The sequence below is a fragment of the Parapedobacter composti genome, assembly GCF_900112315.1.
Lineage (GTDB): Bacteria > Bacteroidota > Bacteroidia > Sphingobacteriales > Sphingobacteriaceae > Parapedobacter > Parapedobacter composti.
The window spans coordinates 57,672-115,342 of record NZ_FOLL01000002.1 but is presented as its reverse complement, the minus strand read 5'-3'; the positions used below and the strand labels follow the sequence as shown (position 1 = coordinate 115,342).

General features: G+C 51.6%; 55 protein-coding genes and 1 tRNA gene (2 of these 56 cut by a window edge). 34 read left to right on the top strand and 22 right to left on the bottom strand.

The window, feature by feature from the left end; all coding sequences use genetic code 11:
• From BM030_RS03500 to BM030_RS03480, 5 genes are all read left to right on the top strand, one after another.
• Positions 1-2,218: the 3' portion of a WG repeat-containing protein gene (locus tag BM030_RS03500; protein WP_090971212.1), read on the top strand. Its footprint begins 182 nt before the window's first position; the window shows 2,218 of its 2,400 coding nt (coding positions 183-2,400); its start codon lies off the left edge, out of view; its stop codon occupies positions 2,216-2,218.
• Between the two features lie 18 nt (positions 2,219-2,236).
• Positions 2,237-3,700 carry a hypothetical protein gene (locus BM030_RS03495; protein WP_090971210.1) on the top strand — a complete coding sequence of 488 codons (1,464 nt, stop codon included), beginning with the start codon at positions 2,237-2,239 and terminating at the stop codon, positions 3,698-3,700.
• An 83-nt stretch (positions 3,701-3,783) separates the two neighbouring features.
• On the top strand, positions 3,784-4,176 hold the full coding sequence (locus BM030_RS03490) for a hypothetical protein (RefSeq protein ID WP_090971208.1): 393 nt from the start codon (positions 3,784-3,786) through the stop codon (positions 4,174-4,176).
• Between the two features lie 16 nt (positions 4,177-4,192).
• On the top strand, positions 4,193-6,670 hold the full coding sequence (locus tag BM030_RS03485) for a WG repeat-containing protein (protein WP_211657523.1): 2,478 nt from the start codon (positions 4,193-4,195) through the stop codon (positions 6,668-6,670).
• Entirely contained in the window at positions 6,583-7,278 is a 696-nt protein-coding gene (locus BM030_RS03480) for a hypothetical protein (RefSeq protein ID WP_139215799.1), read from the top strand. Before BM030_RS03485 ends, BM030_RS03480 begins: the two co-directional genes overlap by 88 nt.
• A gap of 13 nt (positions 7,279-7,291) precedes the next feature.
• On the opposite strand, the gene BM030_RS03475 is transcribed toward BM030_RS03480, so the two are convergent.
• From BM030_RS03475 to BM030_RS03465, 3 genes are all read right to left on the bottom strand, one after another.
• Entirely contained in the window at positions 7,292-7,426 is a 135-nt protein-coding gene (locus tag BM030_RS03475; RefSeq protein WP_244518677.1) for a Txe/YoeB family addiction module toxin, read from the bottom strand.
• A 115-nt stretch (positions 7,427-7,541) separates the two neighbouring features.
• Positions 7,542-7,742 carry a DUF2683 family protein gene (locus BM030_RS03470; RefSeq protein WP_079716436.1) on the bottom strand — a complete coding sequence of 67 codons (201 nt, stop codon included), beginning with the start codon at positions 7,740-7,742 and terminating at the stop codon, positions 7,542-7,544.
• An 88-nt stretch (positions 7,743-7,830) separates the two neighbouring features.
• Positions 7,831-8,580: a hypothetical protein gene (locus BM030_RS03465; RefSeq protein WP_079716435.1), complete on the bottom strand. Its 750-nt coding sequence runs from the start codon at positions 8,578-8,580 to the stop codon at positions 7,831-7,833.
• 140 nt (positions 8,581-8,720) lie between these two features.
• Between BM030_RS03465 and BM030_RS03460 the strand changes: the two genes are divergently transcribed.
• The 6 genes from BM030_RS03460 (at position 8,721) to BM030_RS03430 (ending at position 15,043) form a co-directional block, all read left to right on the top strand.
• Positions 8,721-9,560, top strand: a complete 840-nt coding sequence (locus BM030_RS03460; RefSeq protein ID WP_079716434.1) for a hypothetical protein — start codon at positions 8,721-8,723, stop codon at positions 9,558-9,560.
• Positions 9,561-10,005: 445 nt separating this feature from the next.
• Complete coding sequence (locus BM030_RS03450) at positions 10,006-10,497, top strand: helix-turn-helix transcriptional regulator (protein ID WP_079716432.1); 492 nt, start codon at positions 10,006-10,008, stop codon at positions 10,495-10,497.
• Between the two features lie 5 nt (positions 10,498-10,502).
• Positions 10,503-11,168, top strand: coding sequence for a nucleotidyl transferase AbiEii/AbiGii toxin family protein (locus tag BM030_RS03445; protein ID WP_079716431.1), 666 nt, complete (start codon positions 10,503-10,505; stop codon positions 11,166-11,168).
• Between the two features lie 179 nt (positions 11,169-11,347).
• Positions 11,348-12,607, top strand: coding sequence for a hypothetical protein (locus BM030_RS03440; protein ID WP_090971202.1), 1,260 nt, complete (start codon positions 11,348-11,350; stop codon positions 12,605-12,607).
• Between the two features lies 1 nt (position 12,608).
• A complete protein-coding gene (locus tag BM030_RS03435; RefSeq protein WP_090971200.1) occupies positions 12,609-13,991 on the top strand; it encodes a hypothetical protein in 1,383 nt (460 codons plus the stop codon).
• Complete coding sequence (locus tag BM030_RS03430) at positions 13,991-15,043, top strand: hypothetical protein (RefSeq protein WP_139215798.1); 1,053 nt, start codon at positions 13,991-13,993, stop codon at positions 15,041-15,043. The genes BM030_RS03435 and BM030_RS03430 overlap by 1 nt, the downstream gene beginning before the upstream one ends.
• A 19-nt stretch (positions 15,044-15,062) precedes the next feature.
• Here BM030_RS03430 and BM030_RS03425 read toward each other — a convergent pair whose 3' ends face one another.
• From BM030_RS03425 to BM030_RS03400, 6 genes are all read right to left on the bottom strand, one after another.
• Positions 15,063-15,557 (bottom strand): hypothetical protein, encoded by a 495-nt coding sequence (locus BM030_RS03425; protein ID WP_090971196.1) that lies wholly within the window; start codon positions 15,555-15,557, stop codon positions 15,063-15,065.
• Positions 15,550-16,500, bottom strand: coding sequence for a hypothetical protein (locus BM030_RS03420; RefSeq protein ID WP_090971194.1), 951 nt, complete (start codon positions 16,498-16,500; stop codon positions 15,550-15,552). The genes BM030_RS03425 and BM030_RS03420 overlap by 8 nt, the downstream gene beginning before the upstream one ends.
• Before the next feature lie 138 nt (positions 16,501-16,638).
• Positions 16,639-18,852: a sensor histidine kinase gene (locus BM030_RS03415; RefSeq protein WP_090971192.1), complete on the bottom strand. Its 2,214-nt coding sequence runs from the start codon at positions 18,850-18,852 to the stop codon at positions 16,639-16,641.
• 21 nt (positions 18,853-18,873) lie between these two features.
• Positions 18,874-21,342, bottom strand: a complete 2,469-nt coding sequence (locus BM030_RS03410; RefSeq protein ID WP_090971190.1) for a hypothetical protein — start codon at positions 21,340-21,342, stop codon at positions 18,874-18,876.
• The gene (locus tag BM030_RS03405) at positions 21,308-22,387 is read right to left on the bottom strand and encodes a hypothetical protein (protein WP_211657522.1); all 1,080 of its coding nucleotides are present in this window, start codon (positions 22,385-22,387) and stop codon (positions 21,308-21,310) included. Before BM030_RS03405 ends, BM030_RS03410 begins: the two co-directional genes overlap by 35 nt.
• A gap of 1 nt (position 22,388) precedes the next feature.
• Complete coding sequence (locus tag BM030_RS03400) at positions 22,389-23,912, bottom strand: WG repeat-containing protein (RefSeq protein WP_090971188.1); 1,524 nt, start codon at positions 23,910-23,912, stop codon at positions 22,389-22,391.
• 136 nt (positions 23,913-24,048) lie between these two features.
• On the opposite strand from BM030_RS03400, the gene BM030_RS03395 reads away from it, so the two are divergent.
• The 4 genes from BM030_RS03395 to BM030_RS03380 all read left to right on the top strand — a co-directional run bounded on the left by BM030_RS03395 (position 24,049) and on the right by BM030_RS03380 (position 26,503).
• A complete protein-coding gene (locus BM030_RS03395; RefSeq protein WP_090971186.1) occupies positions 24,049-25,167 on the top strand; it encodes a DUF3298 domain-containing protein in 1,119 nt (372 codons plus the stop codon).
• Between the two features lie 110 nt (positions 25,168-25,277).
• Positions 25,278-25,472, top strand: coding sequence for a hypothetical protein (locus tag BM030_RS03390; protein ID WP_079716421.1), 195 nt, complete (start codon positions 25,278-25,280; stop codon positions 25,470-25,472).
• Positions 25,472-25,744 carry a type II toxin-antitoxin system YafQ family toxin gene (locus BM030_RS03385; protein WP_079716420.1) on the top strand — a complete coding sequence of 91 codons (273 nt, stop codon included), beginning with the start codon at positions 25,472-25,474 and terminating at the stop codon, positions 25,742-25,744. The genes BM030_RS03390 and BM030_RS03385 overlap by 1 nt, the downstream gene beginning before the upstream one ends.
• 129 nt (positions 25,745-25,873) lie before the next feature.
• Positions 25,874-26,503 carry a response regulator transcription factor gene (locus BM030_RS03380; protein ID WP_079716419.1) on the top strand — a complete coding sequence of 210 codons (630 nt, stop codon included), beginning with the start codon at positions 25,874-25,876 and terminating at the stop codon, positions 26,501-26,503.
• On the opposite strand, the gene BM030_RS03375 is transcribed toward BM030_RS03380, so the two are convergent.
• Positions 26,466-28,532, bottom strand: a complete 2,067-nt coding sequence (locus BM030_RS03375) for a tetratricopeptide repeat-containing sensor histidine kinase (RefSeq protein ID WP_170845619.1) — start codon at positions 28,530-28,532, stop codon at positions 26,466-26,468. The two genes, BM030_RS03380 and BM030_RS03375, sit on opposite strands and share 38 nt — an antisense overlap.
• Positions 28,533-28,963: 431 nt before the next feature.
• Between BM030_RS03375 and BM030_RS03370 the strand changes: the two genes are divergently transcribed.
• Genes BM030_RS03370 through BM030_RS03360 form a run of 3 tightly spaced genes read left to right on the top strand, consistent with a single transcriptional unit; the run spans position 28,964 to position 32,972 of the window.
• Complete coding sequence (locus tag BM030_RS03370) at positions 28,964-29,650, top strand: hypothetical protein (RefSeq protein WP_139215797.1); 687 nt, start codon at positions 28,964-28,966, stop codon at positions 29,648-29,650.
• Position 29,651: 1 nt separating this feature from the next.
• Positions 29,652-31,589 carry a hypothetical protein gene (locus BM030_RS03365; protein ID WP_090971181.1) on the top strand — a complete coding sequence of 646 codons (1,938 nt, stop codon included), beginning with the start codon at positions 29,652-29,654 and terminating at the stop codon, positions 31,587-31,589.
• 24 nt (positions 31,590-31,613) lie between these two features.
• On the top strand, positions 31,614-32,972 hold the full coding sequence (locus BM030_RS03360; RefSeq protein ID WP_090971178.1) for a hypothetical protein: 1,359 nt from the start codon (positions 31,614-31,616) through the stop codon (positions 32,970-32,972).
• Here the strand turns inward: BM030_RS03360 and BM030_RS03355 are convergent.
• A complete protein-coding gene (locus BM030_RS03355; protein ID WP_090971670.1) occupies positions 32,938-34,086 on the bottom strand; it encodes a BCCT family transporter in 1,149 nt (382 codons plus the stop codon). The genes BM030_RS03360 and BM030_RS03355 overlap by 35 nt on opposite strands.
• Here BM030_RS03355 and BM030_RS03350 point away from each other — a divergent pair.
• From BM030_RS03350 to BM030_RS03340, 3 genes are all read left to right on the top strand, one after another.
• On the top strand, positions 34,015-35,088 hold the full coding sequence (locus BM030_RS03350) for a TonB-dependent receptor domain-containing protein (protein ID WP_090971175.1): 1,074 nt from the start codon (positions 34,015-34,017) through the stop codon (positions 35,086-35,088). The two genes, BM030_RS03355 and BM030_RS03350, sit on opposite strands and share 72 nt — an antisense overlap.
• Positions 35,089-35,100: 12 nt before the next feature.
• On the top strand, positions 35,101-35,913 hold the full coding sequence (locus BM030_RS03345; RefSeq protein ID WP_090971173.1) for a hypothetical protein: 813 nt from the start codon (positions 35,101-35,103) through the stop codon (positions 35,911-35,913).
• Positions 35,914-35,986: 73 nt separating this feature from the next.
• Positions 35,987-36,832: a DUF4397 domain-containing protein gene (locus tag BM030_RS03340; protein WP_090971171.1), complete on the top strand. Its 846-nt coding sequence runs from the start codon at positions 35,987-35,989 to the stop codon at positions 36,830-36,832.
• Between the two features lie 277 nt (positions 36,833-37,109).
• Here the strand turns inward: BM030_RS03340 and BM030_RS03335 are convergent.
• Positions 37,110-37,182 (bottom strand) — tRNA-Met (locus BM030_RS03335).
• A 113-nt stretch (positions 37,183-37,295) separates the two neighbouring features.
• On the opposite strand from BM030_RS03335, the gene era reads away from it, so the two are divergent.
• The 4 genes from era to metF all read left to right on the top strand — a co-directional run bounded on the left by era (position 37,296) and on the right by metF (position 40,499).
• Entirely contained in the window at positions 37,296-38,174 is an 879-nt protein-coding gene (era, locus tag BM030_RS03330; protein ID WP_090971169.1) for a GTPase Era, read from the top strand.
• A gap of 73 nt (positions 38,175-38,247) precedes the next feature.
• A complete protein-coding gene (locus BM030_RS03325) occupies positions 38,248-38,808 on the top strand; it encodes a 30S ribosomal protein S16 (RefSeq protein ID WP_090971166.1) in 561 nt (186 codons plus the stop codon).
• Positions 38,809-38,908: 100 nt separating this feature from the next.
• Positions 38,909-39,430: a ribosome maturation factor RimM gene (rimM, locus tag BM030_RS03320; RefSeq protein ID WP_090971164.1), complete on the top strand. Its 522-nt coding sequence runs from the start codon at positions 38,909-38,911 to the stop codon at positions 39,428-39,430.
• A gap of 112 nt (positions 39,431-39,542) precedes the next feature.
• Entirely contained in the window at positions 39,543-40,499 is a 957-nt protein-coding gene (gene metF, locus BM030_RS03315; RefSeq protein WP_090971162.1) for a methylenetetrahydrofolate reductase [NAD(P)H], read from the top strand.
• 6 nt (positions 40,500-40,505) lie between these two features.
• Here metF and BM030_RS03310 read toward each other — a convergent pair whose 3' ends face one another.
• The gene (locus BM030_RS03310) at positions 40,506-42,176 is read right to left on the bottom strand and encodes a glutamine--tRNA ligase/YqeY domain fusion protein (protein ID WP_090971158.1); all 1,671 of its coding nucleotides are present in this window, start codon (positions 42,174-42,176) and stop codon (positions 40,506-40,508) included.
• Between the two features lie 88 nt (positions 42,177-42,264).
• Between BM030_RS03310 and BM030_RS03305 the strand changes: the two genes are divergently transcribed.
• On the top strand, positions 42,265-43,569 hold the full coding sequence (locus tag BM030_RS03305; protein ID WP_170845618.1) for an FAD-dependent oxidoreductase: 1,305 nt from the start codon (positions 42,265-42,267) through the stop codon (positions 43,567-43,569).
• Positions 43,570-43,578: 9 nt separating this feature from the next.
• Here the strand turns inward: BM030_RS03305 and BM030_RS03300 are convergent, their stop codons facing one another.
• Positions 43,579-44,052, bottom strand: coding sequence for an Lrp/AsnC ligand binding domain-containing protein (locus tag BM030_RS03300; protein WP_090971668.1), 474 nt, complete (start codon positions 44,050-44,052; stop codon positions 43,579-43,581).
• Positions 44,053-44,479: 427 nt separating this feature from the next.
• On the opposite strand from BM030_RS03300, the gene BM030_RS03295 reads away from it, so the two are divergent.
• On the top strand, positions 44,480-45,523 hold the full coding sequence (locus BM030_RS03295; RefSeq protein ID WP_090971666.1) for a hypothetical protein: 1,044 nt from the start codon (positions 44,480-44,482) through the stop codon (positions 45,521-45,523).
• Between the two features lie 3 nt (positions 45,524-45,526).
• On the opposite strand, the gene ruvC is transcribed toward BM030_RS03295, so the two are convergent.
• Together ruvC and BM030_RS03285 are read right to left on the bottom strand one after the other, a co-directional pair.
• Positions 45,527-46,090: a crossover junction endodeoxyribonuclease RuvC gene (gene ruvC / locus BM030_RS03290; protein WP_090971154.1), complete on the bottom strand. Its 564-nt coding sequence runs from the start codon at positions 46,088-46,090 to the stop codon at positions 45,527-45,529.
• Between the two features lie 110 nt (positions 46,091-46,200).
• Positions 46,201-47,037, bottom strand: coding sequence for an energy transducer TonB (locus BM030_RS03285; protein ID WP_090971152.1), 837 nt, complete (start codon positions 47,035-47,037; stop codon positions 46,201-46,203).
• Positions 47,038-47,236: 199 nt separating this feature from the next.
• On the opposite strand from BM030_RS03285, the gene BM030_RS03280 reads away from it, so the two are divergent.
• Both BM030_RS03280 and BM030_RS03275 read left to right on the top strand, forming a co-directional pair.
• Positions 47,237-48,211, top strand: coding sequence for a lysylphosphatidylglycerol synthase domain-containing protein (locus BM030_RS03280; protein WP_090971150.1), 975 nt, complete (start codon positions 47,237-47,239; stop codon positions 48,209-48,211).
• Positions 48,192-49,325, top strand: coding sequence for a glycosyltransferase family 2 protein (locus BM030_RS03275; RefSeq protein WP_317615090.1), 1,134 nt, complete (start codon positions 48,192-48,194; stop codon positions 49,323-49,325). Before BM030_RS03280 ends, BM030_RS03275 begins: the two co-directional genes overlap by 20 nt.
• Here the strand turns inward: BM030_RS03275 and BM030_RS03270 are convergent.
• The 5 genes from BM030_RS03270 to BM030_RS03250 all read right to left on the bottom strand — a co-directional run bounded on the left by BM030_RS03270 (position 49,318) and on the right by BM030_RS03250 (position 52,715).
• Positions 49,318-50,049, bottom strand: a complete 732-nt coding sequence (locus tag BM030_RS03270; protein ID WP_090971146.1) for a lysophospholipid acyltransferase family protein — start codon at positions 50,047-50,049, stop codon at positions 49,318-49,320. The two genes, BM030_RS03275 and BM030_RS03270, sit on opposite strands and share 8 nt — an antisense overlap.
• Positions 50,050-50,135: 86 nt before the next feature.
• Positions 50,136-50,666, bottom strand: coding sequence for a hypothetical protein (locus BM030_RS03265; RefSeq protein ID WP_090971144.1), 531 nt, complete (start codon positions 50,664-50,666; stop codon positions 50,136-50,138).
• 23 nt (positions 50,667-50,689) lie between these two features.
• The gene (locus BM030_RS03260) at positions 50,690-51,418 is read right to left on the bottom strand and encodes an SDR family NAD(P)-dependent oxidoreductase (protein WP_244518649.1); all 729 of its coding nucleotides are present in this window, start codon (positions 51,416-51,418) and stop codon (positions 50,690-50,692) included.
• Positions 51,405-52,328: a lysylphosphatidylglycerol synthase transmembrane domain-containing protein gene (locus BM030_RS03255; protein ID WP_090971139.1), complete on the bottom strand. Its 924-nt coding sequence runs from the start codon at positions 52,326-52,328 to the stop codon at positions 51,405-51,407. The genes BM030_RS03260 and BM030_RS03255 overlap by 14 nt, the downstream gene beginning before the upstream one ends.
• A gap of 51 nt (positions 52,329-52,379) precedes the next feature.
• Positions 52,380-52,715: a hypothetical protein gene (locus tag BM030_RS03250; RefSeq protein WP_090971137.1), complete on the bottom strand. Its 336-nt coding sequence runs from the start codon at positions 52,713-52,715 to the stop codon at positions 52,380-52,382.
• Between the two features lie 61 nt (positions 52,716-52,776).
• Between BM030_RS03250 and BM030_RS03245 the strand changes: the two genes are divergently transcribed.
• The 5 genes from BM030_RS03245 (at position 52,777) to BM030_RS03225 (ending at position 56,975) form a co-directional block, all read left to right on the top strand.
• Entirely contained in the window at positions 52,777-53,304 is a 528-nt protein-coding gene (locus tag BM030_RS03245; RefSeq protein WP_090971135.1) for a hypothetical protein, read from the top strand.
• Positions 53,305-53,331: 27 nt separating this feature from the next.
• On the top strand, positions 53,332-53,859 hold the full coding sequence (locus tag BM030_RS03240; RefSeq protein WP_090971133.1) for a DUF2911 domain-containing protein: 528 nt from the start codon (positions 53,332-53,334) through the stop codon (positions 53,857-53,859).
• A gap of 75 nt (positions 53,860-53,934) precedes the next feature.
• Positions 53,935-54,810, top strand: a complete 876-nt coding sequence (gene rfbA / locus BM030_RS03235) for a glucose-1-phosphate thymidylyltransferase RfbA (protein WP_090971130.1) — start codon at positions 53,935-53,937, stop codon at positions 54,808-54,810.
• A gap of 2 nt (positions 54,811-54,812) precedes the next feature.
• Positions 54,813-55,955: a GDP-mannose 4,6-dehydratase gene (gmd, locus tag BM030_RS03230; protein ID WP_090971129.1), complete on the top strand. Its 1,143-nt coding sequence runs from the start codon at positions 54,813-54,815 to the stop codon at positions 55,953-55,955.
• 75 nt (positions 55,956-56,030) lie between these two features.
• On the top strand, positions 56,031-56,975 hold the full coding sequence (locus BM030_RS03225; protein WP_090971127.1) for a hypothetical protein: 945 nt from the start codon (positions 56,031-56,033) through the stop codon (positions 56,973-56,975).
• 23 nt (positions 56,976-56,998) lie between these two features.
• Here BM030_RS03225 and BM030_RS03220 read toward each other — a convergent pair whose 3' ends face one another.
• On the bottom strand, positions 56,999-57,671 hold the 3' portion of the coding sequence (locus BM030_RS03220; protein ID WP_139215796.1) for a sensor histidine kinase. It continues 3,104 nt past the right edge of the window; only the last 673 of its 3,777 coding nucleotides appear in the window; its start codon lies off the right edge, out of view — the gene reads right to left on this strand; it ends in the stop codon at positions 56,999-57,001.

Sequence of the window (57,671 nt, the reverse complement as noted above, 5' to 3'; positions counted from 1 at the left end):
GCACCGCTCGGGAAAGGTGGTGGTGGATAAGCCTGTGCGATACGGTGCCCCGGTGTGCATCGCGGTAACCGATGGGGCATACGGTGCCATAAATAGCAAAGGGGACGTGATTGCGGATTTCATTTATGATGATATCCGTTATGAATATGCCGATAAGCGTCATCCGGGCGCGGATAAAAGCTATCATTATTTTCTGGCTATCGTGCAGCTTGATGGTAAGGTGGGAGCTATCGATACATTGGGCAAAACAGTTGCCGAACCGGTATATGACGACCTCCGCCCCATCAATGCACACGTATTGGCTGCCCAGAAAGCGGGAAAATGGGGGTTGCTGTCGTTGACCGACGGCGGGGAGGTACTGCCGTTTACCTATGACGATCTGACCCGTTGTTATGTGCCGGACGGCTACCTGGAGGTAACCGCCGCCGGCAAGAAGGGACTCCGATCGCCTGATGGAAAGCGGGAAGTGATGCCGGCTGTTTATGATGATCTGATGGGTATACGGCTGGATGGCGGGCCGCTACTTTTAGGCCAGCAGGGGAATGAGATTTTCTTGCTGGATACGCTCGGCAAGCGGCTGACGATGGAGCAATATGACCGGATGAGCGCCGACGGCCCACTGGTGCGGATAGAACGCGGCGGAAAAACCGGATGGCTAGCCGCCGACGGGAGCGTGCGGATTCTGCCGATATATGACGATGCGGCAGATTGGGTGGATGGGCGGTGTATCGTGACCCAAAATGGAAAAAAGGGTGTGCTTGCCGACGATGGCCAACTGATCGTGCCTTGCCAATATAGCGATATCAAAATCCTCGACGACCGTGGCAGACCGGCCATATCCGGTTCGGTAATCATCGACGGGCCTCCCATGATTCCGGGTAGCCCGAGTAAGTCATCTGGCCAGCGAAACGATAAAGAAACAACGGGCGGCGACCTGTATTTCATGGCGCGGGCAGCAGGCAAATACAATTTGTTCAACCGCGCTGGCAAGAAACTGCTCCCGATGGAATACGACGGTATACAGTTTGGTAACACGGGAGCGCGGAGTTGCCTCTATGTCGTTGCGGGTGAACGATACGGATTGGCCGACTTGCAGGGGAAAGAACTGCTACCGGTTTCTTACCGGTTTCCCATGGGCGGTTACAGCGCAAACGTTTCGGGTACCGGCCCCGCTTCGATCATTCGCATTCCCGATGGGGAATCGATCGGTTTGTATGACCTGGAGCGGAAGCACCTCCTGTTGCCGCCGGAATATGAGCAACTGGAATGGCAGTTGGGTTGCTTCATCAAGGCGACGAGCGGGCGGGGAAATGGCAACGCCACAGCCGATCCGGTATCTGCTTATTTCCGGGCGGACGGCAGCCCGTTAATTCCGCCAACCAAAAGGCTGCTTGTCCATGCGGTGGATACGGACCGTTATGTGGTAACAACGCGGAACGATAGCCATTGGTCGACCACCCTGTTTGACGCCGATGGCAAACAGCTTTACCATCATCCGCAATGGGATTTCTCCCCCTACCGGCTGAGCAAGCAACTGGTGCCCGATAGCATCAGCCGGTTACTACAGGTTCGGCCTTTCCAAGGTGGGCTGCTCAAGGTGGGTGCTGAAAAGAACCTGTTTGTGGACCGGCAGGGTAAGGAAGTCCGTTTTGAGGGGTTTGACTTCGTGGATGACTTCTTCGGTGGCCTCGCCGCCGCATCGAGAAGCGTGGATGGTAAAGCGCTCATCGGTATCATCGACTCCGCCGGGAACGTGGTATTGCCGCTTGAATACCATGGTATGGACAAGATCTATAACGGCGAAATGCGGAAAATCTGGCGAAACGATAATGTAGGGGTGATCGATATGCGTGGCCGGGTGATATTGGAAGCAGCGTACGAAGCGGTGGATTACCTGAAGCAGCCTGCCTTGTTTCAGGTCCGTCTGAATGGCAAAGCGGGATTGGTGGGCCTTGACGGTGCTACGGTATTGCCGACGGAATACGATCATATCCGCTTAATAAGTGATTCACTTCTTCGCGTGGAAAAGGACGGAAAGTCCGGCTTCGCGAGCAGCACGGGGAAAGTGCTCGTGGCGCCCCGCTATGAGGAGGCCCGGCTGAATGACTCCCAAGCGGGCTATTTTCCGGCACGGGTGAAGGTGGGTGGGCGGTGGACCTATGTGCAGGCCGACGGTACGGAACTGCCGGTGTCGGCGGGGGATAAGCTTGGATATTGAAACAGGAAGAATCCACAGATGCATACACAGCGGTCTTACACCTTCTATTTCATAAAAATACGTTACACCTACGCCATCCTCATCACGTTGTTTGCGGGGTTTCTGGTGCTCGTTCCCGTTGCGCTACTCCTGGAGCATTACCGTGTGGACACACAGTACGCTGCCATATGCCTTATTTTCGGAATGACCGTTTGGTTTGGATGCATCGTTTATTTTGCCGTTAAACAGACCCGGGCACGGAATGAAAGAGAGGAAATCACCTTTGTGGAAGGCGGATTTATCTCTAAGATATTCGGTGCGATACGGTACGATGACATCCAGCATTACGAAATCCGGAAAGGCCTCTCCCGTCTGAATTTTGACAAACCAGCCCCTTCGCTGTTGATATTTACCAAAGCCGGGAAAAGGTATCGCTTCGATTTACACGTGAAGGAATATGAGCAGGAGATTGAGGGCTACATGGCTTTTCTTGATACGTTTGTCAGTCATATCGATGCCTGGCAACGGCACGGGAGGGTCCCGGATGCGGGGGTTGGTCCGGAGATTGGCAACCCAAAGACGGGCAGTACGCTGACTGCCGGCGATACAGGCATTCCACAGGCTGTTCCTGTTCCGGCGCCTGTTCCACGTAAAAAGGCAGCCCCCGCCGCCCATGCCGAAGCGAGGGAAGCGCTGGAAGCAGCACGGAAACGGCAAAACCGGGCCAGGAACATCGTCATTCCGGTATCGCTGGTCTTTTCGGTGTTTCTTTTTATCAGAACCTGCATGCCCGATATCGTGCAGAAACTAAAAACAGACCCTTTGGCGAACCTGCACCAAAATACCGCTAAGCAATACCGCAAACAGCAAAATGCACTTCAGCGTACCATCGCGGGTGAGGGAGCGGTGTATCTGTTTAGCAACGACCCCTCGGCCGACCTGAAACCCGTATTGATACCGAACGATGGCGTACGCGTGCCGACCGGAATTCCGGTGCTGGACGTGGCTGAAGACAGCCGCATCATGCGGGATTTTATCCGCAACAAAGATTCGCTTGGCTACCGCATCTACCTCTGGCGCGATTCCCTGCAGTTTCCCCAGATCCAGTATCACCCCCGTGCAGCCGCACGCGAATCCAGGAAACTCTATTTTTTCCTGTATGACGAACGGGCAGAGCTGTCGTCGTTTTTCAGAATCAGGATGACCGGGGAGAAGCCGCGTGCGCCGTTCACGCTGATGTGGATGCTGGAGTACGAACATCCGGAAGAACTTCCCGAAAAAATGGCCGGTAGTTTTGGATATACCAATTTGACGGATTTGAGCTGGTTCTTGGAAAGCTTTCCGAGTGTTCGATTTTATCTGGCGTCGTCGCAATTTCATGGGCTTACGCGGGCAGATTTTGCTAAAGCGGCCGAAATCGTCCGAACGACTTTGCGGGAAAAAGGCGTGGACACCCAAGGATTCATCGACCGCGAATTTGAAACGGGTTTGACCAAGCGATAGAAGGTGAAAAGCCCGGTTTTCAGGGATTGCAGCACATGGCGTTGGCCGTTAGTTTTGTGTATATAAATTATAATATAAGGAGTATGAGTAACGACCATAATGGAAATCGGCAAGATACGGATGAGGAGTACGCTGCTAAAATGCAGGAGGCTTTCAAGAAAGACCGGTTTGGCGGTTGGCCAGTCATCATTTCCTTGGGGGGACTGCTGGCTGTTGCGCTCAGGCTGGTCTTTGCTGATATCGATGATTACATCAGCGTTGGAAACGCCAGTATCTATCTGTGGGAGTTGGGATTGATCTTTTTTGTCGGCACCATCAGCTTTATGCCCGTCACCATAACAGACGCGAAACGGATAGCCGCGGGCTTGCCTCATCTCACCGCTGGGGCGTATTGGAAAATGGTGGCTGTTTATTTTGCCATTTCCATCGCGTTGACGCTCTTGGCCGGATTGTTGGTTTACCTGTTTTTCCTTTAGTCCGATGTTACAGGTGATGCTGAAAAACAATTTTAGATCCGCTATTGTAGGGTATGGCGTCTTGGCGGCGACACTGGGCGGCGCAACGATGCCGGCCAATGCCCAAGAGGGGGCATCGGCGCGGGCGGAGCGCTTCAACGGCCATGGCTTTGCGCAGATAACCGCTGGCGACCGTACGTTTTACATCGACCGCGCCGGCAAGCGGCTGTTTGACCGTTACATCCAAGATATCGGCAGTGCCGATACCGCCGCTCAACCACTCGGCGTCGTAACCAAGGATGGCCGATATGGGGTACTGGCCCGATCGGGCGGTTGGGTGTTACCCCCGGAATATCAGCAGATCGATACCCGGTTCGGCGCGTTCTGGAAGGTGATGAAAGACGGCAAGCACTCCTTGTACAGTAGGGAAGAGGGAATGCTGCTGCCTTTTTTTGATGACGTGGGTTACCTCGATGGCCGGTATTTCGATGTCAAAGCCGGAACAAAGTGGGGTGTTTATGATCGGGAGGCCGCGCAGCTGGCCATTCCGGCGAAGTACGATGGTTTTGACTATTGCGGGGGATGCGGCCGGAAGTCGGATTATGTGTATGCGCAGCGGGATGAAAAATGGGGCATCATGGGTTTCGACGGCCAAGTACGGGTGCCCTTTGCATACGAGCACGAGCATTGGGGCATGCGGAGTGACGAATGGGTGCGCTCGTTTTCGAAAAACGGCCGCCCGGTAGTGGTGCATATCCCGACGGGCAGGGAGTTTTCTGCTGACGGCCGGGATCCCCTTGAAATACTCGCCGGCGGCGAGTTGGTTGTCCAGGTAAACGGCCGATACGGATTGATTGATCACGATGCCAATGAAATACTGCCTGCCGAATACGAGCGCATCACCGTGCCCAATGCCAATGATTTCCGCGGGTATCATGGTCCCTATGCCATTGTGGAGAAGGGTGGGCGCAAAGGTGTCTACCAACGGGGTAAAGGCGTGCTGATTCCGCCGCAATGGGACGACGTGAATGTATACGATGATTACTTTGCCCTTGCGAAAGACGGTCGCTGGGGACTCTATGATACGACGGGCCGTGAACTGCTGGCGCCATCGTATACCGCAGTAACCCACGTGAACGATTATTTCTATTCGTCGGGCAGCAAGGGAATTACCATCTTCAAGACCCGGCAAAAGGCGCTGTACGGCCTGTACTTTGCGGAAACCGGCCAAGTGGTTTCCCCGAAATTTCACGAAATCGACCTGGCTTCGCTTACGTACGACGGCCCCGATGCTGTGGTGGTCGGCGAGCATCAGGGCGAGCAGGCCGTATACGATTTCACGGGCAGGGAGCTGCTACCGCTCGGCTATGCATCGTGGTCGCTATGGGACACTTCGTCCTTGCGGTATTTTGTCGTGACCAAGGCCGGTAAGCAGGGCCTGTACGATGCGGAGTTGCAGCGGGAGATTATCCCGCCTGCATTCGATCAGTTGCGTAAACTGCCCGGCTCGGGACCGATTGTGCTGACGGTAAACGGCGATTACGGCGACTATCGATATGGTATACGCAGGATGGACGGGCAGGAGGCTGTGCCTGCCGAATACACGGTGTACGATAGCGTCGGCGGGACGTTTGCCTTGTTATCCGGCGCCCGGAACGGTGGCCCAGCCATCCTCATCGATGGCCGGCGCGGAGTGGTAACCAAACTCCCTGCCCGGTATGCCCAATCGGTCAGGTACCCCGGTTTGGTGTTGATTTCGGACGACTCCGTGCGCGCACAGCTGTACAGCCCGGTGCTCGGGAAGTCGGTACCAAACAGCAAATTTGCCTTTGCTTACGCGTATGACGACAGGACGGAAGATGCCCTGCTGGAGCGGTTTTCGCCGTTCGGCCTTGGCTGGGTGCGGGTTGATGGCCGATATGGTCTCCTGGATACGGCAGGCAATTGGGTGACGGAACCGGTGTACGATCGGGTACTGGACTTCAACGCGCACGGCATCGCCGTCGGCGCCAGGTATTTTCCGGCGTCCGACTGGCGCTCCCAAGTGGGATATGTAGCCTATCAGTTCCTCGGCCGCGACGGCCGACCGCTTTCCAGCGAAGTGTATACCGCTCCGAATGAGTTTTTGATGGCGATGGATTATTTTACCGGGCGGCACCTGGTCATCCGGAGGGTGGAGGAAAATACAGGTGAACTACGGGCCGGTATCGCCGACAGTACCGGGCAGGTGCTGGTCCCTCCGAAATATGACGGCGTGGAGGTGTTCAACAACGGGGCATATTTTTTGCTTTCGGTTGGTTACAAATTCGGCATTGCCGATCGCAGCGGACAAATTATCCTTCCGGTGGAATTCGACAACCTATTGCTGAACCGATACGAAAAGGGAACGGAAATTACCTTTCCTATGTTGTGTTATAAAAACGGAGAATGGCAATATTACACAGACAAGGGCGAGGTGTTGCAGGTGGAGGGCGTACCCTCGGGAACGTTTACCGTAAATACTGGCTTGTGGTGATACACCTGCAATTAAAAGCAAGGAGCGCTTTATGTGCCGTTGCCTTGATGGTACCTGCGTCGTTTTCTTCTTGTAATTCCCCCGTCAAACCGGATCATTTTGAGGCGACCGTCATGAAGGTTATCCACGCGTTTCATGACCGGGATGGCGCTACGCTCAACGGGTTGATATCGGAGGAAACCGGACTCGCGATGATTTACCGGATCGGTGTTTTTGATGAGTATGTGCTCGTCGATTCGATTGATTTTGAGCAACCGGTGCCGGAATATTTGGGTTATCCGGATATGGTTGCCGTACCCGATTCGGTTCACTACGCGGAACTTCCTGTTTATGACTGCGGCGAGATGGTATGGGATAAAACCGGACTTTTTGCCGATACCACACGGAGCGACGATAAGCTCGCTCAAACGGCGCTGAATCTTGTCAAGTATCGCGGGGACTCCATTCCGGAGACTGAACTGGCACGTTTCCGCGACCTTGCGCAGCAGAGCCGACGGATTGTACTCACAGGCCAGGAAGATGAGGAGTTAATTTTTAACCTTACGCTGATCGCCGATAAATGGTATTTAACATTGATTGACCGCGTCACTACCGATTGCAGTGCTTGAGGAGGGTAAAAGGCTACCTGTAATGCCCTCGTAGGGAATGTACGCGAATCCGGCCTTCGAATACTTCATAAACGATCCGATGTTCATCTGAAATGCGGCGAGACCATTTGCCCGACAGCTCATATTTGAGGGGTTCTGGCTTGCCTATACCTTGGAAGGGTGTTTCTTGGATTGACTGGATTAAACGGCTGATTTTTTCTGAACGGAAAGGTTGCCTGATTTCTTCCTAAAAGCAATGTCGACCAAAGCCTGCTCGGAATAATCTACTTCCACAAGTCCTCGGTTTTTATGGTTTTAAACTGGCCTGCTTTGTATTCTTGATCACTTTTTTGGATTTTCTTCACAAATTCCGAGTTGTATGGTTTCTCGGTGGTCTTTTCAAACGTAATATTCGATGCTTTAAGCACTGCTTTTATCGCATTCGCTTGCGCTTTGTTTTCCGTGTGGACAATAAATGTTTCCATAGCACTCGAGTTTTGATACATACAAAGTTAGTGATTTATCTGTTTAGAATGAAATCCGCTCCCTAGGCAGCTTTCATTGGCGATTCGCTTACAAGTAATTGTCTTCAATCAGGCACACGCCATCTTGTTGCTTGCTAAACGAAATGATCGTTACTTGGCCGGACTCCATATATCCTTCTAATGCCACGGCTTCACCCTCGCGCTTGAGCAACACGCTGTTCGCTCCCGAGAAAAGACCATAGTAGCGGAAGAAATGCAACCCCATCATCATGGCCTCGGCTTTACTGGTGAGCGGGAGGTACAGCTGCTTTTGGACATGACCGCATTGCTCACAGGGCCCGAAATCTGTATAGGTGTATATGATGCCGTTCGCAAAATGCAGGGTGTTTCTTGCACAGAAGTCTTCGGTTTGGCCCTCGGATTCCTCGAACGTTACCATTGACAGGCTTTTAAGATATTCCTCCCAGATCAAGCCGGACGCATGCGAGGTATCCGGCGGTGGAATGGGGGCCAAGTACGTGTCCAAGATGAAACCCGGCCGGCCGCCGTGCTTTACCCGTAGCCAATGGGATGCATGCTGGTACAGTTTCAGGTATTCGTCTGAAATCCACTTATCTTCATCGTGTTGGTAGCGGGTCACGTAGACGGTCTCACCATCCCATAACTCCTCGACGAGGATAAATTCCCCATAACCGGCGCGATTGATCGAATCGGCGGTTAGCGAAGGGGCTGCATAGATGATGAGCCCATCGGGATGCCAGCTGTATTTATCGGGTATGGAGTCCGTCAGCTGCGGTGTGTAAATGGCAGCCGTTGACAATAGGATAATGGATATCATCGTGCAGTCATTATTGCATAGTTTGGTATTTTATTGTGACTGCAAAGTTTACCTTTTTGCGTGGGGGAATAAATCCCTGAATTCAGGGGTTTTGGGCCGGATCTTTTTTGCATTATTTTACTTGTCTAACGCGCATTGCTATGAATACCGAAATAACTGTGGTATACGGATACGGGATGTTTGAAAACCGTAAAGTACCGAACATGAACGCGCTGCTGACCTATTTAGTTGTGTTATCGGCTTCTGTTGTTACGTTGGCGCAATCCACAGTAGAAGTCCCGGGCGCGGAATACAGGTGTCTTGATGGGCGGCAACTTTATGTTAACCGGGAGGGGAGGGAGTATATCGTGGATTTGCCTTTTGAGCAGGGTATGGGCGACGGCGGATGGGTGGATGGTGATATGATCGGCCTGAAGCTTTCAGCGGATGGGGAGACCTTGGTGATAAGTTCCCGCTACGAGGTGGTGCTGTACCACCCCGATTCCGGTCAGGTGAGCCGTGTCATCGTGCCGGGCACACAAGTGGAATACCGGGAGGATGCCGTAAGCGGGACGTTGGGTGGATTGCACCATGATGGTATTTTTTTAACAGGTAATGCCGTAGGATACGGCTTGTTTTGTATGGATGTAACGGACTGGAAACGTCCTGTAGAGCTGCTGCGCGTCAGCTGCGGGCGGGAAAATATAGGCCAGCCGTATCTCTTCCTGAAAGAAAATGGCCAGGGCGGGTGGGATGGTTTCGTGGCAGCAAGTGACACAGCTTCCTTGTCGCCCCACCTCCATGGGCATTACACCCGCACGTTTCCGTTGCGTACCGTGTTTAGCCGGATGCAAGTGGACACAACTGCGGTCTGGGATCCGCTCGAGAAGCCGATACAAACGCTTGAACTCCGGGGTCCTCCGGCTTCACAAATTAGTAAACAAAACGTATCAAAACCCCTTGCATGCGCGTCAAAGGGAATTCTGAAGAGCAGCGTTTAGAACTTCCGACATTATCTGCAGTCAAAATAAGTTGGAAAAATATTTCCTAAGTTTATTTTGTAAATTGCAATAAAGATTCCACCTCAACTTTATACCAACTTGTTACCAAGTTGGGCATCAAAATGATGAACAGCTACGCTACTTTATCTCAGTATCAAAAGAGTAGATAAAGCGTACATAAAGTATAAAAATGAGAAGAATCTGTATTTATCCAAAGGATATAGCACGTATCACCGGCAAGAGCTACCGGCAGAGCTTACGTATTTACAATACGATAAAAAAAATACGTGGCAAACAATCACACCAATTGCTTAGTACGGAGGAAGTCTGTGAATATTTAGGTTTAGATAAAGAGCAGAAAAAACGGTGATTTGAATCCCACCAGTAAAAATATCTAGCTCTATAAATTTATATTTATATAAACAAAAATGTTTATATTTGTTCTGTGATTAAGCAGTTCGAAAAATATAAAGGCATACATCCGGGGATTGTTCTCGAACGCGAATTGAAAAAGCGTGCGATTAAGCAACGACCGTTTGCATTGTCTTTAGACGAACATCCACAGACGTTTAACGCAATAACCAAAGGCAAACGTGGGCTTAGTACAGCCTTGGCGTTAAAAATCGAACGGGAACTAGGTTTGGAAGAGGGTACGTTGGTAGTTCTACAGGCTTATTACGATATCCAAAAGGTCAAAGAAAAAGAAATTCAATCCACGCCAAATCTGTCCGTTCTCCGTACATCCCTTTTTTGGGATACGGATATCAACAAAATAGATTGGCAGAAGCAATACCGTGCGGTCATCCAACGCGTCTTTGAACGTGGCAATGAAGACGAAAAAGGAGAGATAACGCGTTTTTATGGCATTGAAAAAGTAAAGCAGGCGTTAGAAGCGTCCAAAGCCAGAACTCCATACACCATCTATAAGCCAAATTAATAGGGATGAGCAGTTTATTTTATGGTACCGTTACGGACCTCTTGAAGGATTCGTTGATCGCTTTAATGAAGCCCTCCTCCTCCGCATTGACGCAATTTCGATTGGTTGGTGGCACTGCACTAAGTCTCCAGATCGGTCATCGTATATCGGTCGATATCGACTTATTCACTGATGCGCCATACGGCAGTATTGACTTTAAAGAGATTGATGATTTTATAGAAAATACATTTCCCTTCCACGTTCATTCTTCGGGAATTAACCCAGCAATGGGAAAGTCCTACAGTATCGGTACTGATAACGATAATACCGTCAAGTTAGATGTGTTTTATACCGATTCATTCATACAGCCTGCCTCGGTAGTAGACGGCATTCGATTGGCCACGATAGAGGAGATTATTGCAATGAAGGTCGATGTCGTTCAACGTGTCGGCCGAAAGAAAGATTTTTGGGACCTGCATGAGCTGTTGACTAATCACGATGTCCAGGCTATGATAGCATTACATCAACATCGCTATCCTTACACGCATGACAAAGACCTCATTTTAAAAAACTTTACAGATTTTACCTTAGCGGACGACGAATTTGATCCCATATGTCTACGAGGCAAATACTGGGAGTTTATCAAAGAGGACATTGTTGAAGCTGTCGAGAAATACAACAATACACTGTAAAGTGATGCTTATAAACGATATACTATCAGTGAGTTACGGAGAGAGTTCTACACCCTCCGGGAAACGTGCGGAAAATTAACCTCAGTCTTATCGTCCTTTAAACGTACCCATCGCTGCCTGACAGAAAATCCCTGAAAACGGGGGTTTTATCCGAACGGTATTTTGTGTTGTTTTGGGCGATGAATACACCAAAAGTATTTTTAATCGCCTTTTTACTGTGGGCGGGCAGCGCCGCCGCCTGCCAGAAGCCGCTATCTGCCGAAGCGGAAGAACAGCAATTGAGCGCGGAACTGGACCGTTGGATGGCCCCTTACCGCGATGAAAAGAAAGCGGAATTTGTAGACTGGATGGCGGCGGGGGAAGATAATCCGGAGGCCGCTTTAGCGCACCCGGTAACCCGGCATATGCAGGTATTTATTGAAAAAAACAAGGATCGCTATCTCCGCCTGCGCCTTGCGGGATTGGAGGCACTGCCGCCTGCGCCGGAGGCCTTTCCCGGCTATGAAGTGCTGGATTTGCAGGTGCTGGACAAATACTTTCAGCAAGATAGCGTTTCGGTGCGGGAAATAATTGACCTGACGAGCGTGCTGACTGCGGCGCGGACATTCGGCCCGGGAGGAACCCTATCTTCCGTAAACCTGATCCACATCGCGGTGTCGGACTACCTGACGCAGGAAAAGGGGATGCGCTGGCAGGATTACGTTCAACTTTATGGGTTGGGGTGGTTGTGTTTTGCCGATCGCATAAAGGACACGCAATGGAGCGTAGTGATAGTTAACCGGGCTTTTGTCATGAAATACAGCTGGGACTATGCCACGAACGGTATCGAACTGCTGCAGGTACTGGTCTATACCGGCGGAAAGCAGCAACCGGGGTGGCTGGCCGGACGGTTACCGAAGGCGTCTACCCCCCAGCAGGAACTATTGAACAAAATCGACGAGTTTAAATGGATGTTGTATGACGACTTCTACCCGGATTTTGACGACCGTGAAATCGAGGAAAGACAGCAGCAATTTCTGGCAGAAAACCGCGGGGCGTATACCGCCCTGCGCAATGCGGTACTCGGTCGCTATCCACCAATCCAACGGGAACGTTGGGCAGAATTTATGCAAGAAGACCTGGGGTTGACGGAAAAAATGCAATCCAACCTCGGGTTATTTGACTCGTTTGGGGACCAAATACTGCCTGAATCGATTTCCATCAATGAATTGAAATATTCGCAGGTTTTGACGACGGCAGCGTACGTGATGACTTCCGATAATCTGGGCTATGATTGGGCGGCGGACTGGTTGCTTGGGAAGGAGGTGTATGCCCGGCGGCTGGATGGAAACCTATGGGAAGTCCAGCTTTTCACGGGCGATGTTGCGTGCGGTTATCAATGGAATACCGCTACCGATGAACTCCATGAGCTAACCGTCAGGCGGAAAGAAAAGCAATAAAATGATGTTTCGTATACCCATCCTATTCGGTGCTGTGTGGGTCGTCTGCATCGTTGGTGCGCGGGCACAGGACCGGCATGCCATCGCCGTCAGCGGCCAGCAGCGTGCTTTGGTGGAGTTCCGGGGCGACACGATGGAAGTGATGATTCAATCGGAGAACCAAACCGATACTCAGGCGGTCGTGCTCGGCGAAATGGTCGCAACGGCTCAGGTGGAGGCAGCGGACTATAATGGTGATGGTTATGCCGATTTTTCGGTGCAATTCCGGGGCGATGGGTATCATACGCCGCACCGCTGGCGCATCTTTCTATTCCAGCCTTCGGCGGGCCGTTTCAGGGAAGTGCTGCTGCCCGAGGGCAATGGGCATGTGGGCCGGCCAACGGGCTTTTTGAACCCATATTTCCTGGAGGAGGAGGGAATCCTGTTTGTCCAGGCAGACTACACACGAGTCCTGCAGGACCAGCGGGAAATGTACCGGCGGCAAGGCTGGAAGCTCACGCCGCAGGGCGAAATCTACCTGGCTGAGTCGCTCCGCCCCGTCGGACAGGATGCTCCCTGGACAGCACTCGTGCCGCTCACTGCGGTGCATACCGTCTTCAACCGGGCAGGGGATACGGTGCACAGTGGGGCGGTATACCTGTTTTCGCCGACAGACGACATGGAGCCGGTCATCTTGCCGGTGGAACAGGAGCGGCTGTACCTGCACGATGCCCCACAACCGGAACGCCGGTCGGCGATGTACCTGGTCAAGGGCGATCATTACGAAGTGCTGGACTATGTGGAAAAAGGCTGGCTGAAAATCCGGTATGTGAACCCGGCACGCGGCAACATCGACAAATACATCACCGTGATGGAGGCGAGCAGCAACCGGCTGGACTTTTACCGGGAGGTGTTTGCCGCAAACGATGGACTCGAATTGACCGTTGGCGATCTGGGCGTGGCTGGCGATGCGGATAGCGTTTATGCCGCACTGCTGTATATGGGCGCAAAGAATTCGGGCACTCATCTCGAAACGTTCGAAGCCGAAGGCGTGTACCTCCTCTACCGGCCAAAAGCGGGCGACGAAACGTATCGGGTGTGGCAGGTATCGAGCCATAAGCAGTCGTACCCTATCCCCGGCGCAGGGGAAGTGGCGATGTGGGCGGATAATTTCGTCGTTTGGAAAGATGGTGCTTATGTCTTGGACGGAGCAGCGGATGGAGGCATGGTCTTACCGTCGGATATCAACCCCGGCGACTATGAATACCGGATCGCCATGGTGAATCGTCGGCATGACCTGGCACTGGTTTCCAATGCGGCGATGCTGCGCCTACCGCTGCCCAAAGTCGTGTGGGATATACAACAAGAACAATATAGGGTGCAACCGTTATCCGATAATCATTAATGATGCCGCACAACAAAAACGCTTCCGCCGACTTACCGATATCGATCCGCCGGACACTTGAGGAGCGGCGCGGGTATCACCACCGGTTTTATGCTACGTTTGTGGCTGTAACGGCTGTGTTCTTTTTGGTTTTTATTGCCATCGTTTTGAGTTTACGGAATGGCGGCTTACGGGATGAAGAAGTCGGGTTACAGGTTCTTCTCGTATTGCTTTACATGGTGTTTTTCGGAATCCCGGCGTATTTTGTTTTTTATCATCGCAAACGCCGCCGGGTGTTGGATGACTGCCTCAACAACCAGGGGTTTTCGCTGATCAGTGGCAGGCTGGATGGCATCCAGCGCCTCAAAGGGAAGCGGGTGCGCTATGTAATCGATGGCCGTCCGATTGAGGGTATTCTGGCATTTATGGGATTCAAAGCGTTCCAGAACACGCGGATCGTGGAGGTGATCTCCTGGAGCCGGCTGCCGATTGAGCTGTACCTGTTGCCCGGCGGATTGATTGCAGGTGCGGTTTATCCCGGTTCGGATGTGACCGAGCCCATCCGCAGGCCGGTAAGCACCGAAGATTGGCAGGTAATCGGGGGTAGCCTTTCCGGTATGTTGAAATTATATGCTGGCATCTGTCTGTTCGTTTCCCTGTTGCTAGTAGGGATTTGCTGGTTTATCGAATGGCAGGTCGGCGGGGGGTGGGAATACCTCGGGGAGATGCTCGTCGTATTCAATGGCGCTGTGTTGCTGCTTATGTTAGGACATGCACTCGTAAGCTGGCCGGAAATCCGGGCGTGGCTGAACAAACACAATCCGGATACGTACGTCGAGATTTATCGCGCTACCGCAACAGAATGGTACTTGACGGTGACCCGGTACCGCGGAAACAATGCGGTAACATCGGTGTTCGATGGTTGGGTTCGGTTATGCGGCGGACTGCACCACATTCAGCATGACATCGCTGCGGCCGACCGGGGGCTGCTGGATCCGTTGCAAACGCCTGTGCATGTGGAGTACCTGGTATACAAAGGAAGATTGACGTTTTTGCGGAGTAGCTTGGAGTAGACGGGCTTCAACCGGGCTGCTATAAGCCAATCCCGAAGTCGTGGAAAGCCGCCAGGTTAATTTCCAATGACACCCTGTGGTTACCCAGGTTTGGAAAGCCATTTTCTTTTCCAAACTGATTATAGCCGTAATACAACCGCATAATAGAAGCTAAACTTATCCCTACTTTTGGGGTAAACATCCACGTGTGTTTGGAAAAATCGGTAGGCAGAGACACATCAATACCTCCGCCAAATAGGATCATGTCGCCAAGGCCGAAATCGAAGCTGAGTTTTGGCGCCAGCGTAAAGGGGTTGGTCACATAGGATTCAACACCCAGAGAGATGTCATAAAAGGTCATCGGAGAAGAATCAGTAAATTGATTGAACGAAATCAGCCCGACATCAACCCCCAGTTTTTTCTGCATGGACAAACCGAAACGATTTGGGAACATAAATCCCGAATTCTCCTGAGCTGCAACGGGAGCAAGCAGGACAAATACCGCGAGTAACGTAGTAAAGAAGTTCTTATTCATCGTCGTCCATCCGATAAGCGGCCATGATGCGGGTCAGCTCCGGCGCAAGCAGCAGGTGATACATTTCGGGAGTTGTTTCTTCCAGTAATTTCATAACACTGACGGTAAAAAGCGTATCCTGATCGAGTATGGGGGTAAATGGCCTAAAGTTAAAATCGACCGATGTCCACCGGATTTGCATGGTGTTGGAATCGATAGTGAGCCGCTGGTTGCCGCGCAGCCGCTGCCATAGGCTGTCGGCAATGGGGTCGCCGGTACCGATGGAGTAGTCTGCCGAAGAAGGCGGCAGCTGTTGCATAATAGCTTCCATCGATTCGCGGATCGGGTTTTCCTCCCCCGATGCTGAAGGCGCAAACCCGAGCCTATACTGGAGCGAAGGGATCGGCTGCCGCAGCTGGTACGTGAGGTAGGTCGTGACATACGATTGCGACATGCCGGCGTAACCCGGTACTTCACGGTGGGTATACGTCCAGTGCGCGCTGCCAAGGTCGGGAAGCAATGCAAACGTCGTGTCAGGTGTAAGTGCAAGCAGTCTCAGCAGGCTGGTGTCCGTTTCATTGACGGATAATTGCTGATTTCTCAGTGTCCGTGGGATAGGTGACGGATGCCGGGTTAGTGTGTCCAACAATCGGATAAAGTTTTGGCGGTGACGGTCGGACAGCTTCGGCCAGATTTCGGCAGTGACGGCCGTATCACTCACCACCATGGAAACGTCAAACGACCGCGATGGACCTCCAGCGGGTTGGGTAAGGCTGGCCAGTGCCTTCCACTCGTCTAGCAAGTGCGCGGTGTCGATCGCAGATGCGGTGGGTTTCAATTCAACGGAAATACGTGTTGCTGGTTGGGCGCTCCTGCTGCCGCCTTCTAATGCGCAAGCTTGGGCAACGAGTGCTATCAGTGATGCCAATAACAGGTTATAAATGGATGTTTTAATGATATTCATGATGGATACGCATAGTGTTTATTTAACGATGGACACGCCTGTGCTGGCGCGTTCACCGGAACAAATATCACCAATATTGCATAGGCAATAAATCCCTGAAAAAAGGGAATTTAAGCGAAGTCACTCAGGTGCTTTCGTTCACGACCCGCTCGCCTGGATAATCTTGGCCGGTTGTGCCAAGGGAAATTCAATCTCCACTGTGGTACCCATGCCTGGCTCGCTGATGAGGTTAAGGTGCCCCTTCAGGTAATCCAGCCGCGATTGCACATTGTGTATGCCGGCCGACTTCCGCCCATCCAGCGTGGCGACGTCGAACCCCTTGCCGTCATCTTCTACGGTCAGGTATAGGGTGCCGTCAGCCTGTGCCAGCTGAATCAGGATGTGCTTGGCCTCGGCATGCTTCATGGCGTTGTTTACCAGCTCCTGGATGATGCGGTAAACGACCACCTGGCGATTGGTGTCGAGGCTGTCGGTGTAGCTGACAATCTCGGCGGCAACCTCCAGGTCGCCGTGAGACATCCGGTTACAGTATTCGCGGATGGCCTCCGTGAGTCCATATTTCAAAAGCAGCTCGGGCATGAGGTTGTGCGCCACACGGCGGAGCTCATTGACCGCCGCATCGAGCTGGTTCAGTGAGCGGGTGACTTTTTCCCGGGCGGCCGCGTCGTTCACGCGGGAAAATACGGCGGAAAGCTCAATCTTAGTCCCCGAAAGCAGTCCGCCAAGGCCATCATGTAGGTCGCGCGCCAACCGCGAACGCTCCTGCTCCTGTCCGCTGAGCATGGCGGTAAGGTTGGATATTTCGTGTTGTTGCTGGACCTGTTCCATTTCCAGCCGATGAAGATGCCTTTGCTGGGTCAACGTCTTTGAGCGCTGCCGGTAAGCGTAGAACAGCAGCGCCATCATGAACAATGCAACAGCAAAGAGGATAATGTAGGTCTGGCTGATGCGCGACTTGAGCGCCACTTCGCGTTGCACGGCTGCGAGCTCCTGCTCCTTCTGCTGATTTTGGAGGTTAGCAAACGCCAGTTGCTGGCGCTGGTTTTCTTCGTTGAGTTTCATCACTTCAATCGCTTGCCGCTGTTCGGCAGCACGAGCATCCATCAGCTTGAGTTGCTGTTCCTTTTGCGCGGACTCCAGGCGCAGTTGCCCCAGTGCCTGTTGTTGCTTGGCGCGCTCGTATTGGGCTTCAAGCCGTGCAGACAATTCCAACTTCTCTGCATCGAATCGATCCTCGGCGGCGGCTACGTACTGCTTGTAATAATGCAGCGCTTCGGTATGCTCCTGCTGCTCCTCCGACAGCTCGGCAAGGTTCCGGAAAATAAGGGGAAGCGTTTCGGTATTCATGGCCGTCTCCTGCGAAGCGGCAGCCAGAGCGGCCAGCAGGTAGGTTTTTGCGTTTTCAGGCTGATGGCTGCTCCGTGCCAAGGCAGACAGGATACCATAGCCAGCGGCCTTGAATTGGGTATGCCCATACTGGTCGGCGATTGCAATCGCCTTGCGCGCATACTTTTCTGCCTGCCGCCGGTCAGCCGTATCGGCGTTGTTGAGGTGCAGGTTTGCCAGGTTAATGGCTACATGCGCCAAATCGGTGGGCGAGGTTCCCATCGTTGACGGGTTATCCTCGAAGAGGGCTATCGCGCTCCGGTAATAGCGCACTGCACTGTCGGCAAACGATGGGTTTCCGGTTTCTGAGGTAAGCGTCTCATACAGGTGCCCCATGCGCATGTGTGCATCGAACAGGGCCGATGGTTCTTTCCATTTTACGGCCAGGCCCAGATTCAGGTAGGCATACTTCGTTTGAAGGTCGGTAGCCCGCCAATTGGCGTATATGGCATACAGTTCGCTGTAGATCGAACGCTGGTAGGTGTGGGCGCCGGTGTTTTCGAGCAGGCGGAGGCCCTCCACAAAGGTGGTTACGGCATCCACCTCGCGGCCGGCGCGCGCCAGCAACCATCCCCGGCAATAGTGCACGTAGCCCTTAATTTTGCGGTCGGCCGTGCGGGCCGCGAAAACCGATGCGCTGTCGATGTACCGGGCAGCCTGTGCCGAATCGCCCAGTATGAACGTGTTGAGTGCCCGTAGTCCGTATAGGTACGCGGCATATTTGCCGTCTTGCCTTTTCCGCGCCAAGCGGATGTTTTCTTCCAGAACGGCTATCGCTTCGTCCCGGCGTTCGTTGAAAAACAATGCGCGGACATAGGGACCGGCCTTCAGGAATTTCTCGCCGTTTTCGTAGCTGGCCTGCTGATAGGCCTTGGCCACGGCATCCAATGCGTCCTGTGCACGGCAAACCAACACGGCCAGGCAGCATACCAACGAACAGGTGAATGATAAGACGATGCTTCTCATGCGTTCCGTTATCGGCCTGCACTACGGCCTGTTTATGAAATCAGCGAGGTAGGTACATTCCCGTACGGCCGCCTGGAAAAACGCCGTATTTCCGTAGTGGGTTTCCAGTTCCCCGAAATACCTGTTCCGTTGGCTGAACAGCCAGAACGGGTCGGGCCTATTGCCGTATGAGAAGCCACCGTCGTAATACGCTTTCAGGCTGGGGTAACTGTACCGCTTTTGTTCGCATTTAGCCAGCATGAACGTGCATTTTGCGCGGAATTCGGGGTCTTTGCTCAGCTCGCGCGCCTTCTCGTACCATGCTGCCGCCTGGCGGGCATCGTGGTAATCGCCGGCATAGTAGTAATTTCCCCGGATGTAATTGTGCGTACTGGTCCAGTGGTAGCTGATCAATTGCCATGCGTTGCCGAAAGCGCCGGTCTGGTACACGCCATTGGCCAGCTGGAAGTAATAGGAGGCCGCATTGCCGGGGTCTTCGGCAATGCGCCGCTGCAGGTCGGCCATGGCCTTCGCGAATCCGGCTTTGGTGAGCGGTGTGCCGCCGAAACGTTTGGGGTAGTCGTTGATGGCAGTGATAAACGGGTCAGGGTACAGCGGCTGTTCCTCCCCGCCATACCAGTCTACCGGCGATTCGCGCTGGAATTGTGGAGAGAGCTTTGCAAACGCGCGGGATGCTGCGCCATACGCATGCGTGCGCAGGTAGGCGGTGCCCAGCAGGTCCCAGTAGTCGTCGCCGATGAGATCGCCCAGCAGGCTGCCGAAGAGGGGCGCCCATGGCGAATCCATGCCTTCGGTAGCCCAGCGCCCCAGTTGTTCCAGTGCGGTGGGGGGCAGTTGCTCCTGCCAGAACGTCGCAGCGCTCCACGATATCCGCGAAAGCAGGGACTTGCCGGCGCTTCCCGCGTGTCCCAGGGAAGGGATATCCGCCTTCAGCATGGCCATTGCGGCGAGGGCGGTATCGCCGGACGCCATGAAGTGCGGCGCAAGCAGCGATTGGTAAAAATTGGTAGCCGTGCGGGTAAAGCGCAGGTCTTTCTGCGCCCAGAATGCATAGCCCGGTTCGTCGCCCGCACGTTCCATGGCTTCCCGTAGTTCTTCACTGCGTTTGGTATCCAGCCAATTTAAGGTCTCGGTTAACCGCGCTACATCGGCCGGCTGCGACGTCTCCAGTGCCCGTGCACGTACCAGCAGGTCGACGGTGCGGTATTGGTCGGCCAGTCGGGGCGAAAGTGTCCCGGGAGCCAGTCCGCCCAGCAGGGCCGCAGCTTCGGTATCCTCGTGCAGCAGCCAATGGAGGTAGGCTTCTGCGACGGTGCCGAGCGCCGGTTCGGGATAAGCGGCATCGGCCGACAGCTGCCGGCAAAAGCCGATGATTGCCCGTGCATGTGCCTGCGCGGCTGATGCCGGGGTGCTGCCGTCGTAGAACCCCCACCCGCCCCATCGGCCCTGGTAGTAGGGCGACTGCTCCGTGAGGCGCGATTCCAGCTTATTCACTTCGCGGACAAGGAGTGTGGCGACCAGTGGGCTGCCCGGCGCCAGCCGGTACACCGTTTTCAGGGTTGCGGTATCGAGGTCTGCATTTCGGAAGCCCAGTGCCGCGTGAATGGTTGCCCGTTCGTTATCGGACTGTGCATGGGCCAGTATTTCTTCAACGGGCACATCGATGTAGTGGATGTTTTTATAGGCCTGTACGCGCCTTTCGGGGTTACTGGAAAATACGTTTGCGAATAAGTAGGCCGCTTCCGCGGGCTCCCCGACGCGCCGCAGCGCACCTGCTTTCAGCATCAGCGCCCAGCCTTTCAGGGCCGTCGTGGCAGGCACCTCATCAATCCACCGGTCGTAAATGCGGACGCAGTTTGCATAATCGCCGGCATAATGGTACATGCGTGCCGCCTGGTAGGCGTAGCGTATGCGAAGAAACGGGGCTTTCCGGTGCTGCCTTGCCAATGCCTCCGCCTGTGCGGCCAATACGTTCATGCTAGCGGTATCACGCGGTTCGGGATTCCAGTAATGGTCATAACCCGCATGCGCAGCCAGTGCATGGGGTTCCGCGGTCTTGGCAAACAGGTAAAGCGCGCGGGCATTTTTGTTGCGCGCCAGCGCCTGGAGGTAGGTGTTTTCCGAAAGGCTGTCGGGCAGCGGGGCGGCCTGCGTTTCCAGAAAAGCGCGTATAGCGGAGTCCGTGGCGGCATCGGTGCGGTACATCGCGGCGTGCACATCAGCAGGCCGTACGGCCTCACCTAAGTATTCAGCCCACTCCGCGCTGTTGATGCGGGACTCGCTCCCGGGTTCCTCCTCATCGTAGAGAAAGCGGAGGTCGGTAAACGAAAAGGGCGCATACCCATCGCCGGCCACGTTGTTGTGAAAGTACGACACGTAATAGTCGTACGGGTCGGGTTCGGGACCGCAGGCGATATTGAGTGCGATTTCGCCGAAGAAAGCGCCGGCAAACGCACTAAAAGCAATCGATAATTTCCTGAAGCGATGCATGGGTGAATAGCTGTTGTGGTGAAGGTACATGTGATGATGCCGGTGGCGTTTCAGCTGGAAAGCCAGCCAGCAAGTTTTTATCCAGGTGGTAGTAGAGCAGGGTGAAGTCTGCCGCAGGCAGCTCGTCGGCGAGGAAACGGGCGGCACGGCGTACGTCCGCATAGCCGACATGCTCACGGCGGATGACATCTCCTTTCCGAAGGCCGGCTTCAGGAAGCGGTTCCCTAAGCCGGAAGAGCGACGTGTCGTCCAGCGGGTTGAACAAGGCGGTGTCCGAAAGCAGGGCGGGGTCCAGGCGCTTACTGATGCCGGCATATTGTCCGTCACGGAACACCACTGACCAGCTAAATAGCGGAAGCGCCACATCCATCGGCAGCGGATAGGCGCGAAGGTACCCCTTCAGGTATACGTGCATTTCGTTGATGTCCAGAATGGAATTTTGCGGCCCGAACCTGCGCAAGTTGCCCATGTTGTAGCACATCAGCAGCACTTTGTCTACCGGCGGCGTGCCGCTGCTGTGCGGATTGCGCACCTGGTGCAGGCGCAACGTGGCCGAGAGCAGCGTGCCCGCCGGCATCCGCTGCCGTATCCGGTCAAGGAGGTGGAAGTAAGCCTCCCGGGTACTGGCGGTCCAGTCGCAATCGATTTGCAACTCATCAAATTCCGATTTACCTGCCTGCTTGATTTTGCCCAGCACGAAGGCGCTTATCCGCTCAGCCAGGCCGTCAAGCTCGGCTTCCGTACGGTCTTTGAGCACCTGGTTGGCGATGAACACCACCGGAACCAGCTGGAGGGAATCGGGCAGCGTATCCTTGAACACGATGGGAGAGACCGGAATCGGTTCGCCGTTCGGTCCTTGGTTGTCCACATCCATGATCCGCACGAAAAGCCGCTTTGCGCCTAACCCACTCAGGTAGGTTTGTTCCGTATCATCGGCTTGGTACACGGTCTTCCAGTAATAAAAGGCCGGCTCGACCTTCCGCCCGTGCTGCGTGCAGGCATACGAAAGGGTAATGAATGCCATTAAACCAAACCACCATCTCATTTCAGTTGCTTTTCTCCCGGAATTCCTGTTGCGTCTGCCAATTTACATAAAACCGGGTATAACCGAGCTTTTCATCGTAATAAGATACCGTGCCATCGGCCGACATGTCGTGGTATTTCGGCGGAATGACGACGCGCCCCGACGGTAAATGGTACAAGCCGTAGAGGCTGTCTTTGCCGGGCTTAAAAGTCCAATAGCCCTGGCGCAGATTCAGGCAGCGGATGTAATGGTGCTCAGGTTTCCAGCGCCAGTTCCCCGCCCCGGCATCCCAAACGCCCATGCGTTCCGTACTGTCGCGTTTGATGGTCACCTCATATAGCTCGTCTGCTATGTTGCGGTAAGCGACAATTCGCCAACCGGTTTCCACGGCCTCATCGCGGATGATGTGCCCCGCGGGAGGCCAGCGTATATCTCCCGAAGGGATTACCACGGTGAATTTATTGTCAAGCGGCGGGTCCATGTGCCAGTGGCCCGCCGTATCGACCATGGTGTGTTCGAACCAGGATGCCTGCCGATTGAACCACCGCAGCATGAAGCGGTCTGTGCCGGGCATCCCGCTGATCAGTCGAGCCGTACGGAGTACGGTGTCGGCGGCGACGCCATGAACGGCTGCTGCGTCTATCCTTGCGGGAAATGCTTTGCTGAAATCGGGAAAGATATACTGGTGTCCTTCGTCGTCTGCAAGCACCATGGCACGGCACGCATCATCGTATCGATTGCTGCTTACGGCAATGGAAAGTGGCAAGCCGTTGATAGCGGTGTGCAGGCTGTCGGCCTGTCTATACCGCGTGCCGGAAGCCGGTTTCCCCTCGCGGTCAATCAACCGGAAGCCGTTTCCCCGCTGCTGCAGGAGCAGTCCGCCATCTACCTCGTCAAAAATATGCCGCGCCAAGCGCTTTACCTTCCGGTCGGTGAGCTTAAAAAGCCTGTTCCCTTGCAGGAAGTGTAGCTTGTCCAGCGGCCTGATAGCAAACTGCTGGCCATAACTGCTTGCCGCTGGTACGCGTTGTGAATAAATGGTCTGATTCGTTTCCAGTACGGTGATTTTCACGTGAGCGCGTTTAACCTCGGTATCAAACAACCGGCTATCCGATGAGCCACCGGTAATGGAAAACCCCGGCAGGAAACGCCACTCCCAAAACCGGAGCCGATTGGTATAGGTCCGTTCCGTCCGGGCGAGCGTACGGTTACCCGCCACTCGCAAGTAAATGTTTCTGTACCGGAAGGGGATAACCAGCTCGCCGGACTTATCAATTACGCCATAACGCAGTTGCTCATCTTCCACTACGGCGAAACCGGTGGAGGTAAACGTTCCGGCGGAGCGGAACGAAGGGGGAATGACGACGTTCATCTGTTCGTCGGCATAGCCATACCGGCCATCGGCTGCCAGGTAAAGATAATGTTTCATTGTATCAGTGCGTTGTCCACTGGGCGGTTGCACAGGGGGCGCCATACAGGCGCTGGCCGACGTGCTCAATACGGCAGCCAGCGCCAGGGCAATCGGATGTGCACAGCCATTTCGCATGACGCAAAGTTAGTGCGGCCCGGCAGGGAAAAAAATAGTGGAAATCAGGGGTATTTTTAACGGTTGAAAATCCCTGATTTCAGTGAGGGCAGTCGCCGGTTTTGTCGGTATTTTTGTGCCGGTGTCAATTATCGCAATGAAACGGTTGTCCTTACTTCTCCTTTTACTGTGTGTCTCGTCCGCAATCCCGGCGCAATCGCCGGGTTATTACCTCCTTGAAGGGGAAATCGGTCAGCACGCGGCCTGTATGGAAATTGCCATTTATCCGGCACTGGAAGCCGGATTGCCCGAGGAAATACCGCCGGTTGCAGCGCACTATTACTTGCTCGATGAATGCTTACCCGTTGAGTTGTACCGCAGTTCACGCAGCGGTAATTTTCAGTCGCTGGTACTCAGTACGTGGTTAGACCAGGGCGACAGCGAAACGTTTACCGGCGCGTTTGACGGCCGCTCCTATACCGGTATGCTGGCGAGCGAAGCGGATACCGTCGCCTTCCATTTCACGCTGTCGGATAGGCGTGGGGTCGAACGGTTTTTGCCGTTTGAGCGGCACACGATTGTGACGGTGGAATCCGGGCAACTGGAGGAAGCCCTGGAAGGGACCATGCAGTTCCGTGGATTTTTGCCCGGTGACGGGGCTTTGGCCGGGGCGTTGACAGCGCTCATCACGGGCGGTGGATTCACCGATTTCGGTGCATATGCCGATCAGCAGCTTGGCTTGTTCGAGGAAGGATATGAAGCCGAGATGACGGATAGGGTGGAAGAGCTGGATGAGCAGCTTGCGTATACCCTGAATCACCAATACGAATATTCGGTTTACCCGGTACTCAACACCCCTGATTACCTGGTCATGGGTTTCAGCACCTTTCGTTATACGGGCGGTGCGCATGGCATGTCGTCCCAGCACTTTTACACGTACCGTAAGCGCGACAAAAAATGGCTTCAATTGGAGGATATACTGGATGTCGGTCAGGAGCAGGCCCTCAATGGACTGCTGGATGCCGAAGTGCGGGAGCAGTATGGTATTGAGCCGGACGTGAAGCTCAATGAAGACGAATACGGTATTTTCATTGCCGATTCGATCACCTATTCATCGAACTTCATTTTATCGAAACAGGGCATTACGTTTCATTACGGGTTATATGAGCTGACGCCCTATGCATACGGATACTTCAGGTTGTTTGTGCCCTATGAAAAGCTGAAGGCCGTGTTGCGCCCCGGATTCCGCTACGATTCGGACTCCACCGCGATGTGAGCATCCCGAAAATCAGCCATTTTCATGGATAAGCTCACTTCTTTCGCTATCAATGGCGAACAATTTTATTTTTTCGTACTTTTGGGGGGAGTATCATTAAATGTGCGGATATGGAAATCACGATAAAAATCGATAAGCGAAGCAAACAGGCAAAAGTATTCTATGAATATCTTAAAACGCTTCCTTTTGTAGAGTTTGAAGAACCTCGTTACAATAAAGATACTGAAAAAGCGATAAAAGAGGCTAAATCAGGCAAGACGACCAAAACCACGCTGGAGGATTTCAGAAAAGAACTTTACTCGTAATGTATCAACTTGAACAGACGGGAAAGTTCAAAAGAGATATTAAACTCGCAAAAAAGCGCGGTTTGGATATGCGACTTCTCGATGAAGTCGTTACCCAGTTGGTTGAAAAAGGTACACTCCCGCAAAAAAACAAACCGCACAAATTGACGGGTAAGTACAAAGGGTTTTGGGAATGCCATGTCCAACCCGATTGGCTGTTGGTTTGGGAGCAAGAGGACACCATAAGGCTCATTACATTGGTAAGAACAGGCACACATAGCGATTTATTTTAAGTACATCTGGAAAGAGCCACAACCTCTGATTCCGCCGCGATGTGAGCATCCCGAAAATCAGCCATTTTTCAGAACGGCACGGCTGGTTTGGGAAATTATATCGAATTTTAAGCCAGCTCAATTTTTATTATGGTATCCATTTTCATTACAGATGATCATCCGCTGGTGTTGGAAGGGCTCAAAAATGTACTTTCCGAAGCCGACGGCTTTCAGGTCAGCGGATGCTTTGCCAACGCCGCGGCGACGCTGGAAGCCATTGGATCGGAACCTCCCGCGGTGCTGCTGCTTGACATCAACCTGCCGGATATCAACGGCATCGACCTGGTCCGGAAAGTAAAGGCGCTGTCGCCGGCCACGCGGATTATCGCGCTCAGCGTGCATAATGAATACGCGGTAATCAACAGCATGTTTCAGGAAGGCGCCGACGGCTACATCCAGAAGAATGCGGTGGGGGAGGAAATCGTCGACGGCATCCGTACCGTCATCAACGGCCGGCGCTTCCTGTGCTCGCAGTCGGCCGAAATCATGAAGCGGAAAACCACGGAGGGGCTGAAGAGCGTACCCAAGGTCACCCGCCGGGAAAAAGAGATCCTCCACCAGGCGGCCAAAGGACTGACCACGCAGGAGATCGCCGCGGTACTGTTTATCAGTCCGCATACCGTAGAAAGCCACCGCAAGAACCTGATGGAAAAGTTTGAGGTCAAGAACCTGGCATCGGCCATCAAACTGGCGATGGAATACGGGCTGATACAAGCGTAGCCGATATGGGGCATTCGACGGTAAACGTCGTACCGACTCCGTTGTCGGACCGGATATCGAATGTGCCCTCCAGCAAATCGGTGCGCATCCCCACATTTCGGAGCCCTGCGCCGCTGCGGGAGCGCGCAGTGTCAAATCCCCGGCCGTCGTCTTCGACCACGAGCGTGACCGTGGCATCGGATTGCTGCAACTGCACCAGTATTTCCGTTGCTTCCGCATGCTTGACGCAATTGTTGATCAGTTCCTGTGCAATGCGGTAAAGCGCCATTTCGCGCGACCGCGCGACCGGTTGGCGATAGTGGATGACCTGATAGAAAACCGGTACACCCGCGCGTTTTAATTTGTCGCAAAACTCTCGCAATGCCTCCACCAGACCGTACTTGACCAGCATGGACGGCATCATGCTGTGGGCGATTCCACGCAGTTCTTCCACCGCACCATCCACGTTGCTGGCTACCGAAGCCAACATCGGGCGCTGGGCAACGTCTTCCGGCAAGGCATGCGCAATGCGTGAGAGATCCATCTTGATGCTCGAAAGAATACCCCCCAGTCCATCGTGCAGGTCGCGCGCCAGCCGTTCCCGTTCTTTTTCCTGGCCTTCCAGCAGGGCAGAGAGCAGGGAGTTCCGATGTACCTGTTCCATGCGTTCCACATCAAGGGCGTGCACGCGCTGCTGCTGAACCAACAGCTTGCGTTTATTGCGGTACAGCAGGAAAATCAGGATGCAGGTGGCCAGCAAAGGGATGGAAATACCGAGCAGCAATCCGATGTACCAACGGTTGCGCTCAATGGCGAAATCCTTTTGCTCGTTTTCCCGTTGCAGCATCAATACGTTGTTTTCCGCCTCGGCCAGCTTGTATTTTTCCTCCATTTCATGGAGGGTTTTGGTATTTTCCACGTAATGCAGGCTGTCTGCCAAATCGATGTATTGCGCCAGGTAACGATAGGCCCGGTCTGGCTGCTTGAGGCGATGCTCCATGCGCGATAGTGCCCGGAGCGCCTTCAACTGGTACGTGCCTACCTGGTTGGTTTGGCTGGTCTGCAGCAGTTCGTCCAGCAACGGCCTCGTCTTGGCAAACTCCCCCCGGCGCTCGTACAGCTCCGAAAGATGCAGCAGGATGTCGCAGGACGTATAGGTGTCGTTGTATTGCCGCGCAATGGGCAAACCCCTGCGGAAGGCCTGCTCCGCTCCCGTCAGGTCGCCCGAAGCGAGTTGGTAGCGCCCTTTCATGTTGTAGTAATCCGCCCATTTGCGGTGTCGGCCATCCAAGGACAGCAGGTAGTGGAGTGCGCTATCGAGGTAGGCATTTCCCTGACCATTATAGGTATCTGGCGGTGCATCCGGCAGGTTATCGGTGCGTAGACCGTGCCCAGCAAGGATGATGTAAATGTCGGCGATATCGCTATGGCGTATAGGCGTTAGCTGCTTGTATTGATCAGCCGCCGCCAGGAAATAGTGTGCCGATTTATCGTATTGCTGTTGGTTGTTGAATAAAATACCGATGTTGGTATTGATGAGTGCCAGGGACTCCATGTCGGCCAGCTGGTTGAGCAGGGGGAGGACGTCCAGGTAGCCGCTCAGCGCGTCATCGACGCGATTGCGCTGCCAGGCGATGTTGGCCGCATTGATTTGGCTTTTGGCATACAGCACCCGTGCGTTGCGTGCGGTGTCGTGTTCAGTTAACTCCTGAACCCGCCTGTTGTAGCGGTCGGCTTCATCGGTCCGGTAATGGTCGTAGTGCCAGGAGCCTATGTTCAGGTAGGTCTTCGCCTCACTGAGCGGATCCCGGCTCCTGACGGCCAGATCCAGCACCTGTTTCCACAGCGTCAACGCTTTGGCTGAATCGCTGTGCGGCACCCGCCGGGCCATTTCCGTCAGGATAGCGATCCTGGCGGAGTCTGTGGTAGCCGTCTTGAATTCCTGCGTGAGGCTGTTTGTTTGGCGTGGCGCGGCTATCACGGTGCCGATTCCGAAGAAGCATACAGCAGAAACGACGGCCAGCCAACAATGCATGCGGGGATTGTCCATAGGCCTTTTTGCAATTATGGGTTGCAAAATAAGCAAAATATGTAAATATGTAAATGTCACACGGTGGAAGCGGCAGGGCAACCGCATTTAACACGGGGTTCGGCAGCCGTGCCCACACCAAATTCCGCCTGCGGTACCTCTTTCCTCCCTCTTGCTTCCACATTTCTTGCCTTTTGCTCGGATTTTATCGGTGTTCGTTCGGAGTTTGCTCAGTTGTTAATCTACTATATTAAAAAGAAAATGCAACTTATATTCATGCTAATATACTTGTTTAGCTAAATTTCGGGTAAGGTAGACCTACGCCAATCGTATGCTTGAAGTAGGCTGCCAACGGTACATCGCATCGAAGACGATAATAAAACATCCCCGAAAACAGGGGTTTCATGAGCTGGAACGAAAGACTATATTTGCCGGTGTTATCGAAAGCTTCCATGATTAAGACGAAAAGTCGACTTGTCCGGTTAATGTGCGTTGTACTGTCTTGCTCCTGTCTCACCTCGTGTTTTCAGGTTATTGAAGACATTTCCGTGCGTGAGGATGGTTCCGGAACGGTGACGCTGACGGCCAATCTGAGTCAAAGCCGTACGAAGCTCGCGTCGATTATGCTGTTGGACAGTGTCAACAGCTATAAGGTGCCCTCACAGGCGGATATCCGCCGCGAGATGTCCGCGCTGGCCGATCGGCTGGCAGCTATACCCGGCATTACCAACGTCACACATCAGGTGAATTTCGATACCTACATCGCCGTGATGAAATTCTCGTTCAGCAACGTGTCGGACCTCAACGACGTGATGAATATGGCGTTCAAAGAAATGAAGATGCCGATGGACAGCCAGAGTTCATATGCGTATGACCGGCGCCATGGCACATTCAGGCGGGCGTATACGCATCTTCCGCAAGCGAAGGCGGAGTATAACCGGCTGAAGCCCGCCGATCAGGCCATATTCAAGGACGCGTTATATACCAGTATCTACCGCTTCGAGCGGCCGGTCAGCCAACAAAGCAACGGCGCGGCAAAGCTGGCCGCATCAAAGAAAGCCGTCATGTTGCAAACCCGTATCATGGATCTTATCAATGGCAACCAATCACTTTCTAACCGTATTCAATTAGCACAGTAGTATGACAAAAACCACTTCTTTCTTAACCGCCATGGCGTGTTTATGCCAGGTTTATGCGTATGCGCAGGACTTGGCGCACCGTATTCCGGAGGACGCCTTTGCCGTGGTGTCCGTCAGGACCGGTCACTTTTTTAACTTAGTGGACGTGGCCGATTTCAGCACCTCCATGTTGGGCACGAAAATGCTGCAAGCCTTCGGAAAGGAAGCAGGTATTCCCCTGACATCCATTGAAGATATGGGGGTAGACATCCACTCATCCTTATACTATTATACCCGGCAGACCGACAGCATATGGTATCACACCATATTGTTGCCGTTGAAAAATAGCAGCCAGTTTGCTAAGGGGTTCGGTGGCGGTGCCCTCACTGAAGCAGACGGTATATACCGTGCCGAAGTCGACACGGCATCGCTGGGCGCCACCGTGCGGTGGAATGACCGATTGGCCGTGATTACCTTCGGCAGCGTGGTAGACGATTTTTTTTATGATGAGGGGGTGGCCGCCCGGTACGGTATTTTACAGGACAACTATGGCGATACCTATGCATACGCCGACACGTTTGACAACGATGGGTATACGGAAGAATATGCTGATGAGTACGTGCTTCCTCCTTATGAAGGTTTGGACACGACCGAGGTCGTCATTGACACCGCCGGGTGGGACATCGATACGTTGGATAACGGCTTCGGTTGGGACGATAGTACATGGGATACCGCGGCAACAGACGGCTATGATGACGGTTATTGGAGTCAGTATGAAACCAATCGCCGAAAGAAGGATTCATTGGTGGCCGTGTGGGTCGGCGCTTATGCGGAGCAGGTCTTATCCGATTTGCCGCGGCAGCATATTTTAAACAATGCTTCTTATGTACAAAGCTTGGATAAGGATGCCTTGGTGACGGCATGGGTGCGTAACCTTGGACTGATTTATGACCAATTTTTCCTTTCGTTGCTGGCAGGGCGTTACCCGTCTACATCGGCCATAGGTTTCGGCAGCCTTCAGGCCGGTGTCTATGCCAATGAAGATGAACTGACGCTGAAGACTTCACTCGACGTGCAAGGCGACCTCGCTCACTCATATGCCCGGATCTACGACCACAAAATCAACCGGAAATTCCTCCGTTACCTGGACAGCGATTCGTTGATGGGTTTTTTCGCCTATGCGATTGATATGGAAGCGTATATGGAGGAGTTTCCCAAAATGCTCGGCAAGATTTACGGTCCGATGGTGGGCGGATATGAAGAAGAAATCCATATTGGAACGGATATCCTGGCGTTGCTGCTGGATGAAAAAGCAATCGGTGAAACGGTGAAGGGGGATGCATTGTTCGTGCTGAATGGCCTCACCCAGCACGAAATTGCCTACACCGATTATGAATACGACGAGGACTACAATGTGACGGAAGTCGAAAAGACGAAAACCGAGACCATTCCCGACTTCCTCTTGATGTTTTCATCCGACAACCACGCCTTGTACCAGCGGCTTATGGATTACACAGTGAACAAAGGCGTGGGGACGTTGGACAACCGGGTGTATGCCCTGAGTCACCGCAAATTGCCCGCTCCGCTTTATGTGACTTACAGAAACGGTATTGTTTTCCTCGGGACTGCCCACGACCAACTGGAACGGATAGCAAGCAATCGCACCGTGAGCAAAGCCAGCCGGTTTCACCGGAAACTGCTCCGCCAGAATATAATGACCGGTTTTCTGAACACCCAGCAAGCCTTGGGACGATTTTCCGATGAGGAACTCTCGGCACTTGAAGAACATATCCGGTTCAAGCAATTGTTTGGCCATCTGGGGAATTTCTATTTCCGTAGCGGAAAAATGAAAGGGAATACGTTCTCCGGTGAATTTGTTGCGCAGGCGCCCAAAGATTTCAGTAATGCACTGCAATACCTGTTATGGTTGGTCGATTATGCGTCGAACGATAGGCGGTAGCCCGGCTGCGAACGATATCCGGTTATGAAGCGGCTTCTTTGGATCACAGCGGCTGTATTGGTACTCCTGACCTTGGGGACAGGCTTGTTTTTTGCCCATCGGCAGCGCCAATCGTATGCCGTGCAGGTTCCCCGGGGCGCCGTTTCGGTGGTCAAAGTCCAAGTTGACGGATTGGTTGCTGATGTGTTATGGAGCCAACTTTGGAGCCCTTCGCCTATTAAACGGGACGCGGAACGTGGCGGGACCTATCGTTTTTTACGGTCCGATATCGGATTGGCGATACCTGCCAACCTGTTTCTCTACCGGTTTGCAGATAGGCCGCACGTGTTATTTGGTGTACTGCGTATCAACGATGTCGGGGAGCTTCAGGCGTTTATCCGCCAACAGGACTGGGCGTATGAGGCTGCGACGCCGTTTAGCCGGGTGGTATCGCAGCACTTGGTTGCGCTTCACAGCGCGGACAGTATCGCCTTCGCCCTTTGCTGGGAACCGGGTGAGCAGCTGGCGTCCGTAGCGGAACACCTCCGGGGGCTGCTGCAGGGCGACCAACAGGAGCCGTTGGCGGCGAGCCGATTCAGCGAGTTAAAGAACCGTAAGGGGCACCTCAATATCATGGGGCAACACGCGCTCCGGCTGGACTTTAAGCGCGGGGAAATAGCCTTCTCCACCAACGGGGCAGGAGATGCTGCTGAATTTCCGTCGCAGTTGAAAACGGGCAACACCGGATTCTTACAGTTACCTGCTTGGTGCTGGTCCTTGATGCCGCCTGCCTGGCAGTCTGGCGGGCATACGGTAAGCCGGGACAGCTTGATGCGGTATATCAGCGGCAAGACCTGCGTGCAGTGGCGGGGAGCTACCACGCAACAGGATACCGTGATTAACTATGCGTACGACGACGATTTCAATCCGGTGGAAGTGCGTGAGGCGGTCGATCGGTCGGTACCGGCCTTATTTGGGGCAATTTCGTCGGATACAAAGCATTTGGCCGCTTATTTGGCAGCGCAGGGTATCCTGGATGCCGATTTGGCGCGGATAAAGCCGGAGGTCTTTCCGTTGTTTTCGCTATATACTTATGCTGACGCGGATAAGCGGTTGTTTTTCAGTACGGTGCAAGATGCGGAAAAACAGCTGGCCGCCGTCGGTAAAGGCAGTGGCGGCGGAGACTTCCTGTATGGCTATTTCGACATCGTTTCCGCCACGCAACAAGGGGTCCTGCCCGGACGCTTGGAAGCCCTTCTTGCGCCGCTTTCCACCATTGAAATACAGGGAATCCGCAAGGCGGACGCGGAAATGGTGGTCCATGGGAGGATGACGCTGCCGGATGAGTCGGTCAACAGTTTGGTCCAGCTCATTCATTCCGGCGCTTTAAATTGGTTGCCGTGAATATTTCGTTTTTTACCTGCGACGACAACTCCAGAAAACGCTCATATTGTTTAAGCACATCAGCAATCACTTCTTCCCGCATAAAATACTCGATATTATATCCGACGCGGTTGTCGCCAAAATACGACTGCGGGATATAGGTCCGGTTTTGGTCGAGGTCGGGGATATTTTCTTCGCTCACCAGAAAATCGGAGATGTCTTTCTTTTCGCAACGCACTCCGTATTTGAAGTTATCAATACGCTCATGCTGGATGGTCAGTTCAACCCACATGTAATCATCCGCCGCAGCCACATTGGCCGACACCCCTTGCGCGTTGAACGCCGCAGCAAGTTCGTGAAGCGCCGGCTCAACGGTATGCTGCAGAAAGTTTACAACAGCCTTGCGATCCTTGAAGGATAAAATTCGCTGCAGGCGCTCTTTCCAATGTACGCCAGACCAAGTGACCGTAGCGGGTGAAAACTCTTTCTCATAATAGTTGACATCTACCGTGAGACCCTGCATGAGGCTGTAGCAGAAAAGCAGCATAATGAAAGAAAAGGGAAGCGCCGTAAGCAGGGTCATCGTTTGGAGGGAACCCAGTCCGCCCGCATTCAACAGCACCAGCGCCAACACCGCCAGCAATATACCCCAGAAAGCAAGCTGCCATTTGGGCGATTTGGCAGCATTTTTCGTGGCGATACTGTTCATTACGAAAATCCCCGAATCTGCAGAGGTGACAAAAAAGATGAAAATGATGAAAATGGCCAGTGTACTGGTAACTCCCGTTGCCGGAAAAAAATTGAGGAATTCGAATAGCAACCTATCCGTCTGATCGGCCATACTGCTCAACAGTCCGCCTAATTGATAGCTATCCAACCAAGTTGCACTGTTTCCGAATACCGTCATCCAGAAAAAATTAAAGGCGGTAGGAATAATCAGCACCGCGCCGATGAATTCACGGATGGTCCGTCCGCGTGATATTCTGGCGATAAATAAACCAACGTATGGCGACCAGGAAATCCACCACGCCCAATAGAGGATGGTCCAACTGAAAAACCAGGGATGCAGATTTGGCTCATACGCGTGGGTATTGAAGGTCAGCTGCGCCTGGTATACGGTGTTCGGGCAGAACATTACAATCTCAGCAACCGGCAGGAGGAATATGCCAGGAAGCGGTTTGGTTCAAGCTACGAATTATTCATGACTGTTGGCGAGCAAAACTGGCGCATGCTGCCTTCGGCCAACCTCACCTACAGCCTCACCCCACAAATGAATGCCCGCCTGGCCTACAGCAAAACTGCTATCCGGCCCGACTTCAGGGAGACCGCCTACTTCGGCTTCTACGATTTCGAACTGGATGCAAACATCAGCGGCAGACAGCTGGTGTCTACCATTGTAGACAACTTCGACCTGCGTTACGAATGGTATCCTTCGGCCGGGGAGATTGTTTCCATCTCAGGCTTCTACAAGAAAATGAAAGATCCGATTGAGCTGATCTTTGTACAAGACGGGCAGTACCGTTTCCAGAACCAGTACGCTGCCAGAAACTACGGCGTGGAAATGGAAATCCGTAAATCGCTGGGCTTTATTGCCGATAAGCCATGGCTGCACAACATCACGCTGTTTGGTAACACAACGTTATTAAAATCAAGGGTTGAAGTGCAGGAAGTGCCGCTGCCCAACGACAACTTTGCAATCAAACGTGTTCCTGCACAGGATCGTCCTTTATATGGCCAGGCTCCCTGGATTATTAATGCAGGCATCGCCTACCAGGATGATGTTTTTGGTTTTACCGCCAGCTACAACCGCAACGGCCACCGCAGCAATACCATCCACCTGGACCCCGCTCAGGTTGAATACGAAAACGGTCGAAACCTGCTGGACGTACAGGTAAGCACCAAACTGTTGAAACGAAAGGCCGAGCTGAAGCTGGATGTGAGCAACCTGCTGGATGAGTATATCCTGTTTTACCAGAACATCAACGGGTATGAACCGGGTGTTCCCAATGCACAAGGTATTCCCATGAAGCCGAAAAGCAACCACACCAGCGCCTACGAACCGGAAAACGGCGACCGCATTACTTACCGCGCCAGAATCGGGAGAAACATATTCCTGTCCTTTACCTATAAGTTCTAAGGAAAAATAATTATGAAAATAATTTTTAAATGGCTGGCGGCAACGATGGTTAGCATCGTTGCCGTTACAGGCTGCAAAAAAATAGAAGTTGACCAGGGCTTTACAACTTTCGGCCAAATATACTTTTACGCTGATCAAACAGCCAGCTACCTGGCAGGTCATCTCCAGGTAAAATACAATGGCCATCCCATAGATATACAAGGGGGTACAGGTCTCATCCGCGTGCCCGAAGGCGAGGCAAAATTCGAATTCTGCGATAATAGAACGGATGAGCTGCTGGGAGAAAAATGGGTAGCCATCGTTCCGGGAAGCCCGGTAAAGTACACCTTGTTTCAGCCTACGGAAAATGATCCGATAGCATTGCTTGATCCCAACGGGCAGGCAGGTGAAGAAGCGGCAGCCGAGGGTTTTATGAAGATCAAAATCGCCAACTACGCAACTGATCTGCTACCCCGCGATCTGGATGTGGTTGTTTTAGGTCTTAATATAAACATGGAAACCGTTGAGCTGGCGACACTGGAAAATGTAAGCGACAACCTGGGAGAGGAAGATTACAGGCTGGTTCCAACAGGCGGAAGCAATATACTGGCCTATACCTTTAAATTCAGGGACAGAAATACGCAGGCATTTGTGAAAGCCGATCGGGGAGATGATTATTGGAGCCCGAATTTTTTCTTGTACCCGGATATCATTTCGCCCTTCCCCGAAAAAAGGGTGTATACGATATATCTAAAAACATACGAAACATCGGTGGAATATGAGCTTTTTATTAAATCAGGTGGTAAATACTACGAAATCATACCTGAAATATTATATGCCGATTAGTCCAATGAATATGAAAGTAAATCTGGAATTCTTGACAATATTGAATAACGAAAGCCGTCAAACATAAATAATCATGAAATCAATTCCGCTACAATGGCTGACAGCAACGATGGTAATCATTGTTTTTTCTATAAGCTGCAAAAAAATAGAAGTAGACCAAGGCTTTACAGCTTTTGGCGAAATATACTTTAACGCTGACCAAACAGCCGGCTACCAGGCAGGTTATCTTAAATTAAAATACAATGGCCACCCCGTAGATATGCAAGGTGGCACGGGGCGTAGCATTCGGGTGCCGGCGGGCGAAGCCAAATTCGAGTTTTACGATGATAGAACAGGAGAGGTATTATTAGAGGAAACAGTGAATATTGTGCCCGGGAGCCCGGAAAGATATACTTTGTTTCAGCCTACAATGGACGCTCCGTTAAGCTTCCTGGACGAAAACGCTCAGGCCGACGAAGAGGCGGCGCCGGAAGGCCACTACAAAGTGAAATTTGTAGATTATACAGGCAATCTGTTTTCTTTTAACAAAGGGATGGATATCGTGCTGTGGCGTGCCGAGTTCAGTTGGATCACCTTTCAAACAGAATATGTGGAAATAGGTGTGCTGGAGAACATCAGCAGGAACCTGGATGAGGAGGATTATCACCTGATTCCCATAGAGTCGGGTGATGTAGGGCTGGCGTTTTCTTTCAGGGAGGCGGAAACCGGAAGCCAATTAATTACAGTTGCCGGAAAAGAGTTCCTGAATACTCAGTTTTACGAAGGTCTTACTACCGCATCGAGTGCGCTCTCGAATCCCAAGAAAAATGTGTTCACGGCGTATATCGAAACATATGCGATCGACTACCAGAACGACAATTTTGTAAAAATCGGAGATAAGCTATACGGCATCCAGCCGGTGATTTTCTTAAAGAACTAGCCGTTTGATTACGCGCCGGTTAAGCTTGCCGTGGTGGAAAGACGATGATGTTGCGCTTTGACCCGACATTAACGGAACGGCTTTCGGAAAGGGTGGGCTTTTTACCGACGATAATGAAAGGAAAAACATATAAAGGCTATTGTGTTTGTTGAGTCGGCAGGTTTTTAGCACGAAGCGGATTCTGAGTTCTTGGCCCGAAAACAGACGATGTTTTCAGCAAATTATGGCAAAAACGAAAAGAGGCGACTAACTTTTGTTAATCGCCTCATTTTCAGTGTAGCGGGGACTGGACTCGAACCAGTGACCTTCGGGTTATGAGCCCGACGAGCTACCAACTGCTCCACCCCGCAATGTGTCTTTTATGTTTGAACCGGCAATCGCTGCCGATTGTTTTAATTCCTTTTCCGAATTGGACTGCAAAGATATAATTTGTTTCTTTGCAAAGCAAATCAAATTTAAAAAAATGTCTCATAAAGCCGGTTTCGTCAGCATCGTTGGAAAACCAAACGCGGGTAAGTCCACGTTAATGAATGCGTTAGTAGGAGAAAAGATGTCTATCGTGACCCCTAAGGCACAAACCACCCGGCATCGGATTATCGGTATCGTTAACGAGCCGGATTTCCAGATTGTGTTTTCTGACACGCCGGGCGTGATAAAGCCGGCCTACACGCTGCAGGCCTCAATGATGAGTTTCGTGCAAGGGTCGCTCATCGATGCGGATATTATCCTGTTGGTTACTGATATCCATGAAAAATACGATGAAAGCGAGATCATTGAAAAGCTCCGGAAAACGGAATCGCCGGTAGCCGTGCTGATTAACAAAATTGATAAATCGACCGAAGCGGAAGTAAAGGCTAAAGTGGCTTATTGGGAGGAAACGCTGAAGCCACAGGTGATTTTTGCCGTATCGGCCCTGCATGGCCATAACATCGGTGCGGTGATGGGATTTATCCTGGATAACCTTCCGGAACATCCGCCGTATTATGAGAAAGACGCGCTTACCGACAAAAATGAGCGTTTTTTTGTGTCTGAGATTATACGGGAAAAAGTGTTTAAGCTCTATGAACAGGAGATTCCGTACAGCACCGAGGTGGTTATCACAGCATTCAAAGAAGAGCCTGCCATTACGCGCATCAGTGCGGAAATCATTGTTGAGCGCGATTCACAGAAGAATATTATCATCGGCAAAGGAGGGAGCATGATTAAAAAGGTGGGAACGTATGCGCGACAGGACATTGAGGAGTTTTTGCAGCAAAAGGTGTTCTTGGAGCTGTTTGTCAAGGTGATTCCCGACTGGCGAAAAAAAGATAATTACTTGAAACGATTTGGTTATGACCAATAGTTTTCCTACTTTTGCAGCCCCGCAGTAATAGGCTCCGGGGACTATGTTGGATACATAATTTTAAAAAAACAGAATGGCAGTTAAAATCAGATTGCAAAGACATGGTAAAAAAGGTAAACCTTTTTACCACGTGGTAGTGGCCGATTCTCGTGCTCCGCGCGACGGTAAATTCATTGAACGTATCGGTTCCTACAACCCGAATACCAACCCGGCAACCATTGACTTGAATTTTGACAAGGCGTTGGATTGGTTGGATAAAGGGGCACAGCCTACGGATACCACCCGGGCCATCCTTTCGTATAAAGGGGTGCTCTATAAGAAACACCTTTTGGGAGGCGTGAAAAAGGGGGCGTTCGACGAGGCCACGGCAGATGCCAAGTTTGAAGAATGGCTGAAAGCCAAAGAGGCTAAAATCCAAGGCAAACAGGATTCGTTGACGCAGTCCAAAGAAGAAGCCAAGAAGGCTGCATTGGCTGCTGAAGCAAAAAAGAAAGCGGAAATCGAAGCGGCAATCGCTGCCAAGAATACCCCTCCTGCTGAAGAAGCTCCTGAAGCGGAAGAAGCTCCGGTGGCTGAAGCAGGCGCTGAAACTTCCGGCGAGGCAGCCGGCGAAGAAGGAAAAACTGAAGCGTAATCTTATTCAACGGTAAAGTAAAACCGCTCCGGGGTTATCTGCTCGGGGCGGTTTTTGTATTTGACCCATTTGCCGTCCATGCGGTAAAGGTTTTTAGGTTATGGAATTGACAGACAGCTTTTATATCGGATATATCAGTAAAACCCGCGGATTGAAGGGGGAAGTGCAGCTTTTTTTTGAATATGACGATTATTCGGATCTGGAGTTGGATTTGCTGTTTTTGGAAATTGACCGTAAATTGGTGCCTTTTTTCGTCGAGCATATCCAATTGCAACCCAACCGTACGGCGTACCTTTTTTTTGAAGACGTTGACCATGTGGACAAAGCGCAGCCGCTTATCCGTAAAAAGGTATATCTGCCCAACAGTAAAAAACCGCAACGCCGCCCGGATGATTTCCGTATGACCGATTTGAAAGGCTATTGGGTGATCGATCGGGTGCATGGCGAGCTTGGGCAAATCAGTGAAGTGCATGAATATCCGCAGCAGTACGTGGCTGTCGTTATCTACAGCGGCAACGAGCTGATGTTTCCATTGAATGAACAATTGATAGTGTCTATCGATAGGGAAAGCAAGACATTGGAAGTGGATCTGCCGGAAGGACTGATTGATGTATACGCCTAAATTGCAGTTCCTATTATAAGCAATGCGATGATGTTGCATATACAAGCGAATTTGTCTAAGTTTGGCCGCTCTTTATTTACTATTCTACGGCTAACGGATTGAACGGGGTAATATGAAAATAACCGAACACATTAAGAACGCTAACGGAAAGACGCTGTTTTCCTTTGAAATACTGCCACCCATCAAGGGGCAAAGTATACAATCCATCTTTAACGCCATTGACCCGCTGATGGAGTTCAACCCGCCGTTCATTGATGTTACTTACCTGCGCGAAGATTACATCTATAAGCAGCATCCAAACGGCTTGCTTGAAAAGGTGGCCTACCGCAAACGGCCGAGTACAGTGGCTACATGTGCGGCAATCATCAATAAATATAAAGTAGATGCAGTGCCTCACCTGATTTGTGGCGGCTTTACCAAGGAGGAAACCGAGAATGCGCTCATTGACCTGCAATTCTTAGGTATAGATAATGTGCTGGTGTTGCGCGGCGACGCCCGCAAGAGCGATAGCTCCTTTATCCCAACCCCGGGGGGGCATGCCTATGCATCCGACCTGCTGCAGCATGTGGTTAACATGAACAACGGCCGCTACCTGCATGAGGATATGGAAAATTCCGAGCGGACAGATTTTTGTATCGGGGTGGCCGGCTATCCGGAGAAGCATTTTGAGTCGCCCAACCTTGATACGGATTTCAAATACTTGAAAATGAAAGTGGATTTGGGTGCGGATTTTATCGTTACCCAGATGTTTTTCGACAATAGCAAGTACAAGGCGTTTGTAGATAGGTGCCGCGCCAACGGCATCCATATCCCCATAATCCCGGGATTAAAGCCGCTAACGGGAAGTAAGCAACTCGTAAGCTTGCCGAAGACGTTCCATTTGGATATTCCCTTGGAGCTGAGCGAAGCGGTGCTGGCCTGTAAATCCGAACAGGAGGTGCGGGAAGTGGGTATTGAATGGATGATCCATCAATGCAAAGAACTTATTGCCATGGGAGCCCCCGTGCTGCACTTTTACACCATGGGCAACCCGAACCCAACCAAGCGTATTATACAGGCCGTTTTCTGAACGGCCTTATTCTTTTTGCATTTCTTTGGCCCAGGTATCCCGCAGGGTAACGGTGCGGTTGAACACGGGGGCATCAGGTGTGGACCGTGTGTCCAGCGTGAAATATCCTTTGCGGATGAATTGGTAGCCTTTGCCCGGTACGGCGTTCAGCAAATCCGGCTCCACATAAGCGCGTTCGATAATGTGCAGGCTATCTGGATTAAGGGTTTTCTTGAAGTCTTCTTCTGCCGCCGGATTTTCTACGTTGAATAGCCTGTCGTAGAGGCGGACTTCAACGGTTCTGGCGTGTGGTATGCTTACCCAATGGATAGTACCCTTCACTTTTAAGCCGCTGGTATCGGCGCCACTTTTGGATTCTGGGATATAGGAGCAGTGGATTTCGGTAACATTTCCCGCCTCGTCTTTTACGAAATCTTCGCATGTTACGATGTAGGCGTGTTTCAGCCGCACCATCAGTCCGGGGCCGAGTCTAAAAAACTTTTTAGGTGGATTTTCCATGAAATCTTCCCGCTCGATCCATAACTCCCGGCTAAAGGGAATATCACGGCTGCCTTCGCCATCCGCTGCTTCGGGGTTGTTTTCGCCAGGGAGGGTTTCTTCCCGGCCTTCGGGATAGTTCGTGATGATCAGCTTCACCGGATCCAGTACGGCCATGCGGCGCCAAGCCGTCTTGTTAAGGTCTTCACGGATGCAAAACTCCAGCAGTCCAACATCAATGATGTTTTCGCGCTTGGCTACACCGATGCGCTCACAGAAATTACGGATGCTGGTAGGTGTGTAACCCCGCCGCCGCAGGCCGCTGATGGTGGGCATGCGGGGATCGTCCCAGCCTTCAACGTGTTTTTCGTTGACAAGTTGAAGTAACTTCCGCTTGCTCATGACCGTGTAGTTCAGGTTGAGCCGCGCAAACTCATATTGTTTTGACGGGAATATTTCCAGTTGTTCGATAAGCCAGTCGTATAACGGGCGGTGCGGCACAAATTCCAACGTACAGATGGAGTGGGTGATTTTTTCTATGGAGTCGCTTTGCCCGTGGGCAAAATCATACATGGGATAGATGCACCAGTTGTTGCCCGTACGGTGGTGGTGCGCGTGCTTGATGCGGTAGAGCAGGGGATCCCGCAGGTGCATATTGGGGCTGGCAAGGTCAATTTTAGCCCGCAGCACTTTCGCTCCGTCAGGGTATTTACCCGCGCGCATTTCTTCAAACAGGCGCAGGTTCTCTTCTGCACTCCGGTTCCGGTACGGGGTGGGGGTGCCCGGCTCGGTAGGCGTACCTTTGGAGGCGGCAATTTCTTCCGATGAGCTGTCGTCTACGTATGCCAGCCCTTTTTTAATAAGCTTTATGGCGTATTCGTAGAGTGTCTCGAAATAATCGGAAGTATATAGCTCTTCTGCCCATTGGTAGCCAAGCCACTGGATGTCACGCTTGATGCTTTCTACATATTCCGTTTCTTCGGTGACGGGATTGGTGTCGTCAAACCGTAGATTGGTCTTGCCGTTGTAGCGCTGTGCCAGCCCGAAATTGAGTACGATGGACTTCGCATGCCCGATATGAAGATAACCGTTGGGCTCGGGAGGGAAACGGGTCAGCACCCTGCCGCCGTGTTTGCCGGTACGTATATCTTCTTCGATGATTTCTTCAATGAAATTAAGTGACTTTTCTTCGTTTGCCATGGTGCAAAGGTAGGTATAAGTTTAAGATCAAAAAATAAACCTTTATGAAGCGTTTATGTCTAACTTTACGTCTTTCACTAAATCGACAATGAATAGAAATTATATAATTATACTGACCGTACTTCTGCTTTTTCCAGGGTGGGCATTGGCTCAGCGCAACCGCCCACAGCTTTTGGTGTATGGTTACGGTGCGGATGCTTATGCTGCCGCATTGCAGTCGTCCATGTCCAATATGCAAACCGTATGGGTGATTAATGGAGAAAAATTGGTGCCGGAGTTGACGTCCGACATGATTTCCGTAACGTCCAACACAGATCTTGATGCGGGGGTATGGGCTGACCTGCTCGGCGCGACGTTGCGGCATGATAAGCGCAATGATTCGGTTTCAGCCATTGCTAAACGGCGGATAAATCCACGTATTGTACAAAATGTAATGGATAGCGTGTTGAATGCGGCGAAAAACCTGGTCATCATTGAAGGGGGACAGTTGCGGTCGGTCAAAAAGTCGGGCAAGTACTGGCAGGTCGAGCTGGCCGACCGGAGCCGGTTTAAGGTACGTGCTTTGGTGGATGCCTCGACCGACGCCTATCTTTATCGGTTGGCCAAGGGCGAGGCGGACACCTTATCGGTACGGACCCCGGTGCCGGATACGTATTTTCAGGCGGTGCCTTACGACGGCTTGGCGCGTACGGGAGTGGCTGTAGGTGATCTGGGGGCTGGCCCGTTTACCCTGCCGCTGGCTTCGATGATACCGGCGGACGACAGCAACCTGTTTGTGACGCGTAAACTACCTGTGCTCCAATATCTGCTCAGGGGCACGCCGGATGACATCCCGTTGCTAATGCATGCGGGACAGGCCGTGGGAGCCACGGCAGCGTATGCCGCGTTTTTCAAGACCACTTCAGATAAGCTGGATGTCCGGACGATTCAGGGTGAATTGCTGCAATACGGTGCGCGCTTGATACCCTTTGCCGATGTGCCTATCCAGCATCCTCACTTTGATGTTGCCCAGCGTATTGGCGCCACAGGGATCTTGTTGGGTAAACCGGTTGAAGGGGGAGGGCTGCATTTTGATTGGGATGCGGCGGTGACAGCTGCCGAAATAAAGCCGGTATTGAACCAGCTTTTTTCAAGGAGCCAGATCTGGTTTGTAAATCACGCCAGTGTGGATACGCTCATGCTGCCTGATTTATTCAGTTACCTTAAATTCGTTGGCCAGCGCGGAAATGAACTGGAAGAATATGTGAAAAAAAACTGGAAACGCCGTTTCCAGTTTGAAGGTGAATATGACGAAAAACAGGTGGTTACACGCCGGATTTTCGCCGTATTGCTTGATGTGTATTGCCAGCCTTTTGCTGTCAAGGTAGGGCTTGACGGTACCATCCAGCGTTAGCCTTTTCGCTCAGGTAAGGCTGATTTGCCGTTTAATGCTTTCTTCCAACGATATAATGGTTTCCGTGCGTTGGATTCCCTTAACGGATTGGATGTCTTCATTAAGTACCTTCCGGAGATGGGTGGTGTCACGACAGATGATTTTGGCAAACATACTGTATGTGCCCGTGCAATAGTGCAATTCCACCACTTCTTTGACCTGTTTTAGCTGTTCAACGGCATTATTGTACTGCGAACCTTTCTCTAAGTAGATGCCCAGGAAGGCTGTGATGTCAAAACCTACCTTTTGAGGGTTGATAGTTAGATTTGAGCCTCGAATTATACCCATTTCTTCCATCTTTTTCATCCTTACGTGTATAGTTCCGCCAGAAACAATTAATTTTTTTGCTATTTCTGTGTAAGGTATAGAGGCATTGTTCATTAAAATGGATAATATTTGGATGTCTAAGTTATCAAGGTCTAAATTTTCATACTTTTTTTCCATAAAAAATGATGTTTTTTTCAAATTATCTCAAATTTAATTATAAAAAACATAAAAATTGAATTTTTTTCATCAAAAAATTTTAACGAACCGATATAATTATTACTTTTGTATCAACAGATCGGCAGAAAAGATTGAATAGTGCTGATTTATTAGTGTCGCCCTCCCTCAATTTAATATAGGTTTATAATTGGTTAGCGTAGAAGCTCCTCTCCCAAAGGAGCTTCTTCCTTTTTATCCCTGCTGCAAAATTATCGAAATTAAAGTTATTGCGGATGTTTTTTGTCATTTTTTCAAAATGTTAGGCCGAAACCGGATCTTTTGTAAAGATATTTTAATCGGCTTTGTTTTAACCGGCCCGATTGGTATATTTACCATAACCCGCACGCCGGACACAACGCTGTGGCGATGGGTTGACGAATATAGCACCATGGAAATTCAAGACGTGACGATTTCGCGGAAAAAACCGATATATCCGGTTTCGGCGGCCCTGCAAAAGTACTTGCGCACGTATCAGCGTGACGCCCGTATGCCCATTGGATACAGGCACCTGATGGACTTTTACGAAACGGTGCCGGTGATGGACAAACATGGGAGAGATACCCTTTGGGAAACACCGCTTTATCCGCCGCATGTGCAGGAGCAGCTCTATAATGGATTGAAAATCATTTATGCGCAGCTGAAGGCTTCAGGCAATACGCGTATCGTGGAGCATAAATATATCGATAGGGTCGAATATTGTGCCTTTGGCAATACGCATCCCTTCCGGGTGCGGATCGTGAACCGGCTCAACGATGTATATGACTATTTCTATGTGAAACAGGCGGACGCTTCGCGGATATATGGGCTGGAACTGGAGCAGATCATTTCTCCCAACCCGGTCAATTATTTGGTGGATGGGCATACACTTGTGGAGGAGCATATCGTGGGAATTCCAGGGGACGTGTTCGCCAAATCACTGATGTATACGCCGGATTACAATCCTAAACGGATAGCCAAGGAGTTCGTAAAATTCAACGAACGGTGTATCATTACATTGCTGGGAGACATGCGTGCGTATAACTTCGTAATGCAGATAACGCCTGATTTTGACGATTTCCAGTTCCGGATCAGGGCTATAGATTTTGATCAGCAGTTTTATGAAGGCAACCCCAAGGTGTATATGCCGCAGTTTTTTAAGGATAACCTGCCTTACGTGCAGCTCTGCATGGAACACTTGACGGAACGCACCGTGTCACAGTACCAACAAGAGGAACGTTCGTCGATCGTACACCGGGTACGGAGCGAGCGCCACCGGATTGCAGCTTTGCGTGATGTATCCAATACGGAAGAACTGTCTACACCCGACAACGTGATTCGGCTCAGGGAAGGCTATGCCCGTTATTTCCATGATAATCAATACCTGAGGTGCTGTACGATGACCGACATTATTGAGCTGAACGTTAAGAATGTAATCAGGCAGGTGAAATTATAGTGGCTATTTTAGACGGTCTGCATTGTTGCGCACGAATGCTTCCCATCCCGAATAACTCTGACTCTTGGAATTTGCAGCTTGGTTTTGGAAGGCATGGCAGACGGCCACGGCCAATCCGTCTGTTGCATCCAGAAATTGTGGGGTTTCTTCAAACCGGAGTAACGTTTTCAGCATGGCAGCCACTTGTTCTTTGGCCGCGTTGCCGTTACCTGTAACCGATTGCTTGACTTTCCGCGGCGCATACTCGAAGATGGGGATGTCCCGGTGCAGTGCGGCCGCCATTGCCACACCCTGGGCCCGGCCCAGCTTGAGCATCACCTGGATGTTTTTTCCGTAAAACGGTGCTTCCAACGCCACACAGTCGGGTTTATATTCAGTAATAAGCCCGTCGGTTTTTTGGAAAATGCGCTGCAATTTGAGGGCGTGGTCACCCAGGTGGTCCAATTTGATTACCCCCATGCTAATTAACGACAGTTTTTTGCCTGTTTCCTTGATAATCCCGTAGCCCAATACAGCCGTACCGGGGTCTATTCCCAGGATAATCCGCTCACTGCTGGTTTGCCCCATGGTGCAATATTACGGTTTTTCTGTCGCTAATGGGTATGCGTTGAAATTTTTGGAACTCAGCGGATGGCGTGCACCATCCGCTGAGTCGCTGCAAGCTTGCTCCACGATGGTCAGGGGCTGATGGCGAGCCCGATGGACAGTTGGTAGGTTACCCGTACCGGCCTGCCATTTTGTACGCCGGGGCTCCATTTGGGCGAGGCTTTCAACAGCCGCATGGCTTCTTCACCCGTGCCGAAGCCCAGGTCGCGCAGCACCCGGATGTCTGTCAGGGAACCGTCGCGTTCTACCACGAACTGGAGGATAACCTGTCCATTGATGCCAATCTCCATGGCTTGCGGTGGATAGCGGTAGTTCTTTTGTACATAAGCCAGGAAGGCATCCATGCCGCCGGGGAACAGGGGAGGGATTTCCACGGAGGTGAATGGCAGGTCTGAATCAGTGCCTGCTTCGGTTACCTGTGCGTCACCTTTTCCGTCGCCCACGGGGAGGTCGATATGGATAGCTGCTTTCGGGTCGCCCTCCAGGGTCTGCGGGCCGGGGGTTGCCAGTTTGAGTGTGGCTACGGATGGAGGCTCTTCGGTTACTTGATCCGCTTTCACCACCACTGGTGGCGGCATCCGTACTTGTTTGGTTCGGGGCGCCGGCGGGGCTGCGGCAGGCGGCTCCGGTACCGTTGGGTTGATTGGTGGAGGAGGAAGCAGATCCATGGTTGTCACTTTTTCTTTTAGCGGACTTAAGGCTTGGCTGGTTCCATCCGGGAAGTACCGGCTTTTAATAAGCGGTGGCAACAGGGATGCCACAAATGCGGTGGACGCAATAAATAGTGCCAGGTTTGCATGTTTGGCGGCGTTGCGCCTCAATACGTAGGCGCCATACTGTTTGTTGCGCCCTGCGAAGACGATATCCAGCCAGTGTTGGCTGAAGATATCCTGTTTGGGATACCACATAACGTTAAGTATTATAGATGAACAAAAAAGTTGAACAAAACGGCCGTTATGTTATCCTCTTGGAAGCGCGCTTCCTGTTTCCTTATAGATGAAAACGGTGGACGGATTCCATAAACTGTCCTGTTAACGACGGTCCGGAAACGGGCGGGTTAAAAAAGGCGATGAAAAATTTGTAACATTGCACGCAAAATCATCGGGTTTGACCAATAGAACAAAGCGTATATTGGCTATTGCCATCAAAGTCGCTATCCTGGTGCTGGTGGCATGGGTGTTGTACCATAAGCTCAACAACCACCGGAACCTCCGGGAATTTGAGCGGCTGATGCGCAATTTGGGCTCGCAGACGGTTGCTATTACGCTGTCGGTGGTTGTCAGTCTAATGGTTGTCAACTGGTTGCTGGAGGCCGTGAAATGGCGTTACCTCTGCCGTTACATCGAGCCCATAACGTTGTGGAGGGCGGTGCAGTCGGTGTTCTGTGGACTTACATGGGCGGTTTTTACACCGAACCGGATTGGTGAGTACGGCGGACGGGTATTGTTCCTTAAACCACGGAAACGTATTTTCGGCGTTGTGGCCATGGGGGTGGGGGCATTGGCACAGCTTGTACTGGTAAGCGTTGCCGGGTCGCTCAGCATCGCGTGGTTCGCCAACCGATTCCTTGGCCTGGACACCATTGCCGGTGGTGCCATTTGGTTGCTGGCGGTGGGCTATGCCGGGTTTTTTCTCCTGTTATATTTTAACGTGGCATGGATTAACGGTTGGATTAAGCGGATTGCTTTTCTCCGGAAATTCCATCGTTTTTTTGAGATCTTAACACGCTATAGCCGTAGGGAACTTCTGATTGTGTTCCTGAACTCATTGGCCAGGTTCGTTATTTTTACGTCCCAGTATTGCATATTGATGTTGGTTATCATTCCCGGCATAGACTTTTTGCCTATGCTGTTATTGATTTTTATTCTGTTTTTTGTGCAGGCTGCATTGCCTACGCTTGATTTATTCGATTTCGGGGTAAGAAGTGTCACGGCCAGTTATTTATATGCACATATTACGGATCAGGACCTTGCCGTTATGGCGATCGCATCCTGTATTTGGTTTATTAACCTTATATTGCCTGCTATCTTGGGTTCGGTGTTTGTTTTAAAAATAAACTTCTTTGGCGACACAGCTAATTAGTGCCGCGGTTGCGGTATTCACAGGGATCTATGTCATTTTGGTTTGCTATATGCGGGCTGGGTGGCGATCGTTGCCTTATTTTTCGGCGAAGCGCACGCCGGGTACGCGGGTGAGTGTGCTGATTGCGGCAAGGAATGAAGCGGATAATATCGGACGTACGCTATCCGATATATTGGCGCAGCGTTTTCCGCGGGAATTGCTGGAAGTCATCGTTATAGACGACCACTCTACCGACAACACTTCGGCAGTGGTGGAGTCTTATGCCGAACAGGGGGTTAAGCTACTGAAACTTAACGAATCTGAACCACTGAACTCCTACAAGAAGAAGGCTATCTCCACGGCTATAGCCGTGGCTACGGGCGAATTTATGGTAACGACAGATGCCGACTGCCGTATGGGCCCCAACTGGCTGGCTACCCTGGTGGCCTATGCCGAAGAAAATAAATCATATGTGGTATCTGCTCCGGTAGTTTATTCAGCGCAACGGAGTTTTTTTGAAGAATTGCAAACGCTGGAATTTTTGTACCTCGTTGGACTGGGGGCGGCGGGGATTGGGAACGGGCGGCCATCGACCTGCAATGGTGCTAACCTCGCATATCGGCGCGATGTGTTCTATGAAATGGGGGGGTTCAGCGGCATCGATCATCTTGCTTCTGGCGACGACGAGCTGTTTCTGCATAAAGTGGCGGCTGTATATCCGGAAAAAATCGGCTTCTGCAAATCAAGGGACGCGGTGGTTTATACCGATGCCAAACGCGACCTGCGCGGATTCATCAACCAACGTAGGCGCTGGGCGTCAAAAAGCACCCATTATAAAGAAAAAAGTGTTGTTGCGCTGGGGGTGTCCGTTTGGCTGTTTAACGCGCTGCTGTTGTTATGCGGCATAGCGGTATTTTTTTATGCCGGATCGCTGGGGACGGTATTGGCGGTGGCGATGTCATCGAAATTGTTGGCTGAACTGTTTTTCCTCTATCCGCTCTGCAGGTTTGCCAAGCGAACGGATCTGCTGGTTTACCTGCCGCTGCTTACCATGCTGCATGTGTTATATATGGTGTATATCGGCATTGCCGGGAATATGGGGAAGTATCAGTGGAAAGGGCGCCGCGTTAACTGATCTTTTCACGGATGCGTGCTTCGGCCTGTGCCACCACTTCTTCTGCATTGAACCCGTAAGGTTCTATGGGAGCAAGTACTTCCCATGACATGTGGATGAATGTGTTTAATGGGAAGGTGCCGTAGCGTACCATCTTCCAGGAATCGTTGATGGCAATGGGAACCACCAATACGTTGGGTACCTTTTTTAGAATGGTAGCTATGCCTCCGACGTTGAAGGGCTTAACCTTGCCTGTTTTTGCCCGGGTCCCTTCCGGGAAGATGAAGGCCGACCAGTTTTTGGCTTTCATGTTGTTAGCCAGTTTGAGAATTTCTGCAATGGATTGCTTTGGATCCTTCCGATCGATATTGGCTGCACCTCCATGCCGCAGATTAAACGAAATGCTTGGAATACCTTTGGCGAGTTCAATCTTGGAAATGAATTTACCATGGTGTTTCCGGAGAAAAAAAATCAGCGGAGGAATGTCATACATACTTTGGTGGTTAGCCACAAAGAGTATAGGGCGGTCTGTAGGAAGCTGCTGCTTGTTAATAAATTTTACCCTATTGCCCAATACATAGTAAAGTGCCAGCAGGCAGCCATTCAGTATGTCTACCGATTTTTTGTGCGTTTGGTAGCCCCCCAGTTTCAGGCAAAGCCATTGGACAGGATGAAACACGGTAATGACGATACCGAAAAGCAGATAGAATACAGGTGAAAGGAGGTAACCAAAAAATTTTCTCATCGGCGATACGCTGCAATAGCTAAGGCATTTTTGCGCAAAGATAAGATTTACCCATCATTTAGACGAATATCGATGTTCAAGCCGTGTCACCGGGGGGTGCTGTTCGTTTCGAAATGCTCGCGGGTATAGGTGCCCGGTATGGCGTGGTCGCCTTCTTCAAAAACAAAATGTACAGCTTGGATGCCGGGCAATTCGGTATAGGCATACGTGGCTTCCAACAAATACATGGCAGCTCCGGACGACCCCATCTGCTGGGTGAGGAAGGAAGCATCCGTGATCTGCACATGGAGCGTATCGTTGACGGTGCTGTCTACCGTAAGCACAACCTGGGGGTAGGCGTTGGCCAACAACTGAGTTATCCTGTCTATGGTAAGTAGCGAGCCGCCATCAAAATCGGGGTTTTTTTGGGCACGCAGTTGTTCGGACGTTTCATCAAATACGGCGGCATAAGGTAGCGAAGGTGCCGCCGTTTCCGTCGTTTCCGCCGCGTCCGGTGCAAGGCTGTCCGGCTGTTGTGCCGTTGAAGCGTTGTCCCTGGATTCGTTCTGGCAAGCGAAAAAAAACACTGCGATGCCGAAACAGACAAGCAGTTGTTGGTATAATCTCGTTGTTTTCATCCTTCCTGTTTATTAATGCCCTGTCAGGGTGTGGTTACCGCAACAGGTAATACTTTCCCATTGAAAAACCGGTGCCCCGTGAGCGCAAATTGGGCGATGTATTCTCCCATTGCTGATGCACTCACGGGCGACTTATAATGAGGAAACGCTTTGGCAAGCATTTCTGTTTGTGCCGAACCCAAAGCTAAGCAATTTATTTTAATTGCTTGGTCCTGTAATTCGGCGGCCAGGCATTCCGTCAATGTATGCAGTGCACCTTTACTGGCCGAATAAGCTGAAAGCCCCGGGAATTTTGAACTTCCCTGGAAACCGCCCATGCTGCCGATGTTGACAATGTGTCCGCCGGCCGGTATCAACGGTAACAACTGCTGTATCATTGTTGCAGGCCCGATTAAATTGGTGGCCATCATCCGGGAAAAATCAGTGGCCGTGGTTTCCATAAAAGGCTTGTTAATCAAGGTGCCGGCATTGTTAATGAGAATATCTACGCGACCGAGTTGCTGTTGCACAAATGGCAGCAATTCGTCTGTGTAATTGCCATGCACCATGTCAAATGGCAGCGGGTGGATGCAAGCGCCAGCATTGCGTAATGTTGCCGCTTCAGCAAGGCGTGCCAGCCCGTCAGCCGAACGCGCCAATGCGACAATCTGGTGTCCGGCAACGGCTAAATGGAGGGCTGTTTCAAACCCGATGCCGCTGCTTGTTCCGGTAATGACGATGTTTGCCATGGTATTGTCGTTAATCGCGCTCATCTTCGTTGGCTGTTTCCACTTCCTCACTGGTAGGGAGTTTATCTGTTCCTAACCCTTGTGGCCTGAAAATAAAATAGGCCCCCGAAGCGGCTAACGCTGCGGAAACCACGTAGAATAATAGGCTGATGAGCAATGCCAGGCGTTCATCCATGTGAAAGTACTGCGCTCCGGCCACATTGACAATTTCCCGCAGCCCCAGTCCGCTCACGGTAAACGGCACTACCGCAACCAATGAAGAGAGCAAAAACATAAAAAGGTAAGGTGAAAATTTGCCGTCATATTGCAAGGCGTATAGCAGGCAGATAGCGCAAATCACCTGCATGGACTGTGCAGCAAGGGCTTTAGCATGCGTTGAAAAAAAGCGCTGGGTATAGTCTGGGAAATACCGGCGGATAGTCGCATAGTAGGCGATGGTGCCGACGATAACCAGCAGAATGGGAACCTCATTCGGAACCTGCAGCCGGGGGATGAAAATCACCAGCGCCGATGTAATCAGGCATAATGCCCATAGCCCGCTGAGCCGGTCAAAAAAGACGGCCGACAGCACCTTACGCCCCTTTATCTTGAATTTCCTGCGCAGGAAATAGATTTTGTAACCGTCGCCACCAATGCCCCCTGGCAGGAATAGGTTATAAAATAAGCCCAGTAGAAACAGTTTGAAATTGTACCGCTCCGACAATTGAAGTCCGATGCCCTTGAAAAAGCCGTTCAGCCGGAGGGAAGCAAAAACAGCATAACCGCCATACGCGATGAACGCAGCCGCAAGGAAAGCCGGATTGGCTTTAATCAAAGCTTCCTTGATGTCGTTTGGATTTATCTCGCTGGTACGGAATACCCAATATAATGCCCCTGCTGTAACGCAGATTTGGAGCGCCGTCTTTAGTATCCGCCAGGTTCTCTTTTGAGCCATGTCTCGGGTGATAAGACCCCAAAGGTATAAAAAAGGAAAAAATAACGGGGGCTAGCCGAAAATCAGCGGGTAGATTTTTACATAGAGCATAATCAGGTAGCCAATCAGCAGTGCCGTATTCAACGAGAGCATCCAATTAATGTCTATATGGCGGTATTTGTTCCGAAGCGTGAGGATGAGCAGCGCCAAGAAGCTGACGAATAACAACCCCGGGAAGATGAACGCCCATTTATTGGTGATGTAGACAAACGTCTGGCTCAGCGGCCGTATCGTTTCTTGCTCAAGGATAAAGGGCGCGAAGGAAAAGAGCAGCAACAGCATAAATAACCGCACCAAAAGTTTGGCGACAAATTTGCTGGTGGTATGGTTTTTGGATGGAAGAGTCATGCAAATCTTTTATCTTTACATCACAAAAGTACAATACGTAATCATACAATAGCTGTTTAACATGACAAAAAAGTTCATTTTTCCGTTTGCCTTTGCCGTTTGCCTGGGCCTTTTTTTGGAGTCCTGCACCCCTAAACAAGCGGCCGTAGGCGGTTCGCCCTCGGCCGCGGCCTGGCGGAGTGGGGTAAAAGGCCAGTGGGTGCTTCAGTCGATTGATAAAGAGAGCTTCCCGGCGGCTTACAGTGTAAAAACGGTCTTCGAGGAGGCGCCCGCAGAGTGTTTCGTCGGTAGCGTATGGAACCTGCCGAACAACGGCAAGGGAAGCATCACGTTTGATGCGGAAGGCAAACTGTGCGCGCCCGGTGCGGTACGGAATATTGTCTGGTCCATTTACAATCCAGGAAAGGGGATCGGCGAACCTCAATTCCAATTCAAAAAAATATATCCGGGCGATAAACCCAGCAATGTGACAGCCGGATACCGTTTGGATCTGGCGTATGCCGACGCGGACCAAATGGTGTTGCGTATGCCGTTGCAGCTGGATGGCAACACAGGGTATCTCGTGTTTAATTTTGAAAGGCTTAAATAATCACATTATTGTAAACCTAATTTTTGAATGATGATGAAAGCACAAATTCTATCCTTTTTGTTGGCAACGGCAATATCGACGCTGGCGTTTGCTCAGCAGGACAAAAGCCAGCGGGCAAGTCCGCCAGATAGTACAGTGGCGACTACCGCTGACGGGGTGACAATAACCATCCACTACAGCAAACCCTCGTTGAAGGGGCGGCAGTTAGGTGTAGATGTGGCCCCATTGGGCAAGGTTTGGCGTACAGGAGCCAATGAAGCCACCACCTTTGAGGTAAACCGGGATGTGCTGGTAGAAGGGCAACGCCTGCCGGCAGGTAAGTACAGTTTGTATTCAATACCAGATGAGCAGCGCATGACCATCATCTTCAACAAAATCTGGGATCAGTGGGGCACCCGTTATGATGAGTCGCAGGATGCACTGCGCATAACCGCTGTGCCGACTGCCGGACAGCCGCATGCAGAACAATTTACCATCAAGGCGGATAAAACCGGTACGGTAACCCTGCTTTGGGGCGACGTTGGTGTATCCTTCACGGTTAAGGCTGCAAAATAAGTTCACCGCCTTCCGGTTTCAGGCTAAAATTAATACTTTTACGCCCTGAAGCGTATTTAAATCAAGAAAAAACAGGTGAAAGGTATCATTTTAGCTGGGGGATCAGGAACGCGGTTGCACCCCTTGACATTAGCTGTGAGCAAGCAGCTCATGCCGGTGTATGACAAGCCCATGATCTATTACCCGCTGTCTACACTGATGCTGTCAGGTATACGGGAAATGCTGATCATCTCTACCCCCCATGATTTACCGGCTTTCCGTAAACTATTGGGGGATGGCTCGCAAATCGGGTGTACATTTACCTATGCCGAACAGGCCGTTCCAAATGGGCTCGCCCAAGCATTCGTCATCGGAGCCGATTTCATCGGAAACGACAAGGTAGCGTTGATTTTGGGCGATAACATCTTTCACGGGGAAGGACTCTCGCGCTTGCTCCAGCGGAGTGCCGACCCCGATGGTGGCGTGGTGTTCGCCTACCCGGTATCCGATCCTGAACGATACGGGGTTGTAGAGTTCGATGAGCAGCGCAACGTGGTGTCTATCGAAGAAAAACCTACCCGCCCCAAATCCAACTATGCGGTGCCGGGTCTGTATTTTTATGACAATTCGGTCATTGAAATCGCCAAACACATCCAACCTTCCGCACGGGGCGAGTACGAAATTACGGATGTAAATAAAGTGTACCTTCAACAACAACGGCTTAAGGTAGGCGTATTCAGCCGCGGCACGGCATGGCTGGATACAGGCACGTTTACCTCGCTCATGCAGGCCGGCCAGTTTGTACAGGTAATTGAGGAACGACAGGGCCTAAAGATCGGCTGCATTGAGGAGGTGGCATACCGCATGGGCTTTATCGATGAACAGCAGCTTGAGGCTGTAGCGCAGCCGCTGCTGAAGAGCGGTTACGGGCAGTACCTGTTAAAGTCGGTCTTAAAAAAGAGTAACGTATAGCGATGTCAAAAACAGCATTGATTACCGGAATAACGGGGCAAGATGGGGCATACCTGGCTGAATTTCTATTGGAAAAGGGATATCGGGTACACGGGCTCAAGCGGAGAAGCTCTTTATTTAACACTGACCGGATTGATCACCTCTATCAGGATCCACACGATCCTGATCGTCGCTTGACGCTGCATTACGGAGACCTCACCGATGCCACAAATATTATCCGCATCGTGCAGGAGACTCAGCCGGATGAGATCTATAACCTGGGCGCACAGAGCCACGTAAAAGTTAGTTTTGATACCCCGGAGTATACGGCCAATGCCGATGGGTTAGGTACATTGCGCATATTGGAGGCGATCCGGTTGCTGGGATTAGACCGCAAATGCCGTTTTTACCAGGCTGCTACATCTGAACTCTATGGATTGGTGCAGGAGGTTCCACAACATGAGCGGACACCGTTTTATCCGCGGAGCCCTTATGCCGTGGCAAAGCTGTATGCCTACTGGATAACGGTGAACTACCGGGAGGCTTATCGGATGTATGCCTGTAACGGCATTCTGTTTAATCACGAAAGCCCGATACGGGGCGAGACGTTTGTGACACGTAAAATAACCCGGGCGGTAGCACGTATCGCCCTGGGGTTACAGGATAAGCTGTACCTCGGTAACCTTTCTGCACAACGTGATTGGGGCCATGCCAGGGATTACGTAGAAGCGATGTGGCTGATGTTGCAGCAGGAAGCGCCCGAAGATTACGTGGTAGCCACCGGTGTTACAACCACGGTGCGCGACTTTGTACGCATGAGCTTTGCCGAGCTGGGTATTGAAGTGGAATTCAGCGGAAAAGGTGAACAGGAAAAAGGGGTGATTATCGATGCAGACGAGCAACGGCTGACGGCGCTGGCGATAGACCCAGCAACGGTCAAATTCGGGCAGACGGTTGTTACTGTAGACCCGACGTATTACCGGCCTACCGAGGTGGATTTACTGATAGGCGATGCCACAAAAGCCCGCCAGCAGTTGGGCTGGGAGCCGAAGTATGATCTTAGCGCATTGGTGAAAGACATGGTGCTGTCCGATTTACGGCTGATGCGTAAAGAAGAATACCTCCGCAACGGTGGATTCGGCGACGGATATGAACCGCACTCCTGATGACTAAAAGATGTTGGAACAATTTTTGCATGAGGCTACCCTGAAATGGGGAAAGGGTTTGCCGCAGAATAAGTCATGCAAGGAATTCATACGAAGCAGGAAACAGGTATCGATAGCCAACCCGACGACAACAGGCGGGACTCTACCAAAATTTATTTTTTCGTGGTGGCGATTGCGGCGCTGCTGGCAACGAATGTATACTTTTATGTGAAGTATAAGAATACCGGCGAGCAGGTATATGAATTGACGGGCGATAAAGCAAACATGCAAGCTGAAATCGATCGCATCGAAGCCGAGCTCGACCGGCTGACCGATGAAAACGTCGAACTCAATGCATCGTTGCAGGCCGCTCGGGATAGTGTGCGGTCTACCATCGCGGCGCTGAGAACACAATTGGCGCAAAATAACCTGACTCGAGAACAATTGACCGACGCCCGGCTTGAAATCGGGAAACTCAAAGCACAGGTATCTGAGTACGTTAGTGAAGTGGAGGATTTGCGCCGACAAAATGCCCGTCTGATTTCCGAGCGAAACGATCTACGGCGTGAAGTGTCATCCTCTACTAACCGCGTAACGCAGCTTGAAGAAGAGAATACCGATTTGGTGGACAAAGTGAAGCGGGCTGCCGCTTTGAAAGTGTCAGCACTCGCGATAAACGGTGTCCGCGAACGGAGCAAGGAACGGGAAAGCATGGAAACACGTGCGCGGCGCGTGGATAAGTTGACAATTGATTTCACCATTGCGGATAATCCCCTTGCCGCCAAGGGAATGCATGATGTTTACCTACGGGTAATTGACCCTAATGGGAACTTGCGTACGCAAACAGGTAACGAGTTGTTCGAACTGGAAGGCGGCAATCAGATCCAGTATACCTACAAAACGGCCATTGAATTCGAAAATGACGGCGCTTCTTACACCATTGAATGGAAAGATCCAAAAGGGTTCCAAAAAGGTACGTATACCGTGTTACTGTATGCAGACAATGCCGTTATGGGGCAAGGCAGCGTAGTGCTGAAATAATGCTGAAGCTGCTTGCAGCCCGCTCAACCGACGACCGGTTGCCTTGCTGACCTGACTTGTGCCGATGGTATGCGTACATAAAACACGGTACCTTTGCCTACTTGCGTTTCATAGCTGATGCTACCGCCCATTCCCTCAACGGCTTGCTTTACGAATGCCAGACCTAAGCCCGTACCGGAGCTTTTGGTGGTGAAATTAGGTTGAAACAGCTTCTCCCTGGCTTCGGGGGTTATTCCATGCCCATTATCCCGGATAGCGATGACGATATGCTTGTCGGGGTCATACGTTAAACTGATGTCAATGTAACATCGGCGTTTCGACAGTGTCGTGGCTTCGATGGAGTTCTTGATGAGGTTGTTGAACGAGCGGAGCAGTTGATCGGGATCTCCTTGTGTTTTGATGGTATTGGTGCCGCATTGGTTGGAAATCCGGATGTTCACGTCTACGTTGTTGCTGAATACCTCGGCTGCTTTATTGATGATATCCAAGATATCAACCTCTTTAAGCTGGGTGTCTGGCATCTTTGCAAATTCTGAAAATTCGGAGGCAATGCGCGAGAGACTTTCTATCTGCTCGATGAACGAAGCACTGAAACGCTCGAACCGTTCGTCGAACCGGGGATCCTTTTCCCGCCAGGAGCGCTCCAATTGCTGAATGCCCAGTTTCAGTGGGGTGAGTGGGTTTTTGATTTCATGG

Coding starts and splice junctions, on each gene's coding strand:
- BM030_RS03485 (WP_211657523.1), top strand. CDS start 4,193: ATGCTGAAAAACAATTTTAGATCCGCTATTGTAGGGTATGGCGTCTTG.
- era (WP_090971169.1), top strand. CDS start 37,296: ATGTCTCATAAAGCCGGTTTCGTCAGCATCGTTGGAAAACCAAACGCG.
- BM030_RS03265 (WP_090971144.1), bottom strand. CDS start 50,666: ATGAAAACAACGAGATTATACCAACAACTGCTTGTCTGTTTCGGCATC.
- BM030_RS03465 (WP_079716435.1), bottom strand. CDS start 8,580: ATGATATCCATTATCCTATTGTCAACGGCTGCCATTTACACACCGCAG.
- BM030_RS03295 (WP_090971666.1), top strand. CDS start 44,480: ATGGAAATTCAAGACGTGACGATTTCGCGGAAAAAACCGATATATCCG.
- BM030_RS03385 (WP_079716420.1), top strand. CDS start 25,472: ATGTATCAACTTGAACAGACGGGAAAGTTCAAAAGAGATATTAAACTC.
- BM030_RS03325 (WP_090971166.1), top strand. CDS start 38,248: ATGGCAGTTAAAATCAGATTGCAAAGACATGGTAAAAAAGGTAAACCT.
- BM030_RS03415 (WP_090971192.1), bottom strand. CDS start 18,852: ATGAGAAGCATCGTCTTATCATTCACCTGTTCGTTGGTATGCTGCCTG.
- BM030_RS03420 (WP_090971194.1), bottom strand. CDS start 16,500: ATGAATATCATTAAAACATCCATTTATAACCTGTTATTGGCATCACTG.
- BM030_RS03355 (WP_090971670.1), bottom strand. CDS start 34,086: ATGTTCTGCCCGAACACCGTATACCAGGCGCAGCTGACCTTCAATACC.
- BM030_RS03260 (WP_244518649.1), bottom strand. CDS start 51,418: ATGAGCGCGATTAACGACAATACCATGGCAAACATCGTCATTACCGGA.
- gmd (WP_090971129.1), top strand. CDS start 54,813: ATGTCAAAAACAGCATTGATTACCGGAATAACGGGGCAAGATGGGGCA.
- BM030_RS03445 (WP_079716431.1), top strand. CDS start 10,503: ATGAGCAGTTTATTTTATGGTACCGTTACGGACCTCTTGAAGGATTCG.
- BM030_RS03440 (WP_090971202.1), top strand. CDS start 11,348: ATGAATACACCAAAAGTATTTTTAATCGCCTTTTTACTGTGGGCGGGC.
- BM030_RS03240 (WP_090971133.1), top strand. CDS start 53,332: ATGATGATGAAAGCACAAATTCTATCCTTTTTGTTGGCAACGGCAATA.
- BM030_RS03250 (WP_090971137.1), bottom strand. CDS start 52,715: ATGACTCTTCCATCCAAAAACCATACCACCAGCAAATTTGTCGCCAAA.
- BM030_RS03410 (WP_090971190.1), bottom strand. CDS start 21,342: ATGCATCGCTTCAGGAAATTATCGATTGCTTTTAGTGCGTTTGCCGGC.
- BM030_RS03395 (WP_090971186.1), top strand. CDS start 24,049: ATGAAACGGTTGTCCTTACTTCTCCTTTTACTGTGTGTCTCGTCCGCA.
- BM030_RS03305 (WP_170845618.1), top strand. CDS start 42,265: ATGAATAGAAATTATATAATTATACTGACCGTACTTCTGCTTTTTCCA.
- BM030_RS03390 (WP_079716421.1), top strand. CDS start 25,278: ATGGAAATCACGATAAAAATCGATAAGCGAAGCAAACAGGCAAAAGTA.
- BM030_RS03460 (WP_079716434.1), top strand. CDS start 8,721: ATGAATACCGAAATAACTGTGGTATACGGATACGGGATGTTTGAAAAC.
- BM030_RS03400 (WP_090971188.1), bottom strand. CDS start 23,912: ATGCGAAATGGCTGTGCACATCCGATTGCCCTGGCGCTGGCTGCCGTA.
- BM030_RS03360 (WP_090971178.1), top strand. CDS start 31,614: ATGAAGCGGCTTCTTTGGATCACAGCGGCTGTATTGGTACTCCTGACC.
- BM030_RS03365 (WP_090971181.1), top strand. CDS start 29,652: ATGACAAAAACCACTTCTTTCTTAACCGCCATGGCGTGTTTATGCCAG.
- BM030_RS03370 (WP_139215797.1), top strand. CDS start 28,964: ATGATTAAGACGAAAAGTCGACTTGTCCGGTTAATGTGCGTTGTACTG.
- BM030_RS03405 (WP_211657522.1), bottom strand. CDS start 22,387: ATGAGATGGTGGTTTGGTTTAATGGCATTCATTACCCTTTCGTATGCC.
- BM030_RS03430 (WP_139215798.1), top strand. CDS start 13,991: ATGATGCCGCACAACAAAAACGCTTCCGCCGACTTACCGATATCGATC.
- BM030_RS03425 (WP_090971196.1), bottom strand. CDS start 15,557: ATGAATAAGAACTTCTTTACTACGTTACTCGCGGTATTTGTCCTGCTT.
- ruvC (WP_090971154.1), bottom strand. CDS start 46,090: ATGGGGCAAACCAGCAGTGAGCGGATTATCCTGGGAATAGACCCCGGT.
- BM030_RS03255 (WP_090971139.1), bottom strand. CDS start 52,328: ATGGCTCAAAAGAGAACCTGGCGGATACTAAAGACGGCGCTCCAAATC.
- rimM (WP_090971164.1), top strand. CDS start 38,909: ATGGAATTGACAGACAGCTTTTATATCGGATATATCAGTAAAACCCGC.
- BM030_RS03225 (WP_090971127.1), top strand. CDS start 56,031: ATGCAAGGAATTCATACGAAGCAGGAAACAGGTATCGATAGCCAACCC.
- BM030_RS03285 (WP_090971152.1), bottom strand. CDS start 47,037: ATGTGGTATCCCAAACAGGATATCTTCAGCCAACACTGGCTGGATATC.
- metF (WP_090971162.1), top strand. CDS start 39,543: ATGAAAATAACCGAACACATTAAGAACGCTAACGGAAAGACGCTGTTT.
- BM030_RS03350 (WP_090971175.1), top strand. CDS start 34,015: ATGCAGATTTGGCTCATACGCGTGGGTATTGAAGGTCAGCTGCGCCTG.
- BM030_RS03435 (WP_090971200.1), top strand. CDS start 12,609: ATGATGTTTCGTATACCCATCCTATTCGGTGCTGTGTGGGTCGTCTGC.
- BM030_RS03470 (WP_079716436.1), bottom strand. CDS start 7,742: ATGGAAACATTTATTGTCCACACGGAAAACAAAGCGCAAGCGAATGCG.
- BM030_RS03270 (WP_090971146.1), bottom strand. CDS start 50,049: ATGAGAAAATTTTTTGGTTACCTCCTTTCACCTGTATTCTATCTGCTT.
- BM030_RS03495 (WP_090971210.1), top strand. CDS start 2,237: ATGCATACACAGCGGTCTTACACCTTCTATTTCATAAAAATACGTTAC.
- BM030_RS03340 (WP_090971171.1), top strand. CDS start 35,987: ATGAAATCAATTCCGCTACAATGGCTGACAGCAACGATGGTAATCATT.
- BM030_RS03345 (WP_090971173.1), top strand. CDS start 35,101: ATGAAAATAATTTTTAAATGGCTGGCGGCAACGATGGTTAGCATCGTT.
- BM030_RS03310 (WP_090971158.1), bottom strand. CDS start 42,176: ATGGCAAACGAAGAAAAGTCACTTAATTTCATTGAAGAAATCATCGAA.
- BM030_RS03380 (WP_079716419.1), top strand. CDS start 25,874: ATGGTATCCATTTTCATTACAGATGATCATCCGCTGGTGTTGGAAGGG.
- BM030_RS03375 (WP_170845619.1), bottom strand. CDS start 28,532: ATGGACAATCCCCGCATGCATTGTTGGCTGGCCGTCGTTTCTGCTGTA.
- BM030_RS03480 (WP_139215799.1), top strand. CDS start 6,583: ATGGCAATATTACACAGACAAGGGCGAGGTGTTGCAGGTGGAGGGCGT.
- BM030_RS03300 (WP_090971668.1), bottom strand. CDS start 44,052: ATGGAAAAAAAGTATGAAAATTTAGACCTTGATAACTTAGACATCCAA.
- BM030_RS03245 (WP_090971135.1), top strand. CDS start 52,777: ATGACAAAAAAGTTCATTTTTCCGTTTGCCTTTGCCGTTTGCCTGGGC.
- BM030_RS03490 (WP_090971208.1), top strand. CDS start 3,784: ATGAGTAACGACCATAATGGAAATCGGCAAGATACGGATGAGGAGTAC.